The organism is Rhodovulum strictum, from assembly GCF_009649175.1.
Taxonomy (GTDB): domain Bacteria; phylum Pseudomonadota; class Alphaproteobacteria; order Rhodobacterales; family Rhodobacteraceae; genus Rhodovulum; species Rhodovulum strictum.
Map to the genome: position 1 here is coordinate 1 of NZ_WJPO01000018.1, position 55,375 is coordinate 55,375.

Here is a 55,375-nt window from a genome sequence, read left to right on the forward strand (position 1 = left end):
CTTGCCGTGGTCAACGTGACCAATCGTCCCGATGTTCACATGCGGTTTCGTACGTTCGAACTTTGCCTTACCCATGGTCGGGCGCCTCATTGATTAGGGGGCCGCCACTGGCCCGATTCAACATCGCGCGCTCTCTAGTCCCTGACCGGCCGGAAATCAAGCGCCAGTTGACCGACGCCCCGGCCCCGGAACGGTCAATCCAGGGCCGTGGCGGTGACCTCTCCGACCGGCGCGGCGGCTTCGGTGGGCACCTCGGCGGCCGGGTCATAGCCGAACCACGCCTCGCGGTTCTCGACCAGCCAGCGCTCGATCCGCCAGGCGGCATTGGCGGCCAGAACCTGCATCTGCTGTTCCTTGGTGCGTGTCAGCCCCGAGCCGACAACCGTCTCGCCCGACATGCCCTCGAAGATCGTCAATTGCTCGGCTTCGGCGTTCAGCTTCTTCTTGGCGGCGTCGTCCCAGAGATTGGCCGAGAGCACCAGCGCAGATTTCGGCGCAGCGACCACCGGCACGCCGGGCACGGCCAGCGCGTAGCCGTCCACATTGATACCGAAATGATAAAGCCTGTCGCCCTCGTAGCGCGAGAAGCGCCGCTCCAGCGCCTGTTTCAGTGCGGCCTGCCATTCCTCGGCGGTGGCGCTGCGGCTGGGCGGGACAAGCTTGGCATTGTCCGCGACAACGATCGTGTAGCCGAGCCGGAAATCGCCCAGCGGTTCGGGCGCACTGTCCAGCGGATCCTTGGCGGCGCAGGCGGCCAGAACCGCAAGCGCGCCGATCAGCAAGGTGGCACGAAGAACGGAAACGGCGCGGAACATGGCCCCCCCAATGTCGCAAACCCCGCCCCGGATAGCGCAGGGGACCGCGGCGCGCAACGCCCGGCTCAGGTGAAGCGGTTGTCGCGCGGGAAGCTGGCCGATTCACGCTAACATTGACTTTCGATGGAGCAGGGGTCTATATAGGGTCTACCAGCCACTCTCAGGACCCCAATATGACCCCCGTCGCGCATGCCAAGGTCGAAGATGTGAACATGTGGTTCAGCCACATCGACAGCCCGAGGGTTCGGGCCCGTCTCGAGGCTCTCGAAAGCGAGGAAGAAATCTCGCTCGAAGTGGACGACATTATTGGGCGATGGTGCCGCATGAAGACCGGAAGAGACGGTCGCAAGAGCGACGGCCTTAGGCCTATCGGCCCGATGAGGGATGTCTGGATGCGCTGGTTCCATGAGGAGAAAGGCAAGGTTGTTACCGTTCGGCCGGTTACGATGGCGGACGACGTGGCAGCCAGCGCATCGGCGCTGATGGTCGAGTGGACCAGCCCAGAGGACGAGGCCGCCTTTGCCGGTCTTTGAGCGGTTCGACACGGCCGTCGTTCCATTCCCCTTCGCCGAGATCCCGATCCTGAAACGGCGACCCGTCACCGTGTTGTCCGCCGCATCGTTCAATGCCGAAAGCGGTGCGACCCTGGTGGCGATGATCACCACCGCGAAAGCGACGGTCTGGCCCTCGGATATCGAGATTTCCGATCTTCAGTCGGCGGGGCTCGACACGCCCTGCATCCTTCGCTTCCGCCTTGTTACAATCCCGAACGATCTTTTCGTTCGGCCACTCGGGCGGCTCGCGGCTCTGGACCGGCTCAGGGCGGAGGGTCAGCTTGCCCGGATGCTGCTTGGCTGAGCGCGCTTAGGTGAAGCGGTTGTCGCGCGGGAAGCCGCGGGGGGCCATGCGGCCCGCACCGGCGCGTTTGCCCAGCCATTCCGACAGGTCAGGCTCGGTGCGGGTGCGCCCGGCGGGGTCGCGCCAGGACAGGCCGTCGGCCAGCGTGAAGGTGATGGCATCGGACAGGCCGCCATCCTTGAACTTCTGCAGCCGCACGCCCTTGCCGCGGGCCATTTCGGGCAGTTCGTCCAGCGCAAAGACCAGCACCTTGCGGTTCTCGCCCACGCAGGCGACGTGATCGCCGGTGACGACGCGGCAGATGCGGGCGAGATCGGGCGCCTTGACGTTCAGCACCTGTTTGCCCGCGCGGGTCTGGGCCAGCACCTCGTCAGCGGGCACAAGGAACCCGTCGCCCGCGCTGGAGGCGACCAGCAGACGTTCGCCGGGGCGGTGGATCATCAGCGCGACGATCTCGGAATCGTTGGGCAGATCGACCATCAGGCGCACCGGCTCGCCCATGCCGCGCCCACCGGGCAGTTGCGCGACGGGCAGCGTGTAGAACCGCCCGTTCGCGCCGAACAGGATCAGCTTGTCGGTGGTCTCGGCCGCGATCAGGAAGCGGCCTTCGTCGCCGTCCTTGAATTTCAACGCCGCGCCGCCATCCGCCAGATGCCCCTTCATCGCGCGGATCCAGCCCATTTTCGAGCAGACGACCGTCACCGGCTCGCGCTCGATCATCGCCTCGATGGGCATCTCGGGGGCCTCGGCGGCCTCGGACAACCGGGTGCGGCGCGCACCGCCGGGGGATTTGCGGCCAAATTTCTCGCGCACCTCGCGCAGTTCATCGGCGATCTTCGCCCATTGAACGGACTCGTTGGCCAGCAGATCCTGAAGCCCGGCACGTTCGGCCATCAGCGCGTCGCGCTCGGCGTTCAGTTCCATTTCCTCCAGCCGCCGGAGGCTGCGCAGGCGCATGTTCAGGATCGCCTCGGCCTGCACCTCGGTCAGTTGTCCCGCCCCCGCCGCCGGAAGCGGCGAGACATAATCGCGCTCATTGGTGGCGCGCGGACGCCGCAGCGACCAGTCCTCGGCCATCAGCGCGGGTTTGGGGTCGTCGTCATAGCGGATGATGTCGATCACCCGGTCAAGATTGAGGAAGGCGATCAGCAGCCCTTCCAGCACCTCAAGCCGGTGGTCGATCTTTTCCAGCCGGTGCTGGCTGCGCCGGATCAGCACGTCGCGGCGATGATCGAGGAAGGCGCGCAGCACTTCCTTGAGCGAACAGACCTTGGGCGTGCGCCCGTCGATCAGCACGTTCATGTTCAGGCTGAAGCGGATTTCCAGGTCCGAGTTGCGGAACAGCATCCCCATCAGAACCTCGGGGTCCACATTGCGCGACCGCGGTTCCAGGATCAGGCGCACATCCTCGGCGCTTTCGTCGCGAATATCGGCCAGGATCGGCAGTTTCTTGGTCTGGATCAGGTCGGCGATGCGTTCGATCAGGCGGGATTTCTGCACCTGATAGGGGATCTCGGTGACCACGATCTGCCAGGTGCCGCGGCCCAGATCCTCGACCTGCCAATGCGCGCGCAGGCGGAAACTGCCGCGCCCGGTCAGATAGGCCTGGGCGATGTTCTCCTTCGGCTCGACGATCACGCCGCCGGTGGGGAAATCGGGGCCGGGGATATAGGTGAGCAGCGTTTCGTCGCGCGCATCCGGCGTCCGGATCAGATGCAGGCAGGCCCCCACCAGCTCGTCGATATTGTGCGGCGGGATGTTCGTGGCCATGCCGACCGCGATGCCCGACGAGCCATTCGCCAGCAGGTTCGGAAAGGCCGCGGGCAGGACCACGGGTTCTTCGAGCGTGCCGTCATAGTTGGGGCGGAAATCGACCGCGTTCTCGGCCAGCCCCTCCATCAGCGCCTCGGCGGCGGCGGTCAGACGGGCCTCGGTGTAGCGGCTGGCGGCGGGGTTGTCGCCGTCGATATTGCCGAAATTCCCCTGCCCATCGACCAGCGGGTAGCGGACGTTGAAATCCTGCGCAAGCCGCGCCATCGCGTCATAGATCGCGGCATCGCCATGCGGGTGATAGTTCCCCATCACGTCGCCCGATATCTTGGCCGACTTGCGGAATCCGCCGGTCGAGGACAGCCTGAGTTCGCGCATCGCATACAGGATGCGCCGATGCACCGGTTTCAGCCCGTCGCGGGCATCGGGCAGCGCCCGGTCCATGATCGTGGACAGCGCATAGGTCAGATAGCGCTCGCCGATCGCGCGGCGCAGCGGTTCGGCCAAGGGCGGCACGTCCATCTTGGGGTCGTCGGTGGCATCCGTCATGGATGTTGTGTAAAGCGGGCATCAGGCGCGGTCCAGAGGCGAGTGGTAAACGCATGGGGCAGAGATCGGTCCTGATTACCGGGTGTTCCTCGGGCATCGGCCATGACGCGGCGCATGCGCTGGCCGCGCGCGGCTGGCGGGTCTTTGCCACCTGCCGGGCCGAGGCCGATTGCGAAAGGCTGCGGGCCGAGGGGCTTGAAAGCTTCCGGCTGGACTATTCCGACGAGGACAGCATCGCGGCGACCGTGGACGAGGCGCTGGGGCGGACCGGCGGGCGGCTGGACGCGCTGTTCAACAACGGCGCCTTTGCCTGCCCCGGCGCGGTAGAGGATCTGCCGCGCGGCGCGCTGCGCGAGATCTTCGAGGTGAACCTGTTCGGCGTGCATGACCTGACCCGGCGGGTGATTCCCGCGATGCGGGCACAGGGGGCGGGGCGGATCGTGAACTGTTCCTCGGTGCTGGGCTTCGTGCCGATGAAATGGCGCGGCGCCTATGTGGCGACGAAATACGCGCTGGAAGGGCTGACCGACACGCTGCGGCTGGAGATGCGGGATACCGCGATCAAGGTGATCCTGATCGAGCCGGGGCCGATCACGACGCGCATCCGCGCCAATTCGATCCCGCATTTCGAACGCTGGGTGGACTGGCAGGCCAGCGCCCGCGCCGGGCAGTATCGCGCAACCCTGCTGAAACGGCTCTATGAAAAGCGCCCCCCGGACCGGTTCGAACTGCCGCCCGCGGCGGTCAGCGCCCGGCTGATCCACGCGCTGGAAGACCCCCGGCCCCGCGCCCGCTATTTCGTCACCACGCCCACCTGGATCATGGCCACGCTGCGCCGCGCACTGCCCACCGCGGCGCTGGACTGGATCGTGGCCAGGGGGTGACAGGGCAGCAATGCTGACCCGGGCAACAATCGAAAAGCTGCAGAACGCGACGTCGAAACATCATGTCGCGTCGATTTTGGTCTGTTGTCCCGGTTGCAGACTCGCTAACAGGTGGCCGAATGACTGATCCGCCCCGGCCCCGGGGCCTGCGATAGCCAAGGAGACACACGCCGATGAAGGTACTCGTGCCTGTCAAGCGGGTGATCGACTACAACGTGAAGGTCCGCGTCAAGGCGGACGGCACGGGCGTCGATCTCGCCAATGTCAAGATGTCGATGAACCCCTTCGACGAAATCGCCGTCGAAGAGGCGATCCGGCTCAAGGAAAAGGGCCAGGCCGAAGAGATCGTCGCGGTCTCGATCGGCGTCAAGCAGGCGCAGGAAACGCTGCGCACCGCGCTGGCGATGGGCGCCGACCGGGCGATCCTGATCGTCGCCTCCGACGACATCCATCAGGACATCGAGCCGCTGGCCGTCGCGAAGCTGCTGAAAGCCGTGATCGACGAGGAACAACCGGGCCTCGTGCTGGCCGGCAAGCAGGCGATCGACAATGACATGAACGCGACGGGCCAGATGCTGGCCGCGCTTCTGGGCTGGGCGCAGGGCACCTTTGCCTCGAAGCTCGACATCGAGGGCGATCATGCGGTCGTGACGCGCGAGGTGGATGGCGGGTTGCAGACGATCAAGGTGAAGATGCCCGCCATCGTCACCGTCGATCTGCGCCTGAACGAGCCGCGCTATGCCAGCCTTCCCAACATCATGAAGGCCAAGAAGAAGCAGCTGGATGAAAAGACGCCCGCCGATTACGGCGTCGACATCACGCCGCGCCTGAGCGTGGTCAAGACCGTCGAGCCGCGCGAGCGGCAGGCGGGCATCAAGGTGGGCTCGGTCGATGAGCTGATCGCGAAACTGAAAGACGAAGCGGGGGTGCTCTGACATGGCCGTTCTTCTTCTTGCCGAAGTGACCAATGGCGAGTTGCAGCGCGACGCGACCGCCAAGGCCGTGACCGCCGTGAAGGGCCTGGGCGAGGTGACCGCGCTTTGCGTCGGCGCCCATGCCAAGGCCGCCGCCGAAGCCGCCGCAACGATCGAGGGCGTGGCCAAGGTGCTTTGCGCCGAGGATCCGCGCTACAGCCATCGGCTGGCGGAACCCACCGCGGCGCTGATCGTGTCGCTGGCGGATGGCTACGAGCATATCGCGGCACCCGCGACAACGGATGCCAAGAACGTCATGCCGCGGGTGGCCGCGCTGCTGGACGCGATGGTGATCACCGATGTCGTGGGCGTGATCGATGCCGCCACCTTCGAGCGGCCGATCTATGCGGGCAACGCGATCCAGACCGTGCGCACGGCGGATGCCAAGAAGGTGATGACGATCCGCACCTCGACCTTCGAGGCCGCAGGCGACGGCGCCGCCGCCTCGGTCGAGGCAGTGGCCGCGGCGGCCGATCCGGGGCTCTCGTCCTGGGTTGCCGACAGCGCGGCGGCCAGCGACCGGCCGGAACTGACCTCGGCAGGCGTGATCGTGTCGGGCGGGCGCGGCGTCGGGTCGGAAGACAATTTCCGCATGATCGAAAGCCTGGCCGACAAGCTGGGCGCCGCGGTCGGCGCCTCGCGCGCAGCGGTCGATTCGGGCTATGCGCCCAACGACTGGCAGGTGGGCCAGACCGGCAAGGTCGTGGCGCCCGAGCTTTACATCGCGGTCGGCATCTCCGGCGCAATCCAGCACCTTGCGGGCATGAAGGACAGCAAGGTGATCGTCGCGATCAACAAGGACGAGGAGGCGCCGATCTTCCAGGTCGCCGATTACGGCCTTGTCGCCGATCTGTTCGACGCGGTGCCGGAACTGATCAAGAAACTCTGATCCCGCCCTCCCGGCGCGAGAGGCCCGCCCCCGGCGGGCCTTTTCGCTGTCCGGGGATCAGCTTGCCAGAAGCTCGCGCAGCACCTGCTCCAGCGCCTCGGCGACCTCGCGATGCGCGGCCGGACCCGGCAGGGCAGCGGCCGCCGGCTCGTCAAGCTCGCCGACCAGCATGCCCTCGCTGCCCGGGGTGCGCAGCTCGGCGCCGGCCGTGACCTCGATCACCTGATTGAAATAGGGCCGCACCGTATCCAGCATGTGCCGGGTGACGAAAAGCGGATCGTCGCCCAGCCCCGTGACATGCTGCTCGTCCTCGGGCGCGCGAGTGGACAGCCACAACAGCACCTTGGCGCCTTGCAGCCGTGTCGCCAGCATCCGCATCCGTGCCTGCCAGGCCATCTGCAACTCGGCCACCACGATCTCGAAGGCGGTGGCAGAGCTGTCCTTCAGCGTGTTCAGCAGGTGGCGGGTAAAATGGAACTCGGTGAAGTCGATGCCGGGATAAAGCGCCTTGAGCATGGCCGAGGCGCGCAGGAACCTGTCATTGCGGCGCGGATGGACGACATAGAAGCGGTTCGACATGTTATGCGCGCCAAGCGCCTGGATCACCGTCACCCGCGCCCCCGCCGCCACCTCCATCACCGCGGAATCGTTCACGAAGACGTCGATCCCGGCATTCACGCAGCCCAGATTGACCACCGGCAGGCCCAGCGCGCCCTCCAGCAAGACCGCATAGGGCGTGTGAATGAACTTGCCATAGGTTTCCGTGCCGCCGATCGCCGTGCAGTAGGGCCGGTCCAGATCACGCCGGGGGCCCCGGAACAGCAGCTTCGAACTGCCGTATCGGCATGTCTCGTAGGACATCGCCCCGCTGCCAGCCTTCTCGAAACTCATGTCAGTCCCGCTCACCTTTCCGACTCACCGCCTTCAGACTGACCGCCCCGGGTTTCGAAGTCGCTAAATCCTGAATTTTACACATCCCCCGACCTTGCGCGCAGAGGCTGCCGCACCGTAAGGTCGCGCCAGCAGCGCGGGGGTCTTCCATGGATGTCAGGACGGTCGGGGTTGTCGGTGCAGGGCAGATGGGCAGCGGCATCGCCCATGTCTTCGCCCTCGCGGGCTTCGAGGTCACGCTGCACGACATCTCGCAGGATGCGCTGGCCCGGGCGCTCGGGACGATCGGGCGCAATCTCGACCGCCAGATCGCCCGCGGCCGCATCGCCGAGCCGGACAAGACCGCGGCACTGGCCCGGATCGCGACCACGACGACCCTTGCCGATCTGGGCCGGCTGGACCTGATCATCGAGGCCGCGACCGAACGCGAAACCGTCAAGACCGCGATCTTCGAGGATCTGCTGCCGCATCTGCGGCCCGAGACGATCCTGACCTCGAACACCTCCTCGATCTCGATCACGCGGCTGGCCAGCCGCACCGACCGGCCGGAACGGTTCATGGGCCTGCATTTCATGAACCCGGTGCCGGTGATGCAACTGGTCGAACTGATCCGCGGCATCGCCACCGACGAAGCGACCTATACCACGCTTCTGACCGTGGTCGAACGGCTGGGCAAGACCGCCGCCCCGGCCGAGGATTTCCCCGCCTTCATCGTCAACCGCATCCTGATGCCGATGATCAACGAGGCGGTCTATACGCTGTACGAGGGCGTGGGCTCGGTGCGGTCGATCGACCAGTCGATGCGGCTGGGGGCGAACCACCCGATGGGGCCGCTTGAACTGGCCGATTTCATCGGGCTCGACACCTGCCTTGCGATCATGAACGTGCTGCATGACGGGCTGGCGGATACCAAGTACCGCCCCTGCCCGCTCCTGACCAAATATGTCGAGGCCGGATGGCTCGGCCGCAAGACCCAGCGCGGCTTCTACGATTATCGCGGGGAAACCCCGGTGCCGACCCGCTGACCGCCGCACCGCATCTTCTTCTTGGAAAAAATACCCGGAACCGCACGAAGTGCCAGAAGGCGTGCGCCGCAGGCGCTCAACCGGATCACCTCTCAACCCAGCGCCAGCGTGTGCTCCCTGAGCCAGGCCACGAAACCGCGCGGATTGTCCGCCCAGCGCTCGATCTCGTCGCGCCCGATCGCAGGGCCGACAACAGGCGCCTGCGGCCGGTTCAGCGCATGGCAGACCTCGTGCAGCAAGAGCCCCTGCCGCGCCGTCGCCGAGATCCGGTTGGCCATCTGGTACCAGCGCGAATTCGCACCGGGAAAGCGGATCGGCACCACCCGCGCGCCCGAGCGCAGGATCATCTTGGCGGTGAACGGATTCCACTCGGCCTCGATCGCGGGGCCGAACATCGTCCACGACGCGGCGACCACGCCCGAGGGAAACAGCGCGACCACCCCGCCCCCGGCCAGATGCGCCATCGCCCGGCGGCGCATATCCAGGTTCTGCGCCAGCGCATCGGGATGATGCGGGAACGGCACCGGGATCATGAAGCGCTCGATCTCGCCCACCCCGGTCAGCAGCGAACGGGTCAGGATCTTGTAATCGGTCCGCACCCGCCCGATCAGCTCGGCCAGCACCATGCCGTCGACCAGCCCGTGCGGATGATTGGCCACGACGACCAGGGGCCCCTCGGGCGGAATGTTGGCGATCTGTCCGGGCGGCGTGCGCAGCTCGATCCCCATCACGTCCAGCGCCTGCTTCCAGAACGCCTGGCCATCGGGCACGCCCATCGCCTCGAACCGGCGGATCAGGCGCAAGAGCCGCAGCTTGCCGGTCGCGAGTTCCATCGCCCGGATCGTCCCGGCCTGAAGCGGGTTGGTGAAGGAATTGGCATAGGACAGGCGCTGCGCCTCGTAGGGCTGATCCGCTATCCGCCGCCCGTCGCCCTGGCCGATGCCGCGCGAGGCGGTCCCGGCCGGGCGGTTTGTCGGTCCCGGTCGCCTGATCACGACGGCCTGTCCCCTTGCGGCTGGGTCACATGTCTTCGCCAAAACGCTCTGCAACCAGCCGTTCCAGCGCATCGGCCAGCCGTTCCGCCTCGGGTCCGCTGGTCGTGACCTCGATCGTCGTCCCCTTGGAGGCTGCAAGCATCAAGAGGCCCATGATCGAGTCGCCTGCCGCACTCATCCCGTCGCGGCAGACCTCGGCCTGGGCATCGTGCGCTTCGACACATTCGACAAACCGGGCCGACGCCCGTGCATGCAGGCCCTTTTCGTTGACGATCTCAAGCCGCCGGCTGACACCCGTGCCTGCACCCATCCGCATCCCCTAGAACCCGCCCGCGTCGAAACTGTCGATATATTTCCGCCCCGCCGCCAGCGCCGAGGCGGTCGCCTCGCCCACGCTCAGCCGCCGCGATTTCGCAAGCTTGATCAGCATCGGCAGATTGGCCCCGTAGAGGATGCGCCGGTCCGAGGGCACACAGGCGCGGATCGACAGGTTCGAGGGCGAGCCGCCGAACATGTCGGTCACCACCACCACGCCGCCGCCGGTATCGACCTCGTCGGCGGCGCGGCAGATCTCGTCCTGCTTGGCGGCACGGTCGTCATCGGGCTCGATCGAGATCGCGCGAATGCCCGGCTGGTGGCCGACCACATGCTCGACCGCCGCCAGATATTCCCGCGCCAGCCCGCCATGCGCGACGATGACGATTCCGATCACGCGCCCCTTCCCGTTGCCTTGGCGGACGCGCCCTGCACCCGCCGTTCCAACTCTCTATGCCTTATAGACACTTGCCATCCGGTCGCCGCAAGCCTCTTTGCCACGGCTTCCGCCACGGCGACCGACCGGTGTTGCCCCCCTGTGCAGCCGAACCCGATCGAGATATGGCTGCGCCCCTCGTCGCGATGGGCGGGCAGCACGAACCCGGCAAGCTCGGCCAGCCGGTCGATGAACGGGCCATGCCGCGGATCGGCCTCGATATAGGCGCGAACGCCCGGATCGCGCCCGTCGAACGCGCGCAGCGCGGCCTCCCAATAGGGGTTTCTCAGGAAGCGGCAATCAAAGGCCATATCCAGCCCGTGCGGCATTCCCCGCTTGTAGGAAAACGAATGCAGCGACACCGCCAGCGGGGCCGCGCCCCCCGCGGCAAAGCGTGCGGCCATCTCGGCGCGGAATTCGTGGATGGTCAGATCCGAGGTGTCGATCAGGATCGAGGCAAGCTCGCGGATCGGCCCCAGCAGGTCAAGCTCGCGCGTCACCCCCTCGGCCGGGCTTTCGGCGGGGGCCATCGGGTGGCGGCGGCGGGTTTCCGAAAACCGGCGCAAGAGCACTTCGGGGCGGCAGTCGAGATAGACCACATCGGCCTCGATCGCGGGCGCGGCTGCAAGATGGCCGATCAGTTCGGCCAGCGCGCGTGCCGAGAAGTCGCGCGTGCGGGTATCCACGCCCAGCGCCAGCGGCGGGCGCGGCGGCGGCCCCTCCATCAGCCGGGGGGCCAGCGACAGCGGCAGATTGTCGATCGCCTCGAAGCCCAGATCCTCAAGCACGTTCAGCGCCGTGGACCGGCCCGCCCCGGATGCGCCCGTCACCAGTACCACGCGCTGCACGGCCGGGCCTTGGTCTTTGTGGAGGGCATCGGGCATCAGTCGGCGCGGCCATGGGTCAGGTGCAACAGGATCGCTGCTGCGAAATATGGCTGATCGACCCGGTGAAGCAAGGGCACAGGGCGTTCAAGAAACCGCGTCTCGCGCCGTGGCGGCAGGCGTTCGGTCTCGTCCCGGTCAAGATCGACGGCCAGCGCGACCGGCGCGGCGGCCAGCGGATCCGCGCGCAACAGGCCGACGAAGCGCGCCTCGATCAGGCCGCGGATCGGCTCGGGCGCGGTGGCGATCAGCGCGTCGGGCGTGGCGGTCAGGATCGTGCGGTCATCGGCGACAAGGCGGGCGCCCAGTGCCATGAGTTGCAGCGCCAGCGCCGACTTGCCCGCGCCCGAGCGGCCGAGGATCAGCACCGCGCCCCCCCCGGCGGCAACGCAGCTTGCATGCAGGATGACGGTGGAAGGCGGGCTGTCCATCGGCGCCCCCTAAAGCGGCAGGCCGACGACGAAGCGGGCGCCGAGCGGCTCGGAGGTCAGATCGGCAGCGGTGGGGCGGATGTTCTCGGCCCAGATCACCCCGCCATGCGACTCGACGATCTGCTTCGATATCGCAAGGCCAAGGCCGGAATGGTTGCCGAACTGACCCGGCGGACGTTCGGAATAGAACCGGTTGAAGACCTTGGTCAGCGCCTGATCGGGAATGCCGGGGCCGGTATCCTCGACCACGACAAGCACGCGGTTGTCGCGGGTGCGCGCCCAGATCCGCACCGCATCGCCTGCCTCGCAGAACGAGATCGCGTTGGTGATGAGGTTGACGAAAACCTGCGCCAGCCGCCCTTCGAGCCCGTTGATCGTGATCGGATCGGGCGGCAGGTCGGCGATGAAATCGACGCCCTTCTCGCGCGGCTCCTTGCCCAGATGGTTCGTCAGGTTTCTGAGCAGCCGCACCAGGTCGAAGGGGCGCTCCTCCTCCTTGACGAGTTCGCTGTCCAGCCGCGAGGCGTTCGAGATGTCGCTGACCAGCCGGTCCAGGCGCCGCACGTCATGCTCGATCACGTCCAAGAGCTTGGCGCGCTGGTCGTCGCGCTTGGCCAGCCGCAGCGTGCCGGTGGCCGAGCGCAGCGACGCCAGCGGGTTCTTGATCTCATGCGCGACATCGGCGGCGAACTGTTCGTTCGCATCGACCCGGTCATATAGCGCGGTGATCATGCCGCGCAGCGCGCCCGACAGGCGGCCGATCTCGTCGGGCCGTGCGGTCAGGTCGGGGATGCGCACGCGCACCGGGTTCATGTGGCGGGCACTGCGGTCACGACCCATCTCGGCCGCAGCGGCAAGATCGGCCAGCGGTGTCGCAATGGTCGAGGCCAGCACAAGGCTGAGACCGATCGAAACCACGATCGCGATCACGAAGACCTGAAGCACCTGTTCGCGTTCGATCCGAACCAGCTTGTCGACCTCGCCGCTGGCCGAGGTCAGCGCGACGACGCCGACGGTCCGGCCGTCATGGATGACGGGCGTCGTGACGGTAAAGGTGGTGCGCCCGCGTTCATCCACCCCGGTCTCGACCTGGACGCCCATGTTCAGGGTCCGCTCGACCTGGGCGCGCAACCGGTCCTGCGGATCGGCAAGGCCGGGCGTGGTCCGGTCCGCACCGGTGACGCCCGCAAGCCCCTCCCAGACCAGGTTGAGGAAATCGGTGATGATGGTGATGCGCTGCTTCTCGTCGAAGGCCGGTACCGGCCAGTCGGGACTGGAAACGCCCCTGGCCGTGCCGCGGATGCCGGCGGCCGCATCGAACACGAACACTTCCGCCCCGGGCGCGAGGTCGAGCCCGGCAAGCGTCGCCCCCACATCGACCCCGTCACCCGAGACAAGATCGACCGGTACGCCGGGGGTCATCTGCACCTCGAACACGTCGGCCAGAAGCGAGGCTTCGTTAACCATGCCGCTTTCGCGCTGGCTGAGCAGGCTGTCGCGGGCGGGGTTCAGGTAAAGCACGCCCGAAATCAGGACGATCTGGGCGATCAGGTTGAAGGTGATGATCTTGCGCGCCAGCGGCGAGCGGTTCAGCAACAGGAATCCGCGGCCTTCGCGCGGGGCACGGGACTCACGGTCAGGCGCGGCGTCCGGCTGCCCCGGGTCCTCGCCGGGCGGGTCGTCCATGTCCAAAGTTCGCCTGGTGTCCCGCACGGCTGCCCCCGGCGCGCTTTTTCAGAACTCATTCCTCGTTGTACCGATAGCCTATCCCGTAAAGCGTTTCGATCGCCGAGAAGTCGGAATCGGCCTGGCGCATCTTCTTGCGCAACCGCTTGATGTGGCTGTCGATGGTCCGGTCGTCGACATAGACCTGATCGTCATAGGCCACGTCCATCAGCTGGTCGCGGCTCTTGACGAAGCCGGGACGCTGGGCAAGCGCCTGCAAAAGCAGGAACTCGGTCACCGTCAGCGAAACGCCCTGCCCCTTCCAGGTTACCGCATGGCGCAGCGGGTCCATCGTGAGCTTGCCGCGCACCATGACCTTGCTTTCCTCGGGCGCCGGGCCGTCATCCGCGGCGATCACCTCCTGACGGCGCAGCAGCGCGCGGATGCGTTCGACCAGAAGACGCTGGGAAAACGGTTTCTTCACATAATCGTCCGCGCCCATCCGAAGACCGAGCACCTCGTCGATCTCGTCGTCCTTGGACGTCAGGAAGATCACCGGCATGTTGGATTTCTGGCGGACCCGCTGCAACAGGTCCATCCCGTCCATGCGGGGCATCTTGATGTCGAACACCGCCATGTCGGGCAGACGCTTGTTGAACGCATCCAGCGCGGCCTGGCCGTCATTATAGGTTTCAACCTCGAAACCCTCGGCCTCGAGCGTCATGGAGACGGAGGTCAGGATGTTCCTGTCATCGTCAACGAGCGCAATCCTCGACATGGGGTATTCCTTGTTCTTCTCAGGGTCAGATATGCCTGATTGTCGGCGCTGTTCTTTCCGGATCGGCGCCGCGACCCGGTGGCTAGTTCCGAATCACGGCGATCTCGTGGCACTACTGAACGCGGAAAACCCTGACAGAATGCTAATCCGTCCGATCCTGCCCCGATCCTGCCGCGCATTCCGGGGACAATCCGGGCGCCGCGCAGGATGATTGCGCTAACGCCGCGCCCAATGTCATATGATTGCGCTAACGTCCTTTCCCCGCCTGTTGCTTCATGGAAACGTCATGATATAGCCGCGCCACCGACCAACGCGGCGTCATGGAGTGTGCGAGATGGAAATCGGACGGGTGAACCCGGCTCATCGCCTTGAGGATCAAGGCATCACCGGGCTCGGCAAGGTGCATTACAACCTGCTGGAACCGGCGCTTGTCGAAGCGGCACTGACCCGCGGAGAGGGGCATCTGGGCCAGGGCGGCGCCTTCCTCGTGACCACCGGCGAACATACCGGCCGCTCGCCCAAGGACAAGCATGTGGTCCGCACCGCGGATGTCGAGGATACGATCTGGTGGGACAACAACCGCCCGATGGAACCCGACGCCTTTGACCGCCTGCATGCCGACATGCTGGCGCATCTGAAAGGCCGCGAAGTCTTCGTCGAGGATCTTTATGCCGGGGCCGACCCGGCCAACCGTCTGGATGTGCGCGTCGTGACCGAGATGGCCTGGCACGGGCTGTTCTCGCGCCACCTGCTGCGCCGCCCCGCGCTGGACGAGCTTGACAGCTTCGTGCCCGAGTTCACCATCATCAACGCCCCCTCGTTCAAGGCCGATCCCGAGCGTCATGGTTGCCGCACCAAGACCGTGGTCGCGATGAACTTCGCCAAGAAGCTGATCCTGATCGCCGACACCGAATATGCGGGCGAAATCAAGAAGTCGGTCTTCACGCTGCTGAACTACATCCTGCCTGCCAAGGGTATCATGCCGATGCATTGCTCGGCCAACCACGCGACCGGCAACCCGGTCGATACGGCGGTGTTCTTCGGGCTGTCGGGCACCGGCAAGACCACGCTTTCGGCCGATCCCTCGCGCACGCTGATCGGCGATGACGAGCATGGCTGGTCGGACAAGGGCACCTTCAACTTCGAGGGCGGCTGCTACGCCAAGACCATCAGCCTGAGCGCCGAGGCAGAACCCGAAATCTACGCCACCACGACCAAGTTCGCGACCGTGATCGAGAACATGGTCTACGACCCGCACACGCTGGCGCTGGATTACGAGGATGACAGCCTGACGGCGAACATGCGCTGCGCCTATCCGCTGCACTACATCTCGAACGCGTCGGAAACGGCGCTGGGCGGGCATCCCAAGAACATCATCATGCTGACCTGCGACGCCTTCGGGGTGCTGCCCCCGATCGCCCGGCTGACCCCGGCGCAGGCGATGTATCACTTCCTGTCGGGCTTCACCTCCAAGGTGGCGGGGACCGAGAAAGGCGTGACCGAGCCCGAGCCCACCTTCTCGACCTGCTTCGGCGCCCCGTTCATGCCGCGCCGGCCCGAGGTTTATGGCCAATTGCTGCGCGAGAAGATCGCGACCCATGGCGCGACCTGCTGGCTGGTGAATACCGGCTGGACCGGCGGCGCCTATGGTACCGGCTCGCGCATGCCGATCAAGGCGACGCGCGCGCTGCTGGCCGCCGCGCTGGACGGCACGCTGAACGATGCCGAGTTCCGAAAGGATCCGAATTTCGGCTTCGAGGTGCCGCTGTCGGTGCCGGGCGTGGACGACGCGCTTCTGGACCCGCGCCGCACCTGGGCCGATGGCGCGGCCTATGATGCGCAGGCGAAGAAGCTGGTGGGCATGTTTTCGGAGAATTTCGCCAAGTACCTGCCCTTCATCGACCAGGACGTGAAGGAAGCCGCGATCGGCTGATCCGGTTCCCGCCGCTAAACGCCAAGGCCCGGTCCCTGCGACTGGGCCTTTTTACTGCGCCCGGCCTCAGCCCATCAGCCCCTTGCGGATCAGGTTCAGCGCCGCCACCGTCAGCACCACCAGGGTCGCCTTGCGGAACCTGTCGGGGTTCAGCCGGTCCTGCAAGCGGAACCCCAGCATCGTGCCCAGCATCGCCGGAACCACCAGCGCGACCGAGAAGGGCAAGGTGGTGGCGTTCAGCACGCCCGAGCCCAGATGCGCCGCCAGCAGCATCGCCGCGCCCAGCAGATAGACCACCCCCTGCACGCGCACCATTTCGGCCTTGTCGGTGTCGAAACTCAAGAGATAGGCGATCACCGGCGGCCCCCAGACCCCCGAGATCCCGCCGAAGAACCCGCCCGCCAGACCCATCGTCACCTCGGCCCGCGCCCGGTGGCGGGCGGGCAGGATCAGTTGCCGCCCAAGCAGTTGCGAGATCGTAAAGGCCGCAATCGGCACGCCCAGCAGCAGAAGCATGGCCCGGTCGGGGATCACGTTGACCAGGGGTGCGCTGGCCGCGATCGCAAGCAGCACGCAGCCGATCAGCAGGCGGTATTGCACAACCGAGCCCCAGGCCGCGCGCAGCCCCTGCCGGAACGCCTGGGCCACATTCGTCACGAGGGTCGCAAGGATCAGCCCCGCCAGCGCCAGTTCGGTGGACAGAAAGCTCGACAGCCCCGAGATCAGGATCAGCGGCATGGCAAAGCCGACCGCCCCCTTGACCAGACCCGCAAAGAGCGCGACGCCGAAGGCGGCTGCGAAAAGAAGGGGATCGAGACCGAAGATCATGGCGTTTCCCTGCCTGTTCTCCGGCCTATATCGTGGATCGCAGGACGCCGCAGCGGCAAAATCCGGCAGACATTATCCTTCGCCAAGCCTTTGGAAATTGAATTTTTGTTGCGCTGCAACTGCGAAGGCCCTATGTCACCCCAAGCCCGGTTGAAGGAGAAGATTCATGCCCCATGACGGACAGGACATGCCCATGTCGGACAGCGCCATCCTTGCCGATCTGACCACGCTGACCCGCGCCGCACTGGCCCCGGTCGAGGCCGTGACCGAGGCCGCGCGCGCTGCGCTGTTGCCCCGCGTCACCGAAGGCGGCCGGATCTCGGGCAGCCTGGTCGAGACGCATCAGCACGCCGCCCATGGCCTTGCCTGGCTTGCGACCTATGCGCAGGCGCTGAAACAGATGCAGGGCTGGGCCGAGCGTCTGGCCGAGCAGGGCCGGTTCGGCGAGGTCGAGCAACTGATCCTCCAGATCGCATTCGGCGAATACCTGGCCCAGATCGCCGGCGGCATCCCGATGAGCCAGGGCGAGATCGTGCGGCTGGGCGATATCGGCGTCTCGGCCGAGGACCGGCATGCCTTCTACACGCCCGAGGTCACGGCGCTGATCGAGGGCGCCAACAGCCCCGCCGCCCGGGCGCGGCTGGTCGAACTGATGCAGGAACAGGCGGCGAACGTCACCGTGGGGGCCACCGGCCTCGACGAGGAACTCGAGATGATCCGCGAGCAGTTCCGCCGCTTTGCCGTCGACCGGGTGGAACCCTTCGCCCATGAATGGCACCTCAAGGATGAACTGATCCCGATCGAGATCATCCACGAGATGGCCGAACTGGGCGTGTTCGGGCTGACCATCCCCGAGGAATTCGGCGGTCTGGGCCTGTCCAAGGCGTCGATGTGCGTCGTCTCCGAGGAACTCTCGCGCGGCTATATCGGCGTGGGCAGCCTCGGCACCCGGTCGGAAATCGCGGCCGAACTGATCCTGTGCGGCGGCACCGAGGAACAGAAACAGCACTGGCTGCCGAAACTCGCCAGCGCCGAGATCCTGCCGACCGCGGTCTTCACCGAACCCAATACCGGCTCGGATCTTGGTTCCTTGCGCACCCGCGCGGTCAAGGTGGACGGGGATTACGAGATCACCGGCAACAAGACCTGGATCACGCATGCCGCGCGCACCCATGTGATGACGCTGCTGGCCCGCACCGACCCGGCCACCAGCGATTATCGCGGCTTGTCGATGTTCCTGGCCGAAAAGACGCCGGGCACCGACGAAGCCCCCTTCCCCACCCCCGGCATGACCGGCGGCGAGATCGAGGTGCTGGGCTATCGCGGCATGAAGGAATACGAACTCGGCTTCGACCGCTTCAAGGTCAAGGGCGAGAACCTTCTGGGCGGGGTCGAGGGGCAGGGCTTCAAGCAGCTGATGCAGACCTTCGAATCGGCCCGCATCCAGACTGCCGCCCGCGCCATCGGCGTCGCGCAATCGGCGCTGGATGTCTCGATGCGCTATGCCCAGGACCGCAAGCAGTTCGGCAAGGCGCTGATCGCGTTTCCGCGGGTGTCCGACAAGCTGGCGATGATGGCGGTCGAGATCATGGTGGCCCGCCAGCTGACCTATTTCGCGGCCTGGGAAAAGGACCACGACCAGCGCTGCGACCTCGAGGCCGGGATGGCGAAACTGCTGGGCGCCCGCGTGGCATGGGCCTGCGCCGACAACGGCCTGCAGATCCATGGCGGCAACGGCTTCGCGCTGGAATACACGATCAGCCGCATCCTGTGCGACGCGCGCATCCTGAACATCTTTGAAGGGGCCGCCGAGATTCAGGCCCAGGTGATCGCGCGCCGCCTGCTGGGCTGAGCCCGCCATCCCCGAAGGACAGGCCCCGGCGCCCGCGCCGGGGCCTTTGCATTCCGGCCTAGCCGTCCCGCCCCAGCATCCCGACCAGCCGCGCCCGCGCACCGGGCAGGGGCTTCTCGCCCATCGCGGGCGCCAGCCATTTCTCGAGAAAATGGCCCGTCGTGTGCAGCCCCTCGGCAATCTCATGCGCGCGGACCGGCCCCTGCCCCAGCAGACAGGGCGGCAGCGGCAACAGCCGGTCCGCCCATTCCCCCGCCCCCGCCGCAGAAACCGCGCGCCCCGTTTTCGGCGAGACATGAACCAGATCGTCGCGCTCGCCCGTCACCGCACAGCGCGAAAGATCCAGCCCGAATCCCATCTCGTCCAGAAGCGCCAGTTCCCAGCGCAGATAGGCCAGCGGCCAGGCCTCGGCATGGCCAAGCAGATCCAGCAGCGTCACGGTCCGCGCATAAAGCCCCGGATGCGGCGCGCGTTCGGGCAAGGCGAACGCCAACAGCGCCGTCACCGCGTTCAGCCCCGCCAGCGCGCGCGCATCCCCCATCACATGCGCCGCGCGGCTGCGGACCGGCTCGACCGTGAAGGCGCCGATATGATCCTCAAGCCGCGCCTTCCAGCGCACGGCCAGTTGCGTGCCGGGTTGCAGCACCGGCGCCAGCCGCCGCCCCGCGCCGCCCCGCACCACGCCCAGATGGCGGCCATGACGGGCGGTGAACAGCTCGACGATGGCCGCGCTTTCGCCATGGGGCCGCACCCCCAGCACCGCGCCCTCATCCTGCCACTCGATCATCCGCGCGCGCGCCCTTGCCTCTTCTTCTTGGAAAAAATACCCAAATCCAGCGGCCCGTCACGAAAAACCCGGCTCGTCCAGCAGATGCCGGCCCTGACGATCCTCGACCTCGATCACCCACAGATCGGGATCGACCCCGCGCTGACGGGCCAGGGCCGCATCCACGGCGCGTTCCTCGCCCTCGGCCAGCACGATCCAGGCCCGCGCGCCGCTGGCCAGATCGAAGGACCGCTGAAATACCCGCGCCTGCCCGTCCAGCGTGTTCAGCTTGACCATTACCGCGCCTGCCGTGTCGTCGCCATGGGCCACGACGAAAGCCGGGATGCCCGCCAGCCGCAGCCGGGCCAGATAGGCATGGACCCAGAATTCGGCGCTCAGGCGGGGCGACATGCTGGCCTCTGGTCCCTGTCGCCACGCACGCTAGTTTGCAGGGGACATGCCTCCAGACGAAAGCCACCCATGCTGGTCCTGCCGCGCTTCTCGAAACCGATCATCGCCGCCGCCATCGTGCTTGACATCATGGTGTTCGCCATGGGCCTGCGCGCCCTTCCGCTGGTGGTGCTGATGCTGCTGGCCAATCTTGCGGTCTGCCTGGTGATCTACTGGGCGATCCTCGGCCATTTCTTTGCCCCGAAACCGGCGCCGGACGCGGATCAGTCTCCGTCGCGGAAATCGAGCCCCATTTCGGAATAACGCTCGGCCTCGTCCAGCCAGCCGGGGCGCACCTTGACCGTCAGGAACAGGTGCACCGGGCGGCCGATGAACTCGGCGATCTCGGCGCGGGCGGCCTGGCTGACGGATTTGATCGTCTCGCCCTTGTGGCCCAGCACGATGCCCTTGTGGCCGTCGCGGGCGACATAGACGATCTGGTCGATCCGGGTGGAGCCGTCCTTGCGATCCTCCCAGTTCTCGGTCTCGACGGTCAGTTCGTAGGGCAGTTCCTGATGCAGCCGCAGCGTCAGCTTTTCGCGCGTCATCTCGGCCGCGATCATGCGCATCGGCAGGTCGGCGATCTGGTCCTCGGGGTAAAGCCACGGGCCTTCGGGCAGGGTTTCGGCCAGCCAGCGGCGCAGATCGTCCACACCATGGCCACGTTCGGCCGAGATCATGAAGCTGCGCGCAAAGGGATAGGCCTCGTTCAGGTCGGCCGACAGCGCCAGCAGCGCCTCGGCCTTGACCCGGTCGATCTTGTTGATGGCCAGCGCGACGGTCCGCCCCTCGGCCACCCGCTCGCGCAGCGTTTCGATTATCGCGTCCACGCCCGGCGTGCGGCCGCGATGCGCCTCGACCAGAAGCACCACGATATCGGCATCCGCAGCGCCCCCCCAAGCGGCAGCTACCATCGCGCGATCCAGCCTGCGGCGCGGCCGGAACAGACCCGGCGTGTCGACAAAGACGATCTGCGCCTCGCCCTCGAGCGCGACGCCACGGATGCGGGCGCGGGTGGTCTGTACCTTGTGCGTGACGATCGAGACCTTCGCCCCCACCATCCGGTTCAGAAGCGTCGACTTGCCCGCATTGGGCTCTCCGATCAGGGCAACGAAACCCGCGCGCTGGGTCATGGGATCCTCTTGAGTGTTGCGCTCGCCATAGCCTGTTTCGGCCAGACGGACCATAGGCTTCGCTCGCCGCGCGCGACACGCGCCATCAGCGGGACAAGGCGCGTGTGCAGTTCCTTGGCCACACGAAGCAACGCATCGCGGGACAGCCGCAGGCAAGAAACATCCCACACAGCCCAGCCAGGGGGCAGCACCCGAAGACGCCCGCGCCCTAGCTTTCGTCCCCGCCCATCCGGTCCAGCAGCGCCTTGGCAGCGGCCTGTTCGGCCTGCCGCTTGGCGCCTGCGGTGGCTTGCGCCTCCTCGCCGGTCGAAAGGCGCGCCGCGATGGTGAAGACGGGCGCATGGTCGGGGCCTTCGCGGGCGATCTCGACATAATGCGGCGGGTGCAGGCCGCGGGCCTGGGCCCATTCCTGCAACGCTGTCTTGGCGTCGCGGGCGTCGGGCTCGACCGCGCCGATCCGCGCGCCCCAGAGCCGCAGGATCATGTCGCGTGCCGCATCGAAGCCCGCATCGCGATAGACCGCGGCGATCACCGCCTCCATCGCGTCGGCCAGCAGCGCCTCCTTGCGCCGCCCGCCCGACATCATCTCGGAGCGGCCGAGTTTCAGCACCTCGCCCAGACCGATCTCGCGGGCGACATCGGCACAGGTTTCGCGCCGCACCAGCGCGTTGAAGCGCGGCGCAAGCTGACCCTCGGTCGCGCCGGTATCGGCCTGCAAGAGCGCCTCGGCCATCACAAGGCCCAGCACCCGGTCGCCCAGGAATTCCAACCGCTGGTTGTCCGGCCGGTTCGGGCTGGACAGCGAGGAATGGGTCAACGCGCGCAGCAGCAGTTCGGGCCGGGCGAAACGGTGGCCCAGACGTCCGCTGAACGCGGCAAGATCGGCGGACAGCTTCACGCCGTCACTCGATCTTCTTGAAGAACCGGTCGGGCCGCCAGGTCCAGACGAAGAACAGCGATCGGCCCGCCGACGAGAACATCACCCGGTCTGCCCGACCGATCAGGTTCTCGGCGGGCACGAAGCCGACACCGCCATTGGCGCGGGCATAGCGGCTGTCCTGGCTGTTGTCGCGGTTGTCGCCCATGAAGAAGTAATGCCCCTCGGGGACAGTGAAAAGCGGCGTGTTGTCCGAGAAGAACCCGTCGCGGATGTTCAGGATGCTGTGCGACGACCCGCCGGGCAGCGTCTCGCGGTAGCGCGACTTGAGACAGGCACCGCCCTCGCCCACGGGTGCGTTCTCGCATTGCGGGTAATAGCCCATCGGCCCCTGGCGGGCATAGACTTCCTCGAACTGGCCATCGGGCTCGACCTCGACCGGGGAACCGTTGAGGTAGAGACGACCCTGGCGCATCTGCACCGTGTCGCCCGGCAGGCCGATCAGCCGCTTGATGAAGTCCGAGCCGTTCACCGGATGGCGGAACACCACGACATCGCCGCGCTCGGGCTCTGATTCAAGGATGCGGCCCTCGAAGGGGCACATCGAGAACGGGCAGGAATAGCGCGAATAGCCATAGGCCATCTTGTTGACGAACAGGAAATCGCCGATCAGCAGCGTGTCCTTCATGCTGCCCGAGGGGATCCAGAAGGGCTGGAAGAACAGGGTGCGGAAGATACCCGCGATCACCAGCGCCCAGAAGATGGTCTTGATCGTCTCGACCAGACCGCCATCCTTCTTTTCGCCTGCCTTCGCCATCTGCCCGGTCCTGCCCCTTTTTGTCAGCCCCCGCTTCATGCGCGGGCGGGCCGGGGCTGTCAAGGCGACCACCCGACCCGGGCTGGCCTCAGCCGCGCGGCCGGGCCTCGATCACCACGAAGGCCTGCGCCCAGGGGTGATCGTCGGTCAGCGAGACATGGACGACCGCCTCATGGCCCTCGGGCGTCATCGCGGCCAGCCGCTCGGCCGCCCAGCCGGTCAGCCGCATCACCGGCTGGCCGGTCTCGAGATTGGCCACCGACATGTCCTTCCAGGCAATGCCCATGCGCAGCCCGGTGCCCAGCGCCTTGGAACAGGCCTCCTTGGCGGCCCAGCGCTTGGCATAGGTGCCCGCCACATCGGCGCGGCGCTCGGCCTTCTGCTGTTCGGCCTCGGTGAAGACACGGTTGCGGAAACGGTCGCCGAAGCGCTCCAGCGTCTGCTGGACTCGCTCGATATTGGCCAGATCGGTGCCGATGCCGAGGATCATGGAACCGCCCGCCGGGTCTGGGCGCATAATCCTTGGAAGAATTTTGCCAGGACTTCTGCAAAAGTCCTGGTCCCTCCCGGGGTCACTGCCGCGCCTCGTCCATGCAGCGGCGCATCTCGGCGATGGCGGGGCCAAGGCCGAGGAAGATCGCCTCGCCGATCAGGAAATGGCCGATATTCAGCTCCCTGACCTGCGGCAGGGCCGCGGCCGGACCGACGGTGTCATAGGTCAGACCGTGGCCGGCATGGACCTCCAGCCCCAGGCTGTCGGCATGGGCCGCCATGGCGCGCAGCCGCGCGAGTTCGGCGTCGCGCTCGGCAAACCGGGTTTCGGCATGCAGGTCGCAATAGGCGCCAGTATGCAGTTCCACCACCGCCGCGCCGATCCGCGCCGCGGCCTCGACCTGCACCGGATCGGCGGCGATGAAGATCGACACCCGGCAGCCCGCGTCCCTGAGCGGCGCGATGAACCGGGCCAGCCGGGCCTCGTCCTGCGCGACATCCAGCCCGCCTTCGGTCGTGCGCTCCTCGCGCTTCTCGGGGACGATGCAGACCGCATGCGGACGGTGGCGCAGGGCGATCGCCTGCATCTCGTCGGTCGCTGCCATTTCCAGATTCAGCGGCACCTTCAGCGCCGCCATCAGCCCGTCGATATCGGCATCCGAGATATGCCTACGATCCTCGCGCAGATGGGCGGTGATACCGTCCGCCCCCGCGGCTTCGGCCAGCAGCGCCGCCCGGATCGGATCGGGATAGGCCGAGCCGCGGGCGTTCCTGACGGTCGCCACATGGTCGATATTCACTCCCAGCCGAAGATGCGTGCCGTGCGCCATGTCCTTGCCCCCTTGCCCTTGTTCGCGCTGCCCGGCCTCAGGGCCGGTCCTCGGCCTTGCCCGCCCGTTGGCGCAACTCGGCCAGTTTTTCCTTCAGCCGCCCGCGGCGGCGGTTCTGATATACCGTGATAACCGGAACGCTGAGGTAGTAGACCACCAGCCCCGCGGCAATCCCGGGGGCGATCCCGCCGATCAGATAGGGCAGTAACAGCTCGTGGTAGAACTGGCCAAGCTTGTGCCAATGCGGCTCGGCCCCGGTAAAGACCGCAACAAGATTGTCCAGCAGATCCTCGGCCGCGCCGCGGAACTTGGCGATCAGCGTGCTTTCGGTGGGTTCGTCGAAGCGGCTGCCCAGCAGGAAATGCCCCGTCTTGAGCGAGACCATCGCGATCGGCAGAAAGGTCAGCGGGTTGCCGAACAGCGTCGCCAGCAGCGAGGCAAGGATGTTGCCGCGCAGCCCCCGCGCGATCAGGGCCGCGACGAAGAAATGCAGCCCGAAAAGGGGCGTGAAGCTGGCAAAGACCCCGGCCGCGATGCCGCGCGCGATCTTTTGCGGCGAGTCGGGCAGCCGCCGCAGCCGGTGGGTGACGTAGTAGATCGCCCGGCCCCATCCGCCGCGCGGATAGACGCTGTCCAGCATGACCCTGCCGAACCTTCGCTTGTCGCGGCGCTTGAACACCAAGCCGGTCGTCCTTGTCTTCGGGCGGCCGTCACTCGGCGCGCTCGGGATTCCGATACCGTTCTATTTCGGCGACGTCGTTCTCCGCCTCAAGGGCGGTCATCACGGTGTGAAGGTGCTCGACATCCCTCAGATCCACTTGAATCAGCAAACGGTAAAAATCCGGCTTCTTGTCGACGAACTCCATGTCGGAAATGTTGGCCTTCTGCTCTCCGATCAAGGTGCAGATACGCCCCAGAACGCCCGCATCGTTGCGGATCGTGATGTAAAGCCCGACGCTGTGCACCGCCGGGTGCTTGCCCGAATGCCAGTGCAGGTCGATCCAGCGGTCGGGCTGGTCCTCGAACTTCTCGAGCACGGGACAGTCGATAGCGTGAACCACGACGCCGCGGCCGCGCCAGGTGATGCCGACGATCCGCTCGCCCGGCACGGGCTGGCAGCAGGGCGCGCGGGCAAAGGATTCGTCGGGCGACAGGCCGACCACAGCGCGCGAGGCGTCGATCTCGTCGCCCCCGGCGATGGCAAGCTCGGGATACAGAGCCTCGACCACGTCCAGCGCGCGCAACTCGGCCGAGCCGAGCCGGGCCAGAAGCTCGCTCGCGCCGCTGAGCCCGAAGCTGCGCGCGGCCGTCCTCAGCGCCTTTTCGGTCGACCGCTTGCCCACATGGTCAAAGGCCACCCGCGCCAGTTCGCGCCCGAGCTTGATATAGCGTTCGCGGTCTTCCTCGCGCAGCGACTTGCGGATCGCGGCCTTGGCACGGCCAGTCACCACGATGTCGATCCAGGTCGCCTGCGGACGCTGACCCTCGGCGGTGATGATCTCGACCGACTGGCCGTTCTTGAGACGGGTCCAGAGCGGCACGCGGATGCCGTCGACCTTGGCGCCGACACAGGAATCCCCGATCCTTGTATGGATCGCATAGGCATAATCCAGCGGCGTCGCCCCCCGGGGCAGTTTCACCACATCGCCCTTGGGCGTGAAGCAGAACACCTGATCGGTATACATCTCGAGCTTTACGTGCTCGAGGAACTCGTCGTGATCCTCGGCATTCTCGAAGCGTTCGGTCAGCGAGGCCAGCCATTTCGCGGGATCGACGGCAAACGGGTTCTCGGCCCGCTCCCCGTCGCGATAGGACCAGTGCGCGGCCACACCCGATTCCGCCACCTCATGCATCTGGCGGGTGCGGATCTGCACCTCGACCCGCTTGCCGTCGCGCCCCGAGACGGTGGTCTGGATCGAGCGGTAACCGTTCGACTTGGGCTGGCTGATGTAATCCTTGAACCGCCCCGGCACCGCGCGCCAGCGGCGGTGGATCGCACCCAGCACGCGGTAGCAATCGCCCTCGGTCTCGGTGATGACGCGGAAGCCGTAGATGTCGGACAGGCGGGAAAAGCCCTGTTCCTTCTCCTCCATCTTGCGCCAGATCGAATAGGGTTTCTTGGCGCGGCCGAAGACGTCGGCCTCGACCCCTTCGCGTTCCAGTTCCTTGCGGATGTCCTGGGTGATCTTCTGGATCACATCGCCCGATTCGCGTTGCAGCGTGATGAACCGGCGCATGATCGAGTTGCGCGCCTCGGGGTTCAGCACGCGAAAGGCCAGATCCTCCAGTTCCTCGCGCATCCACTGCATGCCCATCCGGCCCGCGAGCGGGGCATAGATGTCCATCGTCTCGTGGCTCTTGCGCACCTGCTTTTCATGCGGCAGCGACTTGATCGTGCGCATGTTGTGCAGCCGGTCGGCCAGCTTGACCAGGATCACCCGCAGATCCTTGGACATCGCCATGAACAGCTTGCGGAAATTCTCGGCCTGCTTGGTCTCGGACGAGGAAAGCTGAAGGTTGGTCAGCTTGGTCACGCCATCGACCAGTTCCGCGATCTCGTGGCCGAACAGCCGTTCGACCTCCTTGTAGGTGGATTTCGTGTCCTCGACCGTGTCGTGCAGCAGCGCGGTGATGATGGTTGCGTCATCCAGCCGCTGTTCGGTCAGGATCGCGGCCACCGCGGCGGGGTGGGTGAAATATTCCTCGCCCGAGCGGCGATACTGACCGGCATGCATCTCGCGCCCATAGGCATAGGCACGCCGGATCAGCGCCTCGTCGGTCCGGGGGTTGTAGTTGCGGACCAGCGAGATCAGGTCTTCGACGTCGATCATGCGGTCGCAAATCCAGAGGGGCGCGTCACGCTGCGCGCCCGGGGGTCATCGTTGCGCCTGCGCTTCCATCAACGCGCGCAACAGCTTCTCTTCGGACATGTCGTCATCGGCCGGACGGTCCGCCATCCCGCTGCCCATCAGCAGCGCCATGGAATCCTCTTCGGGCTCGTCCACCTCGATCTGGGTCTGGTGGGCCTCGATCATCCGCTCGCGCAGCTCGTCCGCCGACTGGGTTTCCTCGGCGATCTCGCGCAGCGAGACCACGGGGTTCTTGTCGTTGTCGCGGTCGATGGTCAGCGCGCCGCCAGCGGCGATCTCGCGCGCCCGATGGGCGGCCAGAAGCACCAGCTCGAACCGGTTCGGAACCTTGTCAACGCAATCTTCTACCGTCACGCGGGCCATGGCGCACTCCGATCCCTGGGAGATTGAAGCCCCTATCTATTGGGTCTCAAAAGACTTGACAAGAGCGGAAAGACTGTCCCAAGGCCCCGAAATCGGGACAATCGCGGCCTTTTCGGCCTCGGGCAGCGCCGCCAGCATCCCGGTCACGGTCAGCCCGAGAATCGGATGGCGCCAGTCGGGCGCGATCTCGGCCAGGGGCACCAGCACGAAGGCGCGATCCTGAAGCCGCGGATGAGGCAGGATCGGCTCGCCGGGCGCCGCTGCTGCCTGCGCCTCGGGGGACAGCTCGCGCCAGCGGGTCTGGGTCGCGGCATCGGGCAGCACCAGGTCGCCCAGCGCGATCAGGTCCAGATCAAGGCTGCGCGGCCCCCAGCGCTCACGGCGCACGCGGCCGAACTCTGCCTCGATCTTGTGCAGCCGCTTCAGAATCTCGGGCGCGGACAGGGCCGTTTCGATCTCGGCAACCGCATTCACGAAATCGGGACCGCCCCCCGGCGGCCAGCATGGTGTATGATGAAATCTGCTGATTCGGGCAATCCGAAGCGATTCGGAATCCAGTGCCACAAGGGCTTTTGCAAGGGTGCCAGTCAGGGTTTCGCCGGGGTCCGCGACATTGGTGCCCAGTGCAACCTGTCCTTTTGGAGCAGTTTTTGCATAATTTCCCGGTTGCGGCATCTTGATCCATCCTTAGATTTCAAGGGATGTCCCGCAGCGCTTTGTATTTCGGTGCGCATTGTTCCAACCACTCACGTCCCCCTGCTTGCGGGCATATTATGTAAGGAGCCCGAATGTTTTACAGAGATGAACGCCTGGCGCTTTTCATCGACGGCTCGAACCTCTACGCGGCCGCGAGGGCGTTGGAGTTCGACATCGATTACAAGCTCTTGCGTCAGGAATTCATGCGTCGTGGCAAGCTGTTACGCGCATTCTACTACACCGCCCTGCTGGACAACGACGACTACTCGCCGATCCGGCCCCTTGTCGACTGGCTCAACTACAACGGCTTCACCATGGTGACGAAGCCCGCGAAGGAGTACACCGACAGCCAGGGGCGGCGGAAGGTCAAGGGCAACATGGACATCGAGCTGACGGTCGATGCCATGGAGCTTGCGCCGCGGGTCGATCATATCGTGCTGTTCTCGGGCGATGGCGACTTCAAGCCGCTGGTCGAGAGCCTGCAACGGCAGGGTGTGCGGGTGTCGGTGGTGTCCACCATACGCAGTTCACCGCCGATGATCGCGGACGAGTTGCGCCGCCAGGCCGACAACTTCATCGAGCTTGACGAACTGAAAGAGGTGATCGGCCGCCCGCCGCGCGAACCGCGCGGGATCGACCAGCGCGCCGAAGCGCAGCAAGACGGCTGAGAGGCGCCGGGCCGGTTCACTCCCGGCCCGCGCCCCGCGGCCAGCGCCACCATCGCAGACGTGATCCCCCGATGACCGGCCTTGGCACCTTCGCCCAGCTTGCAACGATGTTTGCGGCCGCCTTCGGCGCGGCAACGCTGCTGCCCTTCCAGTCCGAGGTGGTCTTCGCCGGCCTGCTACTGGCGGGCAAGGTTGACCTTGGCTGGCTGTTGCTGGTGGCCAGCATCGGCAACGTGCTGGGCTCGGTGGTAAATTACCTGCTCGGGATGTGGGTCGAGCATTTCCGCGACCGCCGCTGGTTTCCGATCAGCGCGCCCCAGCTCGAGCGCGCGCAGCGCTGGTTCAACCGCTGGGGCGTCTGGACACTTCTGCTCAGCTGGGCGCCGATGGGCGATGCCTTTACCGTGGCGGCGGGCATGATGCGCACGCCGTTCTGGCTGTTCCTGGCGCTGGTCGCCATTGCCAAGACCGGGCGATATGCCGCGCTTGCCTGGGCAACGGCGGCGGCCGTCGGCTAGGCCCGGGACTGGACGAAAATCGCCTGCGGGGTTACCTCTTGGGCGGACAGGAGAAACGCCCATGACCAAGCCCAAGCTGACCCTTTATCTGGCCGCGCCCCGCGGCTTCTGCGCCGGTGTGGACCGCGCGATCAAGATCGTCGAGATGGCGCTGGAGAAATGGGGGCCGCCCGTCTATGTGCGCCACGAGATCGTGCACAACAAGTTCGTGGTGGACGGGCTGCGCGCCAAGGGCGCGGTCTTCGTCAAGGAACTGGACGAATGCCCGGTGGACCGTCCGGTGATCTTTTCGGCCCATGGCGTGCCGAAATCTGTACCCGCCGAAGCCGCGCGGCGCGAGATGATCTATGTCGATGCGACCTGCCCGCTGGTCTCCAAGGTGCATCTGGAGGCGGCGCGCCATCACGAGAACGGCAAGCAGATCGTGATGATCGGCCATGCGGGCCACCCCGAGACCATCGGCACGATGGGGCAACTGCCCGAGGGCGAGGTGCTGCTGGTCGAAACACCCGAGGATGTGGCGGGGATCAGCGTGCGCGACCCCGACAACCTGGCCTTCATCACCCAGACGACGCTGTCGATCGACGACACCGCCGAGGTGGTCAAGGCGCTGGAAGCGCGGTTCCCGACTATCGAGGGGCCGCACAAGGAGGATATCTGCTACGCCACGACGAACCGGCAGGGCGCGGTCAAGGCGGTGGCGCCCAAGGTCGAGGCGCTTCTGGTGATCGGTGCGCCGAATTCGTCGAACTCGAAACGGCTGGTCGAGGTGGGCGCGGCGGCAGGCTGCGGCACGGCGCTGCTGGTCCAGCGCGCGGCCGATATCGACTGGGCGGCGCTTGAGGGCATGTCCAAGGTCGGGCTGACCGCCGGCGCCTCTGCGCCCGATGTGCTGATCGAGGAGGTGCTGCAAGCCTTCCGCGACCGCTACGATCTGGAAATCGAGCAGGTCGTCACCGCCACCGAGAAGATCGAGTTCCGCCTGCCGCGCATCGTGCGCGAACCGGCATGACCCGTGCCGCGCCCCCGGCACGCCCATGACCGCGATCCCGCGCCTTGCCCTGATCCTCGGCCTTGCCGGGCCGATCCCCTTCCTGTGGGGCGCGGCCACGGTGTTCATGCCGGAACTGGCCCGTTACGCACCGCCCGAAATCGGCCCGCGCTTTCGCGGGGTCGAGGTGCTGACGCTCTATGGCACGGTGATCCTGGCCTTCATGTCGGGGGTGCTGTGGGGGTTTGCCGCCAAGGCCACGGGGGCCAAGGCGGCGCTGGGCTACGGGCTGTCGGTGATCCCGGCGCTCTGGGCCTTTGCGGTACTGGGCGGCGCGGCGGGCAAGCCCATCCTGCCGCTGATGGCAGGTTTTGCCGGGCTTCTGCTGCTGGATGCGCTGTTCTGGATGATGAACATGACGCCGCGCTGGTGGATGCGGCTGCGGATCCTCCTGACCGCGGTGGTTCTGGCCTGTCTGGCCGTGCCGCTGCTCTGAGCCCTGGGCGGTTGACGGCGCCGGACCCGCCCCCTACACCCGCGCCGGACCCCTCAGGAAAGCGCCATGCCCGATCTTTTCGCCTATACCGACGGCGCCTGTAGCGGCAATCCCGGCCCCGGCGGCTGGGGCGTGCTGTTGCAGGCCAGGGACGGCGCGCAGGTGGTGCGCGAGCGGGAATTGTCGGGCGGCGAGGCGGCGACGACGAACAACCGCATGGAATTGCTGGCCGCGATCTCGGCGCTGGAAAGCCTGACCCGGCCCGCGAAGATCACGGTGGTCACCGACAGCGCCTATGTGAAGAACGGCGTCACCGGCTGGATCCATGGCTGGAAGCGCAATGGCTGGAAGACCGCCGACAGGAAGCCCGTGAAGAATGTCGAGCTGTGGCAGCGGCTGGACGCGGCGCAGGCCCGCCATGAAGTGCGCTGGGAATGGGTGCGCGGCCATGCAGGCCATCCCGAGAACGAGCGCGCGGACGAACTGGCCCGGGCCGGCATGGCCCCCTACAAGCGGTAGCGCCCGGCCACGCGGTCGGATTTGGGTATTTTTTCCAAGAAGAAGATCAGTAACGGTCCTGCCCGTGCTCGACCTCGGCCGACATGCAGAGCCGCCCGTCCGGCCCCCGCACCCAGAGCCGGTCGCCCGCCCGGCAGAGCGTGGCGGCTTCGTGGTCGAAAAGCGCAGACCGGGCGCGGAAGCTGAAGCGGCGCAGCGGGCCCTGCGCCGTGGCCTTCAGCATCAGCAATTGCGCCAGAAGCGGCCCATGGACGACGAGCCCGCCATAGCCTTCGGTGCCGGTGGCATAGTCGCGGTCGTAATGGATGCGGTGGCCGTTGAAGGTGAGCGCCGAGTAGCGGAACAGAAGCGTGGGGGAAAAGCGCGCCTCGGTCTCGTCCTCGGCCGCTTCGGGGGCGGGGGGCGGTGCGGGGCGGGAGGCGTCGGGGCAAGGATCCTCGCGATAGACGATGTCCTGCCGCTCGCTGACCCGCAGCACACCCGCCTGCACGATATCATGGCGCAGAATGACGAAGGCCAGCGGGCCGCTGCGCCCCTGCTTGCGGGTGATGCCCTCGATCGTGGTGGTGCGTTCGGCCGGGATCCCGGCGCGCAGGGGGCCGAAGAAGGTCAATTCGCCACCCGCCCACATCCGCCGCGGCAGGCCAAGATCGGGCAGGAACGCGCCCAGCCGGGGGTGGCCGTCGCGGCCCAGTTCGGCGGGCGGGCGCGGATCCCAGAAATAGACCTGGTGGAAGAAGGGCGGCAGCGCGGTCAGATGGCCGGGCGGTGGGCCGTCCAGTCCCAGCGTGGCATGCAGCGCCGCGGCCCGGACCGGGTCCATCGCGTCGCGGAGGATATGCGTTCTGCCCAGCGCCTCGTTCATGGGCCGGACGCTAGCCGCAGGCGGCGGAACGCGCAAGCGGGCGGCTAGCGGGCGATCTCGGCCTTCAGCGCGGCCATCAGTTCTGCCAGCAGTTTCTGCCCCGTCTCGTTGGTCAGCCGACCCTCTGCGTCGAATTGCTGGGCGGCATTGCCCACCATCACCTCGGGCCCCGCCAACAGCCGCGGGCGGAAGGCGACCAGGCAATGGCGCAGCGCGAATTGCGCGCGCGGCCCGCCCGCGATCCCGGCGGCGGCCGAGACGATCGCAACCGGCTTGTCCGCCCAAGGGTGGCCCCTGGTCCGGCTGATCCAGTCGAGCGCGTTCTTCAGCACACCCGAGATCGACTTGTTGTATTCCGGCCCCGAGATCACCACCGCATCGGCCGCCGCGATCTGGTCGGCAAGGCGCTGGACCGGGGCCGGGATGCCCTCGGCCGCTTCGAGATCGCCATCGTATAGCGGCAGGCGCAGGTCGGCCATCTCGAACCCGGCGGGATCGAACAGCCGCGCAGCCTCGCGCAGCAGCATGGTGTTGTAGGAACCTGCCCTGAGCGAGCCGGAAATCCCCAGAAGCCTGTATCGGGCCATGTTGCTCTCTCCGCCTGTTTCCAACGAACCTAAGCCGCGGGCGCCGGGCTGCAAGCGGCGGGTTGTGCCCTCTGCCCGCTTGGCGCAGGGTGCGGCCCAGGCAGGACGGAGGGCAGCATATGGAACGGCATGGCGGGCGCATCCTGGCGGACCAGTTGGCGATACAGGGGGTCAGGCGGGTGTTTTCGGTGCCGGGCGAAAGCTTTCTGGCCGCCCTCGACGGGCTTTACGATGTGGGCATCCCGAACATCGTCTGCCGCCACGAGGGCGGCGCTGCGATGATGGCCGAGGCGTACGGAAAGATGACCGGGGCGCCGGGCGTGCTGTTCGTCACGCGCGGGCCAGGGGCGACGAATGCGGCCAGCGGGCTGCATGTCGCGCGGCAGGATTCGACACCGATGGTCGTGTTCGTCGGCCAGATCGCGCGCAGCGACCGGGACCGCGAGGCGTTTCAGGAACTGGACTATCGCCGCTTCTTCGGCCCGCTGGTCAAATGGGTGGCCGAGATCGACCAGACCGAGCGTCTGGCGGAATACATCGCGCGCGCCTTTCATGTGGCTGTCTCGGGCCGCCCCGGTCCGGTGGTGCTGGCGCTGCCCGAGGACATGCTGAGCGCGCGGGCCGACATCCCCGACCTGCCCCCCCCTGCCCGCCTGCCGCCCGAACCCGGCGCCGCGCAGGTCGGTGCCGTGGCCGAGGCGCTGGCGCAGGCCAAGCGTCCGCTGGTGGTGGTGGGCGGGCCGCATTGGTCGGCGCAGGCGGCAACGGATCTGGCGCGCTTTGCCGGGGCCCTCGACCTGCCGGTGGCGGTCAGCTTTCGCAGGCAGGGGCATATGGACAACCGCCATCCCTGCTATGTGGGCGATCTGGGCGTGGGGATGAACCCGAAGCTTGGCGCGCGGCTGGCCGCAGCCGATCTGGTTCTGGCACTGGGCACGCGGCTGGGCGACACGGCGACCAACGGCTTCACCCTGCTCGACCCCACAAGGCCGGGGCCGCGGATCGTGCATGTCCATGCCGATGCGGACGAGCTGGGCCGGGTCTGGCGCCCCGATCCCGGCATCGCGCAGCCCGCCCCTGCGATGGTCGCGGCGCTGGCGCGGCTGAACGGTCGGCCGGTGCCGTGGGGGGCCTGGCGGGCCGAGGCGCGGGCCGAATACGAGGCCTGGACAACGCCCCGGCAGACCCCCGGCGCGGTCCGGATGGAAGCGGTGATCGCTTGGCTCTCGGCCCATCTGCCCGAGGATGCGATCGTCACCAATGGCGCGGGGAATTACGCCGCCTTCCTGCACCGCTATTTCGCCTTCAAGCGGCATGGCACCCAGCTTGCGCCCAGTTCGGGGTCCATGGGCTATGGCTTTCCCGCCGCGATCTCGGCCGCGCTGGAACATCCCGGCCGGGCGGTGATCTGTCTGGCGGGCGACGGGTGTTTCCAGATGACGCTGAACGAGATGTCCACTGCCGTTCAGCACGGGGCAAGGGTGGTGGTGATCGTGGCCAATAACGGCCGCTACGGCACGATCCGCATGCATCAGGAGCGCCGCTATCCGGGCCGGGTCAGCGGCACTGATCTGGCCAATCCCGATTACCCGGCACTGGCGCGGGCCTATGGGGGCGACGGGGTGGTGGTGACGGATCAGGCCGAATTCCCGGCCGCGATGGCGCAGGCACTGGCCTCGACCCTGCCCTTCGTGGTCGAATTGCAGCTTGACCCCGAGGCGCTGGCCACCGGCTTTACCCTGTCCGAGGCGCGCGCGATGGGCGAGGCGGGCGCCGGTTAGGCGGCGCTATTCCGCCGGGGCCATGTCCAGCGCCATGTCCAGCGCGGCGGCGCAATGCACCTGCACCGTGTCGAAGACCGGCATCGGCACATTGCCTGCGTGCAGCAGCATGCCGACCTCGGTGCAGCCCAGGATCAGGCAATCGGCGCCGCGCTTGGCCAGCCGCATCGCGATATCCTCATAGGCGGTGCGGCTGTCGTCTCGGATCACGTCGCGGCAAAGCTCGTCATAGATGATCCGGTGCGTGGTCGCGCGGTCCTCGGGGCCGGGCAGCATCGGCGACAGGCCCGCCGCGCGCAGCCGGTCGGTGTAGAAGCTTTGCTCCATCGTGTAGGCGGTGGCCATCAGGCCCGGCCGGGACAACCCCGCCGCCCGGATCGCCGCGGCGGTCGCGTCGGCGATATGCAGGAACGGGATCGTGACGCCCGCCATCATCGGCCCGGCCAGCTTGTGCATGGTGTTGGTGGCCAGGATCAGCAGCGAAGCGCCCCCCGCCTGCAAGGCGCGCGCCTCACGGTTCAGCAGACGGCCTGCCGCCTCCCAGTCGCCTGCGGCCTGCATCCGCTCGACCCCTGCGAAATCGAGCGAGCGGATCAGAAGTTCTGCCGAATGCAGCCCGCCCAGCCTTTCGCGCGCGCCGCGGTTCAGCGCGTCGTAATAAAGCGCGGTCGAGGCGGCGGACATGCCGCCAAGAATGCCGATTGTCTTCATGCCTGTCTTCCCAATGTCAGCCCGGTGATGAAACAGCGCGGATGCACGCGCAAGGCGACAAAGCGAAACCGGCGGGCCTCCGCCGAAAGATGCGGACGAGCCGCGTCAACCACCGCTTAACCCGGTTCTGCCCCGATACCGCAATGGTACGGATGCTGCCCGTTCTGATCGTCCTGAGCCTGGCGGGCTGCGATTCACCCGGACCGGAATTCGGCGCCCTGCCCGGCACGCGGGTCGTGGTCGAGGGGTCGCATTTCGCGGTGCGCCGCAAGGACGGCACGGCACAGGCGATCCGGCTGAATGCCGGGCATCGCCCCGGCACGATGGCACGCGGCGCACGGGCGATCGAACTGGGCACGGGCTGCCGGATACGCCCCGGCACGCTGTCCGGCGATCCGGCGGTGATCTATGCCCGCCTGAGCTGCGCGGCCCCCTGATCATCGCGCAGGCACAGCCCGATCCGCTTTTCCATGAACATGTTCGAGGAGATGTCGGGATACCCGCCGAACGGCGCGCAATCCTGATAGCCCATCCGGCGGTATAGCTGCACCGCCGCCGCCAGCGCCGCTCCGGTTTCCAGCCGCAGAAGCCCCAGCCCGATATCGCGGGCGGCGGCTTCCAGATCCTCCATCAGCGCGCGGCCGATGCCCTGCCCGCGCTGGGCGGTATCGACGTAGAGCCGCTTGATCTCGCCATATTGGCCCTGATCGACCAGCGCGACGCAGCCCACGGGCGCCCCGGCGCGGCGGGCGACAAGGAACTGGGTGGAACTGTTGGCCAGTTCCTCGGCCGAATAGCTGAAACATTCCTCGGGCGGATAGACCGCCAGCAACGCGGCCTGGCTGGCCTCGATCAGGGCCCGTCCGCTGTCGGACAGGGCGGATTCGGTTGCGATGGTCACAGGCATGGGGGGACACCCTTTCGCAAAATCTTAACACCGGTCACCCGGCGCAGGCACGCCGTCAAGAGCCGCCGCAGCACCGTAGCGGGAGGCTGATATGCACAGGCGGCAAGGCTTCAATATCTTGTGGACAAGTCGCCAAAGCCGCCCACATGCAGGGCCACGCGCTTGACAGCGCGAGCGCCCCAGCCAAGGATCGAAAGATCCACGCGGGAATCAGGACAGGACGACTCGGTGCGCTTTACCCGGCTCCGGCTGAACGGTTTCAAGAGCTTCGTCGATCCCACCGATCTGGTGATCGCCGAGGGGCTGACCGGCGTTGTCGGGCCGAATGGTTGCGGCAAGTCGAACCTGCTTGAGGCGCTGCGCTGGGTGATGGGCGAAAACCGCCCGACCGCGATGCGCGGCGGCGGCATGGAAGACGTGATCTTTGCCGGTGCCGCCACGCGGCCCGCGCGCAACTTTGCCGAAGTCAGCCTGCTCATCGACAATTCCGAACGGCTGGCCCCCGCCGAGTTCAACGACAGCGACATCCTTGAGGTCGTGCGCCGGATCACCCGCGACGCGGGGTCGGCCTACAAGCTTGGCGGCAAGGAGGTGCGCGCGCGCGACGTGCAGATGCTGTTCGCCGATGCCTCGACCGGCGCACACTCTCCGGCGCTGGTGCGGCAGGGCCAGATCTCGGAACTGATCAACGCCAAGCCCCGCAACCGCCGCCGCGTGCTGGAAGAAGCCGCGGGCATCTCGGGGCTTTACCAGCGCCGCCACGAGGCCGAATTGCGGCTGAACGCGGCCGAGCAGAACCTTGCCCGGGTGGACGATGTGCTGGACCAGTTGGCCCAGCAGCTTGCGCAACTGGCCCGGCAGGCGAAACAGGCCGCGCGCTATCGCGAGATCGCCGAGGAATTGCGCCGCGCCGAGGGGCTGTTGCTGTTCCGCCGCTGGCAGGAGGCCGACACCGCCCGCGCCATGACCGAGGCGCTGCTGACCGAGCGCACCCGCGCCGCCGCCGCCGCAGAGGCCGCCGCGCGCAAGGCCGGTGCCGCGCGCGAGGCAGCCGAGACCGCCCTGCCGCCCCTGCGCGAGGAAGAGGCCATCGCCGCCGCGATCCTGCAACGGCTGGCCGTGCAGCGCGATGCGCTGACCGAGCAGGAAACCCGCGCCCGCGCCGCGATCGAGACGCTGACCGGCCGGATCATGCAGCTTGGCCGCGATATCGAACGCGAGACCGGCCTGAACCGCGATGCGGGCGAGACGCTGGCGCGGCTGGACGAGGAACGCGCCGATCTGGATGCGGCCCATGACGGGCACGAGGCCGCGCTGGAAATCGCGTCCGAGACCGCGCATGAGGCGGCCGCCATCCTGCGCGACCGCGAGGATGTGCTGAGCCAGAAGACCGAGGACATGGCCCGCCTGTCGGCCCGCCACCATTCGGCCCAGCGCCTGCGCGAGGATGCCGCCCGGACATTGGCCCGCAACGAGGCCGAGGCCGCCGGGGCCCGCGCCGCGGTGACCGAGGCGCAGGGCGCGCTGGCATCGGCGCGCGCGGCGGTCGAGACCGCAGGCGAACGGCAGGACCAGACGGCCGACGCCGCCGAGGCCGCCGAAGCCGCCCTGATCGCCGCCGACGAGGCGCGCGGCAATGCCCAGGCGCGCGAGGCCGAAGCCCGGGCCGACAAGGCACAGGCCGAGGGCGAGGCGAACGCCCTGCGCGCCGAAGTTGCCGCCCTTGCCCGGCTGGTCGAGCGCGATGCAACCGAAGGCGGTCAGGTGCTGGACCTTCTGGCTGTCGAGAAGGGCTATGAAAAGGCGCTGGGGGCGGCGCTTGCCGACGATCTGCGCGCCCCCGAGGCGCGCGACGCGGCGGCTTCGGGCTGGGCCGCCCTGCCCCCCTATGACCGGCCGCAACCACTGCCCGAGGGGGCCGCGCCGCTGGCCGCGCACGTAACGGTGCCGCCGCTCTTGCTGCGCCGGATCGGGCAGATCGGGCTGGTGGCGGATCGCGAAACGGGGATGCGGCTGCAACCCGCGCTGAGCCCGGGCCAGAGGCTGGTCAGCCGCGAGGGCGATCTGTGGCGCTGGGACGGGTTCCGCGCAGGCGCAGGCGATGCCCCCAGCGCCGCCGCGCTGCGCTTGCAACAGCTTAACCGGCTGGCGGATCTGCGCCGCGATCTGGACGCGGCCACGGCCCGGGCCGATGAAGCGGCCCGCGCGCATCAGGATCTGGCCGAGGCGCTGGCCGCCGCGACCGAAGCCGACCGCGCCGCGCGCGAGGCCCGCCGCGCCGCCGACCGCGATCTTGCAGAGGCGGGGCGGGCGCTGTCGCGCGCCGAGGCCGAGCGCGACATTGCCGCCAGCCGCCTGGAAACCGCGAAGATGGCCGTCTCGCGCCACGACGACGAATCCACTGCCGCCCGCGCGCGCCTGCGCGAGGCCGAGGCGGCGCTGGCCGGGCTGGGCGATCTGGAGGCCGCGCGGGCCGAGCTTGAGGATGTCCGCACCACGGTCGAGGCCGCGCGGATGACGATGATCGCCCGCCGCGCCGCTCATGACGAACTCAAACGCGAAGCCGAAGCGCGGCAGCGCCGTCTGGTCGAGATCGCAAGGGAAGTGGCGACCTGGCGCAAGCGGCTGGACAATGCCGAAACGCGGATCGCCGAACTGGCCGAGCGCAAGGCGGCGTCAGAGGCCGATCTGGAGGAAGCCGCCGCCGCGCCCGAGGAAATCGCCGCGAAGCGCGAGGAACTGGACGCCGCCATCGGGCAGGCCGAGGACCGGCGGCAGCGCGCGGCCGATGCGCTGGCCGAGGCCGAGACCGCCCTGCGCGAGGCCGACCGCGCCGCGCGCGAAGCCGAACGCACCGCCGGCGAAGCCCGCGAGGCCCGCGCCGGGACCGAAGCCCGGGCCGAGGCCGCGCGCGAGACTGCCGCCCAGGCCGCCGCCCGCATCACCGAGGAGATGGAGACGACGCCCGCGGCACTTCTGGACCGGCTGGGCGCCGATCCCGAGCGGATGCCCTCTGCCGAACAGATCGAGCATGACGTCACCCGACTGAAACGCCAGCGCGAGGCGCTGGGCGCGGTCAACCTGCGCGCCGAGGAAGATGCCCGCACGGTCCGCGCCGAACACGAGACGCTGGCCACCGAAAAGCGCGATCTTGAGGACGCGATCCGCGCGCTGCGCTCGGGCATTGCCAGCCTGAACCGCGAGGGGCGCGAACGGCTTCTGACCGCGTTCGAGCAGGTGAACTCGAACTTCGCGATGCTGTTCACGCATCTGTTCGGCGGCGGCGAGGCGCGGCTGGTGCTGGTGGAATCCGACGATCCGCTGGAGGCCGGGCTGGAGATCATGTGCCAGCCGCCGGGCAAGAAGCTGTCGACCCTGTCGCTGCTGTCGGGGGGCGAACAGACGCTGACGGCGCTGGCGCTGATCTTTGGCGTGTTCCTTGCGAACCCGGCCCCGATCTGCGTGCTGGACGAGGTGGACGCGCCGCTGGACGATGCCAACGTCACCCGGTTCTGCGACATGCTCGACGAGATGACGCGCCGGGCCGACACGCGCTTTCTGATCATCACCCACCACGCGATCACCATGAGCCGGATGAACCGGCTGTTCGGCGTGACCATGGCCGAACAGGGCGTCAGCCAGCTTGTCTCGGTCGATCTGAGCCGGGCCGAGGCGCTGGTCGCCTGAGCGGCCTCAGGCGGCTTTCAGCCGGTCCCGGCCATGCGGCGCCATCCAGTCGATCTGCGGGCCGACAGGCACAATCCGGTGCGGATTGATGGTGTCATGGCTGAAATGGTAATGCCGCACGATATGGACGAAATCGGTGGTCGCGGCGACGCCGGGCCATTGGTACAGTTCGCGCGTATAGGCCCAGAGGTTCGGGAAATCGGCCAGCCGGTTGCGGTTGCACTTGAAATGCCCGTGATAGACCGGATCGAAACGCACCAGCGTCGTGAACAGCCGCCAATCGGCCTCGGTGATCCGTTCGCCGGTCAGGTAGCGCCTTGTGGCTAGGCGCCCCTCCAGCCAGTCGAGGCTGTCGAACAGCGCCGCAACGGCCTCGTCATAGGCGGATTGGCTGGTCGCGAACCCGGCCTTGTAGACCCCATTGTTGACGCTGTCATAGATACGCGCATTCAGCGTCTCGATCTCGGCGCGCAGGGGCGCGGGCCAGTAATCGTCGCGATTGCCGGTGATGCCGTCGAAGGCCGCGTTGAACATGCGGATGATCTCGGCCGATTCGTTCGAGACGATGGTGCCGCGCGCCTTGTCCCACAGGACGGGCACCGTGACCCGGCCCGACACGTCGGGTTTCGCGCGTGTGTAGATGTCGCGCAGAAATGGCAGGCCGTGCAGCCCATCGCCCGTCGCTCCGGGGAAATCGGTGGCGAAGGTCCAGCCATCGTCCAGCATGTCGGGATGCACCACCGAGACCGAGATATGGTCCGTCAGCCCCTTGAGCGCACGGAAGATCAGCGTCCGATGCGCCCAAGGACAGGCGAGCGAGACGTAGAGGTGATAGCGCCCGCTTTCGGCCGGAAACCCGCCCTCGCCCGTCGGCCCGGGGGTGCCGTCCGGCGTGATCCAGTTGCGGAACCCGGCGGTCGAGCGCACGAAACGCCCCCCGCTTTTCGCGGTGTCATACCAGCCCGGATGCCATTTTCCGTCGATCAGTTGGCCCATCTCACCCTCCTTTTCAGGGCTCAAGATAGGGGCAGGGCGGCGCGCTGCCTCCCCGCTGGGCGCGCAACACCCCTGCGCAGGCGCACCTAGGGCAGGATGTCGACCGGCGTGCCGACCGGGACGACGCGCCAAAGCTCGTCCATTTCGGCATTGCTCAGCGCGATGCAGCCTGCCGTCCAGTCATGGCCAAGGCGGCGGTCCCGGGGAATGCCGGGCGGCTGGCCGTGGATGAAGATGTCGCCGCCCGGGTTCACGCCCGCCCGCGCGGCATTGGCGCGGTCTTCGGGGCGGGGATAGTTCAGGCCCAGCGACAGGTGATAGCTGCTTTGCGGATTGCGCCGGTCGATATGAAACCGCCCCTCGGGCGTGCGGCCATCGCCTTGGGCCTGCTTGTGGCCCTCGGGCGCAAAGCCCAGGGCGATCGCGTAGCTGCGCACCGGCTGGTCGCCGACAAACAGCGTCATGCGGCGATCCGATTTCACCACTTCGATCCGGTCTATGGGGCCGGTCAGCGGCGGCGGAGGCGCTGGCATGCGCGGCGCGATCAGGCCCAGCGCGGCAACGACCGCGCCCGCCGCCAGAAGCGCCAGCGCCAGATGGCTGAACAGCCCCGCAAGCCGTTTCATTGCAGATCGGCAAAGGCCGCTTGCAGCCGCTCGAGCGCCTGCGCCACGCGGGCGCGGGGCGTGGCGATGTTGAACCGCAGGAAACTGTCGCCCCCCGTTCCGAAGGTCGGCCCGTGGTTCGCGGCGATCTTCGCGCCCTTCTCGACCCGGGCGGTGAACTCGGCCGGCGCCATGCCGGTGTCCGCGAAATCGACCCAGGCCAGATAGGTCGCCTCCAACGGCATCGACCGAAGCCCCGGAATGGCATTGACGCCCGCATCGAACAATTGCCGGTTGTCGTCGAGATAGACCATCAGCGCGTCGATCCACTCCGCGCCCTCGGGCGAATAGGCGGCGGTTGCCATCTCGATCCCGAAGGAATTGGCCGAAATCCCCAGCGCCGCCATGCGCCCGGCAAAGCGGGCGCGCAACCCCTTGTCGGGGATGATGACATTGCCGCTATGGGCGCCCGCGATGTTGAAGCTCTTGGTCGTGGCGGTCAGCATCACCAGCCGCTCGCGGATCGTCGGATCGACCAGATCCATGACGATGTGCCGCTGGCCGGGATAGACAAGATCGTGATGGATCTCGTCCGAGACCAGAATCAGGTCATGGCGTCTGGCGAAATCGGCCACGCCCTGCAATTCCGCGTGGCTCCAGACCCGCCCGCCGGGATTGTGCGGCGAACAGAGGATGACCATGCGCGCCCCCTCGGCCAGCGCGTCACAGGCAGCGAAATCCATCTCGTAGCGGCCATCGCGCAGCACCAGCGGACATTCCACCACCCGCCGCCCGGCCGCCCGGATCACCCGGGCAAAGGCGTGATAGACCGGCGTGAACAGCACCACGCCATCGCCCGGCGCGGTAAAGGCATCGACGCACAGCGCCGTGCCGTTCACCAGACCATGGGTGGTCAGGATCCAGTCCGGTTCCACCTGCCAGCCATGGCGGGTGTGCATCCACCAGCCGATGGCGGCACGATAGGCGCCCTCGTCGCCGAAATAGCCATAGACCCCGTGATCGACCATGCGTTGCACGGCGGCGCCAACACAGGCGGGCGGGCGGAAATCCATGTCGGCCACCCACATCGAAATGCCGTCGGCGGCGGGCACGCCATAGATCGGCTCCATCATGTCCCATTTCATCGAATGGGTGCCGCGGCGGTCGATGATCTCGTCGAAATCCATGGGGGCCTCCTGCTCGTGCCGCGCCAAGCTAGCGGCTGGCCTCGCAGGCGCAAGCGTTCGTCGCATTGCAAGGCGGCCTCGATTCGCCTAAATCCATCCGCCATGAGCATCCGACCGATCCTGATCCATCCCGATCCGCGCCTGAAGACGGTGGCCGACCCCGTGTCGGACATCACGGGCGAATTGCAGCGCCTGGCCGAGGACATGCTGGCCACCATGTATGACGCGCCGGGCATCGGCCTAGCCGCGCCGCAGGTGGGGGTTCTGACCCGCCTGATCGTGATGGATTGCGCCAAGGACGTGGGCACGCGGCCCCGGCCCTTTGCCATGTTCAACCCCGAAGTGGTCTGGAAATCGGACGAGCGCAACATCCACGAGGAAGGCTGCCTTTCGGTGCCCGAGACCTATGCCGAGGTGACGCGCCCCTCCGAGGTCGTGGTGCGCTGGACCGATCCTGCGGGCGACCAGAAGGAAGAGAAATTCTCGGGCCTCTGGGCGACCTGCGTCCAGCACGAGATCGACCATCTGGATGGCATTCTGTTCATCGACTATCTCAAGCCGCTGAAACGCCAGCTCATCACGCGCAAGATGCAGAAGATCAAGCGCGATCGGGCCCGGGCGTGAGCATCCTGCCGATCGTCACCTGGCCCGATCCGCGCCTGACCGCGCCCTGCGCCCCGGTGGGCGAGATCACCGACGAAATCCGCGTGCTGGTCGCGGACATGCTGGAGACGATGTATGACGCGCCCGGCCGGGGGCTGGCCGCGCCGCAGGTGGGCGTGTCCCGGCGGATCTTCGTGATGGATGTGAACGGCCGGGCGGGGCCGCGCGCGCCACGCATCTTCCTCGACCCGGTGATCGAGGCGTGGTCAGAGGACACCGCCACCGGCCCCGAGGGTTGCCTGTCGATCCCCGGCATCGTGGTCGAGATCGAACGGCCGGTCGAGATCGCCCTGCGCTGGCGCGACATCGACGACACCGAGCAACGCGAGACGCTGGTGGGCTTTCCGGCGATCTGCGCCCAGCACGAGATCGACCATCTGGACGGCATCGTGACCTTCGACCGCGTCAGCCCCGAAGCACGCGCCGAACTGGAACGGACATATCGCGCATGATCCGGCCGATCCTGCAATGGCCCGATCCGCGCCTGAAGACCGCCGCCGCCCCGGTCGAGACCGTCACCGACGAGATCCGCGCTCATTGGGCCGACATGATCGACACGATGGAGGCGATGCCGGGGCAGGGTGTGGGCCTTGCCGCACCGCAGATCGGGGTCATGCTGCGGCTGGCGGTCGTGGATTGCTCGGACAGCCGCGGTCAGGTCGTGCGCATGGCCAATCCCCGGATCGTCGCCGCCTCGGCCGCGCTGAACGCCCATGACGAGGCCAGCCCTTGCCTGCCCGGCGTTTGGGCCGAGATCACGCGCCCCGCGCAGGTGACGGTGCGCTTCCTGAACCAGGATGGCGTCGTCGAGGACCGCGAGTTTGCCGAGCTCTGGGCGACCTCGGTACAGCACCAGATCGACCATCTGGAGGGCCGGATGTATTTCGACAACCTGTCGCGGCTGAAACGCGACCGGCTTTTGAAAAAGGCCGCCAAGCTGGGGCGGGGCTGATGCGCGTCGTCTTCATGGGCACGCCCGATTTCTCGGTGCCGGTGCTCGATGCACTGGTCGATGCGGGCCACCAGATTGCCGCGGTCTATTGCCAGCCCCCCCGCCCCGCCGGTCGCGGCAAGAAGGACCGCCCCTCGCCCGTCCAGGCCCGCGCCGAGGCGCTGGGCCTGCCGGTTCGTCACCCGGTATCGCTGCGCAGCGCCGAGGCGCAGGCCGAGTTCGCCGCTTTGGGCGCCGATGTGGCGGTCGTGGTCGCCTATGGGCTGATCCTGCCGCAGCCGGTGCTGGACGCGCCGCGGCTGGGCTGTCTGAACATCCACGCCTCGCTGTTGCCGCGCTGGCGCGGCGCGGCGCCGATCCACCGGGCGATCATGGCGGGCGACGCGGAAACCGGCATCTGCATCATGCGGATGGAGGCGGGGCTGGATACCGGCCCCGTGCTCTTGCGCGAGGCAACGCCGATCGGGGCCGAGGAAACCACCGGCGAGTTGCACGACCGGCTGTCCGCCATGGGCGCGCGGCTGATCGTGCAGGCGCTGGACCGGCTGGACGATCAGCCGCCCGCGCCGCAGCCCGAGGCGGGCGTGATCTATGCCGACAAGATCGACAAGGCCGAGGCGCGCGTGGACTGGACCCGCCCCGCTACCGGGATCGTGCGTCAGATCAACGGCTTGTCCCCCTTCCCCGGCGCCTGGTGCATGGTCGGGGGCGAACGACTGAAGCTGTTGCGCGCGCGGCTGGCCGATGGCACGGGCACGCCCGGTCAGGTGCTGGGCGGGCTGACCATCGCCTGCGGATCGGGCGCAATCGAGGTTCTGGAAGCCCAGCGCGAGGGCAAGCGGCCGATGCAGGCCGCCGAGATCCTGCGCGGCCTTGCCCTGCCCGAGCGGCTGGACTGATCCGCCGCAGCCTCAGGCCGGCAGAGTCGCCAGAAGCCGCTCCATCGCGCCGATGCGGGCGGCCGGCGCCGGATGGGTCGCCAGAAACTCGGGCGAGCGCGCGCCACCGGCCAGTTCCATCTGCTGCCAGAGCGTGATCGCCTGCCGCCCCTCGTACCCCGCGCCGACCATCGCCCGGACGCCGAATTCGTCGGCCTCAAGCTCCTGGTTGCGCGAATAGGGCAACAGCAGCCCGACCTGCGCCCCCAGCCCCAGCGCGGCGGTGATGACATCGGCATTGCCCACATTGCTTGCGCCCAGCATCCCGCCGATGAGCCGCAGCCCGGTTTCGGTCGCGACCTCGGCGCTGATGCGCTCCTGCGGGTGGTTGGCCAGAAGATGCCCGATCTCGTGACCGATCACGGCGGCAAGCTGGTCGGGCGTGCGGGCGACGCGGAACATGCCTTCGTAGACGCCGATCTTGCGTCCCGGCAGGGCAAAGGCGTTGATCTCGGGCGAGGCGAAGACCTGCACCTCCCACGCGCCGGTCGGCTCGCCCAGATGGGTCAGCAGCCGCCGTGAAACCTGCGTGGCCGAGGACTGGAACCCGGCATCGCGCGACAGCGGTTGTTGCGCGCGCAGTTCCGACCAGGCGCGCAGCCCCATGGATTCCACCTCGGACGAGGACACCATCGCAGGCGGCGCCCCGACGCAGCCCGAGAGCGACAGCACCGATCCGGCGGCGGTGGAGGCAAGAAAGTGGCGGCGGGTCAGACAGCAACAGGCCAAGGCGATGTCCTCACAGGATGCGTGGGCCGGGCGGGTGCAGCCTGCGGCCCGCCCGGCATGCGCCCTAGATAGGCACCGCCCCCCCGGATCGTCCAGTGGGGATCGGGCGTGCGGGGCAGCCTTTTGCCGATCCTGCCCGGGCCTTTCATCAGGCGCCGGGCTGCCCCGATTGCGTGATCCGGCCGTCGGCCATCACGGCCAGACAGTCGGCCTCGGTCCTCGCCTCGTCCCGGTCATGGGTAACGACCAGCATGGTCAGGCCGGTGCGGTCGCGGATGTCCCGCAAGAGCTGCCACAAGGCGCGGCGCGGTTCGGCATCGAGCGCCGCAAAGGGTTCGTCGCAAAGCAGCAAATCCGGCTCGACCGCCAGCGCACGGGCCAGCGCCACCCGCTGACGCATGCCGCCCGAAAGCTGGCGGGGGTATTTCCCGGCATCGCCGGGGCCCAGCCCGACCGCATCCAGCATCGCCACGGCACGCGCGCGCCGCTCTGCCGCGCCAAGGTCCAGCCCCCGCAGCGCGAAGCCGACATTGCCCAGCGCCGTCTTCCACGGCAACAGCGCCGGATCCTGAAACACGATCCCCAGTCGCGTGCAGCGCCGCGCGACCCGACCCGCATCGGGGGTCAGAAGCCCGGCGGCCAGCGCGATCAGCGTGCTCTTGCCGCAGCCCGATGGCCCCATCAGCGCGGTGATCGTGCCCGCGGGCAATATCAGGTCAAGCCCGCGCAGCACCGGCCTGCCGTCATGGGCGAAATCGACGCCGTCAAGGCGCAGCGGTTCGCTCATGCCCCGACGCCCCGCCCGTCATCGCGCCAATGGGCCATCCGGCGCTGAAGCGGTTGCAGCAGCGCCAGATCGACCGCGACCAGCACCGCCACCACGACCAGCACCCAGGCCATAATCGCGACCGTATCGACATGCGCGCGCGCGGTGGCCAGCCCGTCGCCGATACCGCCCGCACCGGCCAGCAACTCGGCCATGACCGAAACCTTCCAAGACATCGCCAGCGTCGTGGCCAGCGCGGGAAACACATGGCCCAGCATATGCGGCAGGTGCATGTGGGCAAGCCGTGCGCCAAGCGGCACCCGAAACGCCCGCGCCATTCGGATCAGCCCGCCATCGAGGCTGTGAACCCCGGCCACGGCCGCGGCAAAGACCAGCGGGCCGGTCGCCACGGCCACGGTGAACACGACCGCCCAGCGCCCACCGAACCACAGCAGCGCCAGCACCACCCAGGCAATCGCGGGGATCCCCAGCAGCACCACCGCGACCGGCTGCAATGCCCGCTGCGCCTCGGGACGCAGGCCCGCCAGTGTTCCGGCGATCATGCCCGCCGCCGCGCCCAGCACCCATCCCATCCCGGCATTCCCGGCGGTCTGGGCCAGCGCCGGGGCAACGCGGCCCTCGGCGATCATGTGCCAAAGCGTGACGCCCGTCTCGGCCAGACCGGGCAGCACCAATGGCCCCCAGATGCGATGCCCGGCCTCCCACAGGATCGCCAGCAGGGCAAGGCCCGCAAGGCTCCAGAGCCGGGAGGGGCGGGGCTTGTTCGCCATTTCCCTAGCCCCAGTAGAAATCGGCATCGGGCAGGCGGTGCGCGACGATGCCCGGGGCCAGCGCCATGAGGTGCTGGAAATAGGTCTCGATATCCTGCTGCGCCTGCCGCGCCGTCACCACGTCAAGCCGCACGAAGGGCAGCGAGCGGGCCACGATCTCGGGCGCAAGACCCAGATGCGGCGCGGCCAGCGCGCCCGCCGCCGCCGGGTCGGCCTGCGCCCAATCGGCGGCCTCGATACAGGCGGCATGGGCGGCGGCGACAATTTCGGGCGCGCGGTCCAGAAATTCGGCACTGACCGCCAGCCCGACCTGCGGGATCCGCGGGCCGCGCCCGGTATGCTGGCCATAGATCTCGGCGATGTCGAGCGCGCGGATCAGGGGCAAGCCTTCGCGTTCGGCGCGGATCTGCGCGGCCGTAGCGGCCGGTTCGTGCAGCAGCGCCACATCGCCCCGCCCGGACAGGAACAGCGGCACCGCCTCGCCCGGCGAACCGACATAGTCGAGCCGCAGATCGCGGTCTGGGTCCAGCCCGGCCCAGCCCAGCACCATACGAAACAACAGATCCGGCGCCTCGTTCTTGTTCGACAACAGCACCCTTCGACCCGCCAGATCCGCGATCGAGCGGATGCGGTCATCGCGCGCCATGACGTAAAGCACACCCCAGGTCACGACATTCACCATCCGCGTGCCCGCCCCGCGATTGAAGAAATTGGCCGCGGCATAGGTGGAACTGGCAAACAGCCGGAATGCGCCCGAGGCGATGCCCGCGCGCAACTGGTCGGTGCTTTTCCAGATCTCGAACCGCGCGCCGGGGGCGGCGCTCTGGAACCGTTCGGACGCCACCGCCCCGGCAAAGACCGCCGAAGGCGTGCCCGGAATGCCCCAGAGCGTCAGGGGCTCGCCCCCCCGCGCCGGGCCCGCAAGGGGCAGTGCGGCCAGCCCGGCCAGAACGGCGCGGCGGTCAAACGACAGCGCCCGGGTCAATAGACCATCGTGCTCATGGTGATGTCGTCCCAGATTTCCTTGACGGTATGCTTCAATTCGCGCCGTCGGTCCTCATAGCTCGTGTGCAGCAGCCGGTGCGCCAGTTCCGAGTTCGGCGCGCCCAGGAAATCGCGATAGAGCGCCTGCACCTGCGGGTTGTTGTGCGACTGGCGCACGCGGGCGGCGCGGTCGACCGCATAGATCGTTTCGCGCCGTTTCTGGGCCAGCGGCAGATACGCCTTTTTCGAACGCAGCGACCCGCCCCCATCGACGCAGCCGCCGGGGCAGGCCATGACCTCGATGAAATCGTAATCGGCCGTGCCTGCCAGCACCGATTCCACCAGCGCACGGGTGTCGCCAAGCCCGTGGACCATGGCCACCCTGACCTCGCCCACCGGCCCGCCCAGATCGACGCGGGCCTCGCGGATGCCTTCGAAACCGCGCAACTGGGTCAGTTCGATCTGCTCCAGTTCGCTTCCGTTGACGATGGCATAGACGGTGCGCAGCGCGGCCTCCATCACGCCGCCGGTGGTGCCGAAGATGGCGCCCGCACCGGAATATTCACGCAGCAAGGGGCTGTCGAAGCCCGAGGGTTCCAGCGCCTTCAGGTCGATCCCCTCGCGGCGCAACAGGCGCGCGAATTCGCGGGTGGTCAGCACCAGATCGGTATCGGGCCGCCCGTCGCGCGCCAGTTGCGGGCGCGCCGCCTCCTCTTTCTTGGCGACGCAGGGCATGATCGAAATCACCCGGATCCGCTCGGCCGGAACGCCCAGCTTCTCGGGCAGCCAGGTCTTGGCCACGGCCGACAGCACCTGTTGCGGCGACCGGGTCGAGGACAGAAGCGGCAGGATCTCGGGATAATGGATCTCGGCAAAGTCGATCCAGGCCGGGCAGCACGAGGTAAAGGTGGGCCGGCGACCGGCCTTGAGCCGGCCCAGCAATTCGGCGCCTTCCTCCATGATGACGACATCCGCCGCGAAATTGGTGTCCAGCACCACGTCGATGCCCAGCCTGCGGCAGGCGGTGGCGATATGCCCCTCGACATTGGTGCCGGGGGGCATGCCGAATTCCTCGCCAAAGGCGACGCGCACGGCGGGGGCGAATTGCACCACCGTCACCAGATCAGGGTCGCAGATATAGTCGATGGCCCGGTCGGTCTCGTCGCGTTCGCCCAGCGCGCCGGTGGGGCAGACCAGAACGCATTGCCCGCAGGACACGCAGGCCGAGGAGGGGTAATCCTCGGCGCCCCGCAGCGCCACCAGCCGGTCAAGCCCGGTGCCCTCCATCGCCAGCGCATCGACCTGCTGGTGATGACGGCAGATCGCGACGCAGCGCTGGCAGCGCACGCAGCGGCGCATGTCGCGCACCATCGCGGGCGAGGTCAGGTCGATGGGACGCGCCTCGGTCCGGGCACGGTCGAAGAAGCGATTTTCCTTGAGCCCGACGAACTGCGCCAGATCCTGCAATTCGCAATTGCCGTGGCGGATGCAGGTCGCGCAATCCTGCAAATGGTCGGCCATCAGCAGTTCCACCTGCAAGCGCTGCATGTCGCGGGCGCGCTTGCTGCGGGTCCGCACTTCCATCCCGTCGCGGATGGGCGTGTTGCAGGCGGTCACGATCTGCGGCGTGTCGCGACCGGCCTGCACGATCTCGACCACGCAGACCCGGCAGGTGCCGGGGGTGTGGTCGATGTCGTCCAGTTCGCACAGCGTCGGGATGTAGATGTCATGCCGCCGCGCACAGGACAGGATGGTTTCGTTCGCCCGGCCCGTGCAGGGCGTGCCGTTGAGGGTCAGCGCCACGGTCTCGGGCGCGTCGGGGCCGGGTGTGTCGGGGCCGGAGGTATACATGGCTCAGACCGCTCCTTCGGGGATGGGATGGCCGGTTAGGACCGTGTAGACGCGATAGCAACGCATGCAGCGTTGCGCCTCGGCATAGGCGGCCTTGGCGCTGATCGTCTGTTCGACCTCCTCGAACATGCGTTTGCGCAGTTCGGGGTCTAGTTCGGGATTATGCACGCGATAGGCGTTGCGCACCGGGGTTTCGACCACGTCATTGGCCAGGAAATCGTTGTCGGCGATCAGCTTGCGCATCCTTGCGCGCTTGTAGAACCTGACCGAGCCGCGCTGGATCCAGTCGTCGATATTGCGCGCGGCCTTCAGCCCGTCGGCCATCGCCCAGATCAGCGTCGAGGGGCCGGTCACGCAATCGCCCCCCGCAAAGACGCCCGGCCGCGAAGTCGTGAGCGCGTCATCGGCGGCCACGCAGCGCCAGCGGTCCAGCGCGATGCCGTCCGCCTCGATCCGGCCGCCATCCTCGACCTGCTGGCCGATGGCGGCGATCAGCGTGTCGCAGGGCAGCGTGACCTCGCTGCCCGGGATCGGGCGGACCTTGCGCCGGCCGCTGTCGTCGGGCTCGCTCTGTTCCATCTGCGCGACCACGACGCCGGTGACCCGGCCATTCTGCGTGACGACGCGGACCGGGTTGCAAAGCGTGTGAAAGGTGACGCCCTCGGCCTCGGCATCCGCGATCTCGCCGGGATCGGCGGGCATGTCCGCGCGGGTGCGGCGATACAGGACATGCACGCGCCCCGCCCCCAGCCGGATCGCCGAGCGCACGCAATCCATCGCGACATTGCCGCCGCCCACCACCAGCACCTCGCCCGACAGGGACAGCGGCGCAGCACCCGCAACATGATCGTGAACGCGCAACAGGAAGTCGATGCCGCTGAAATAGCCCGCCCGCGCCGCGTCCTCGCCCTCGACCCCCAGCCGCGATCCCGCCTGGCAGCCAAGCCCCAGGAACACCGCCCGGTAGCCGCGCGCGAACAGATCGTCGATGCTGAAATCGCGGCCGAGCTGCTGGCCGAACAGGAACCGCCCGCCCAGATCGGCGATGATGTCGGTTTCCAGCGCCAGCGTGTCTTTGGGCAGCCGGTAGGCGGGAATGCCGATCTGCGCCATGCCGCCCGCCTGGCCTGCCTTGTCGAACACATCGACGTGATAGCCGCGCAACAACAGGTGATAGGCACAGGAAATGCCCGCCGGACCCGCACCGACCACCGCCACCCGCATGGCCGGATCCAGCGGCTTGCGGATCATGTCGCGGGTGAATGTCAGCGCGTTCGGGCCGCTTTGCTGGTCGGCGACGAAGCGTTTCAGGGTCTTGATGCCCACCGCCTCGTCCACGAACTTGCGCCGGCAGGCCTGTTCGCAATAGCGCACGCAGACCCGCCCGCAGGTCGCCGCCATCGGATATTTCTGCAAGAGCACCCCCAGAGAGTTCTCGGGCTTGCCGTCGCGGATATAGTCGATGTAACGCGGCACATTGACCTTGGAGGGGCAGGCCTCGATGCAGGGCGCGGTCATGTAGGCCATGCCGTGCTGCGCGCGGATCGGGCGTTTCGGGGCCAGTTCGGCCTCGATCCGGTCGCGGAAATGATGCAGCGCATCCAGCAGCGCCACCGCACAGGTCTGGCCCAGCCCGCAAAGCGAGGTTTCCCGCATCTGCTCGCCCAGCATCCCGATCTGATCCAGATCCAGCGGCGCATCCAGCCCGCGCCGCATCGCGTCCAGCGCATCGCGCACCAGAACCGTGCCCATCCGGCAGGGCGTGCAGACGCCGCAGGATTGCTCGGCCGCCTTGCGCATGTAGTGAAACAGCGCGTCCACCAGGCTGACGGTTTCATCGAACACGAAGAAGCCGCGATCCCCGAAAAAGGCGCGGATCGGGTTGCCCTCGTCGAACTCGTCGAAATTGCGCGGCTCAAGGGTGGCCTGCCCCGCCTGCCGGTCATGGACGACCCCGTCCCAGACCCCGTAAACCACGTCTGTCATGGCGCGCTCCTTTCCCGGCGGTCGCCAGAACCAGCCCCCGGTGCCCAGCCTCGCCCGGGCAGGCCGCAGGGGCATTGATCCAGCGCAAGGAAGCGCTTTCGTGATCGCGGGTTGCACCCCGGCTTGCGGAGCGCGATGGTTGCAACGGGACTGCTGCGCCCGGAGCATGCGGGGATTGAGCGATTTGCTTCATGGTCCTGGCCGGGGCAGCGTAAGCGGCCCCGAACCGGAACAGGGTTTGCCGGGGCAAGCCCAGCCGTGATTGCCCCTGAGGTGAGCGCCTTGTTTCCCTGGCGCTTGCCGCCCCATTCTGGTGCATGAATAACGCCGCGCGCGCGTGGCCTGTCGATCCGGGGAAAGGAGGCGGTCTGGCGATCAGCCGTTTGGCCCCGGGCGATCGCGAAGCGGCCGAGCCAAGCGAGAAGCGCAGGCTTCGCCCGACGGCCTTGCCGACCCTCAGCGGGTCCAGACGATCGGCTGCATCAGTTGCGCGTGCGAAACGTCCGGTTCAAGCGGGCGCGGCCGGGTCCGACGCGGTCAGGCGGCGGCATTGGATCGGGGGGCGCCCCAGCCCGGTTCCTGCAATGCGCTGGCGATGCGGAACTGGCCGACCAAGTCCGAAAGGCCCCGTGCCTCCTGATCAAGCGCGGTGCAGGCCGCGACCGTTTCCTCGAACATCGCTGCGTTCTGTTGCTGGGTCCGGTCGAGATGGGCAACCGACACGTTGATATCGTCGATGCCAGAGGCCTGATCGTCGGTCGAGGTCGCGATGTCGCCGACGTGGCGGGCGATGTCGCCGATCGAGGCGATGATCGACTGCAACGCCTCGTCTACACGGCCGACAAGTTCGACGCCATGGCTGACCTGGCTGCGCGATTGCGAGATCAGCGCCGTGATCTCGCGGGCCGCATCGGACGAGCGCTGCGCCAGCCCGCGCACCTCGGAGGCGACGACGGCGAAGCCGCGCCCAGTCTCGCCCGCCCGCGCGGCCTCGACCCCGGCATTCAGTGCCAGCAGGTTGGTCTGGAAGGCGATGTCGTCGATGACATTGATGATCGTGGTGATCTTTTCCGAGGACGCCTCGATCGCGCTCATCGCGGAAACGGTTTCGTCCACGACGCCCGAACTGGTCTGGGCCTTCTGATTGGCATCCGCGACAAGGGCATCGGCCTGCCGGGCACCATGGGCCGCACCGCGGACGGCGGTCGTCATTTCGTTCAACGCAGCCGCGGTTTCTTCAAGCGTCGCGGCCGAGGATTCGGTGCGATGCGACAGATCGGTGGACGAATCGGTGATTTCGCGGACGCTGGCTGCGATGGACCGGGCCGAGTCCGAGATCGAGCGGATCAGCCCCGCCAGACGCGCGACCGCCTCGTTGAAATCCACCCGAAGCTGGTCATAGCCGCCCGGGAAACGGTCGCGGATCTCGATATCGAGATTGCCCTGGGCCAACCCCTTGAGGCTGGAGGCAAGCGTGTCGACCACCTTGGCCTGTTCGGCCCGCAGCCGGTCCTGACCGGCCTCCAGCGCCTCTTTCTCAAGAAGGCCCTGGCGCAGCGCCTCGACCGAGGCGGCCATGGCCCCGATCTCGTCGCGGCGATCCGCTCCGGGCACCGGCTTGTCGTAGATGCCCGAGGCCAGTTCGTCGACGGCCGCCAGCATCCGGGCAAGCGGGCGACGCACCATCGCGGTCGAGGCAACCAGGATGGTGCCCAGCGCCATCAGCAGGATCAGCGCCCCGCTCAGCACCGAATCGGACACGGCGCTGCGCACCGGGCCGGTGAACACCGCGGACGGTACGTCAAGGATCGCGGCCCATGTCTTGTGCATGCCCGGCGCGGTGAAGGGATAGACAAGCCTTGTGCTGCCATCGGGCAGGCCGCGGATCGCGCGCGGCTGACCGTCACTCAGCGCCGCAAGCACGAAATCGCCGCCCGTGTCGCCATAGGCCTGGGTCAGCTTGTCGCTGTCGGGATTGGCAAGCCATTTGCCGCCCTCGTCGACCAGCATGACGCGGCCGCCCGGAAATGCGTCGAACGCGCCCAGCATGGCGGTCAGATCGCTCAGCACGATGTCGACGCCCGCGATGCCGACGATCCGGCCCTCGACCCTGATCGGCATTGCGGCCGAGGTCAGCAGTCGCCCCTCGGTCGACAGATAGGCCTCGGTGATCACGCCTTGGCCGGTTTCCATGGGCAGCGCGAACCATTGCTCCTCGACGACGATGGGAAAGGTCTGGAACACAAGCGGCCCGGCCGCTGACCTTGTCCAGTAGGGGGTGAACACGCCATCGGCATTGCGGCCTTCCGTTCCGCCCAGATAGGCGTCGGTCGTGCCGTCCGGCAGCCCGGCCATCCAGGCGGAATAGAGGCTGTCATTATGCGCGGGAACGGCCTTGAGCATCTCGATGACATTCGCCGTATTGGCCCCCTCGGTCCCGAGATAGCCCGCAATGGACCCGCCCAGCGCCGCGCCGGCGGCCGTCGCCTCGGTGATGTGGACGGCAACCTTCTGCGCGACAACGCCGGCCTTTTCCGTGGCAAGCTCCATCACCTGCCGTTCGACGGTCCGCGATGCATCCACGCCGCTATAGACGGAAAACGCCAGCAAGATCGCCGTGATGGCGGCACCCGCGGCAAGCACCAGCTTGCCGGAAACCGTTGCGAACAGGTTGCCCATGCTCCGAGACTCCATACGCTTTGCCGCCTGTATTGCAGCCAGACCTGAAGGAACAGTGAACGGCCGAAGGCCATGGTGCAGGGCAGGTCTTTGCGCTATGCCTTGGCTTTCGCAGCCGAATTCCTGAAAGAGAGGTCCGGCATGGCCGGGGCCAGAACGAGCCTGACACACCCGCTTCAGATCGCGGAGGTCCGTACTGACCCTGCGCATGGGCGCATCGGAATCACCTTTTGCCCCGGCAAACAGGACAGGGCCGCCGCCACCGGCGCCTGGGCGCGCGATCTGGATCTGGACCTTGACGCGATCGCGGCCTGGGGTGCGCGGATGGTTCTGACACTGGTCGAACCGGCCGAACTGGCCGCGCTGAAGGTGCCCGATCTGGGGGCCGAGGTGCGGCGCCGGGGGCTGGACTGGCGGCATCTGCCGATTGCCGACTACTCGGTGCCAGGCCC

Annotated in this window: 58 protein-coding genes (1 of these 58 cut by a window edge); 22 read left to right on the top strand and 36 right to left on the bottom strand. The window is 67.6% G+C overall.

Going from position 1 to position 55,375, the window contains the following annotated elements; all coding sequences use genetic code 11:
- Positions 1-194 precede the first annotated feature (194 nt).
- Complete coding sequence (locus tag GH815_RS11710) at positions 195-815, bottom strand: hypothetical protein (protein ID WP_211365074.1); 621 nt, start codon at positions 813-815, stop codon at positions 195-197.
- A 173-nt stretch (positions 816-988) separates the two neighbouring features.
- Here GH815_RS11710 and GH815_RS11715 point away from each other — a divergent pair, with 173 nt between their 5' ends.
- Both GH815_RS11715 and GH815_RS11720 read left to right on the top strand, forming a co-directional pair.
- Entirely contained in the window at positions 989-1,348 is a 360-nt protein-coding gene (locus tag GH815_RS11715; protein WP_153748963.1) for a hypothetical protein, read from the top strand.
- Entirely contained in the window at positions 1,335-1,673 is a 339-nt protein-coding gene (locus GH815_RS11720; protein ID WP_153748964.1) for a type II toxin-antitoxin system PemK/MazF family toxin, read from the top strand. Before GH815_RS11715 ends, GH815_RS11720 begins: the two co-directional genes overlap by 14 nt.
- 6 nt (positions 1,674-1,679) lie before the next feature.
- Here the strand turns inward: GH815_RS11720 and GH815_RS11725 are convergent, their stop codons facing one another.
- Positions 1,680-3,992, bottom strand: coding sequence for a DNA topoisomerase IV subunit A (locus tag GH815_RS11725; RefSeq protein ID WP_153748965.1), 2,313 nt, complete (start codon positions 3,990-3,992; stop codon positions 1,680-1,682).
- Positions 3,993-4,045: 53 nt separating this feature from the next.
- Between GH815_RS11725 and GH815_RS11730 the strand changes: the two genes are divergently transcribed.
- From GH815_RS11730 to GH815_RS11740, 3 genes are all read left to right on the top strand, one after another.
- Positions 4,046-4,876: an SDR family NAD(P)-dependent oxidoreductase gene (locus tag GH815_RS11730; RefSeq protein ID WP_153748966.1), complete on the top strand. Its 831-nt coding sequence runs from the start codon at positions 4,046-4,048 to the stop codon at positions 4,874-4,876.
- A 173-nt stretch (positions 4,877-5,049) separates the two neighbouring features.
- Complete coding sequence (locus GH815_RS11735; RefSeq protein ID WP_153748967.1) at positions 5,050-5,811, top strand: electron transfer flavoprotein subunit beta/FixA family protein; 762 nt, start codon at positions 5,050-5,052, stop codon at positions 5,809-5,811.
- 1 nt (position 5,812) lies between these two features.
- Positions 5,813-6,739, top strand: a complete 927-nt coding sequence (locus tag GH815_RS11740; RefSeq protein ID WP_153748968.1) for an electron transfer flavoprotein subunit alpha/FixB family protein — start codon at positions 5,813-5,815, stop codon at positions 6,737-6,739.
- Between the two features lie 57 nt (positions 6,740-6,796).
- Here the strand turns inward: GH815_RS11740 and GH815_RS11745 are convergent, their stop codons facing one another.
- On the bottom strand, positions 6,797-7,630 hold the full coding sequence (locus GH815_RS11745; protein ID WP_153748969.1) for a DUF6473 family protein: 834 nt from the start codon (positions 7,628-7,630) through the stop codon (positions 6,797-6,799).
- A gap of 149 nt (positions 7,631-7,779) precedes the next feature.
- Between GH815_RS11745 and GH815_RS11750 the strand changes: the two genes are divergently transcribed.
- Entirely contained in the window at positions 7,780-8,655 is an 876-nt protein-coding gene (locus GH815_RS11750; RefSeq protein ID WP_153748970.1) for a 3-hydroxybutyryl-CoA dehydrogenase, read from the top strand.
- Positions 8,656-8,747: 92 nt separating this feature from the next.
- On the opposite strand, the gene GH815_RS11755 is transcribed toward GH815_RS11750, so the two are convergent.
- The 7 genes from GH815_RS11755 to GH815_RS11785 are packed head-to-tail and all read right to left on the bottom strand — an operon-like array spanning position 8,748 to position 14,159.
- On the bottom strand, positions 8,748-9,650 hold the full coding sequence (locus GH815_RS11755; RefSeq protein WP_407072178.1) for a lysophospholipid acyltransferase family protein: 903 nt from the start codon (positions 9,648-9,650) through the stop codon (positions 8,748-8,750).
- A gap of 25 nt (positions 9,651-9,675) precedes the next feature.
- On the bottom strand, positions 9,676-9,960 hold the full coding sequence (locus GH815_RS11760) for an HPr family phosphocarrier protein (RefSeq protein ID WP_153748971.1): 285 nt from the start codon (positions 9,958-9,960) through the stop codon (positions 9,676-9,678).
- A gap of 9 nt (positions 9,961-9,969) precedes the next feature.
- Entirely contained in the window at positions 9,970-10,362 is a 393-nt protein-coding gene (locus tag GH815_RS11765; protein WP_343030815.1) for a PTS sugar transporter subunit IIA, read from the bottom strand.
- Positions 10,359-11,285 carry an RNase adapter RapZ gene (rapZ, locus tag GH815_RS11770; protein ID WP_153748972.1) on the bottom strand — a complete coding sequence of 309 codons (927 nt, stop codon included), beginning with the start codon at positions 11,283-11,285 and terminating at the stop codon, positions 10,359-10,361. The genes GH815_RS11765 and rapZ overlap by 4 nt, the downstream gene beginning before the upstream one ends.
- Positions 11,285-11,716, bottom strand: coding sequence for an HPr kinase/phosphorylase (locus tag GH815_RS11775; protein WP_153748973.1), 432 nt, complete (start codon positions 11,714-11,716; stop codon positions 11,285-11,287). The genes rapZ and GH815_RS11775 overlap by 1 nt, the downstream gene beginning before the upstream one ends.
- Positions 11,717-11,725: 9 nt before the next feature.
- Positions 11,726-13,402, bottom strand: a complete 1,677-nt coding sequence (locus GH815_RS11780) for a sensor histidine kinase (RefSeq protein WP_153748974.1) — start codon at positions 13,400-13,402, stop codon at positions 11,726-11,728.
- Positions 13,403-13,457: 55 nt separating this feature from the next.
- The gene (locus GH815_RS11785; RefSeq protein WP_153748975.1) at positions 13,458-14,159 is read right to left on the bottom strand and encodes a response regulator transcription factor; all 702 of its coding nucleotides are present in this window, start codon (positions 14,157-14,159) and stop codon (positions 13,458-13,460) included.
- Positions 14,160-14,493: 334 nt separating this feature from the next.
- Between GH815_RS11785 and GH815_RS11790 the strand changes: the two genes are divergently transcribed.
- Entirely contained in the window at positions 14,494-16,092 is a 1,599-nt protein-coding gene (locus GH815_RS11790; RefSeq protein WP_153748976.1) for a phosphoenolpyruvate carboxykinase, read from the top strand.
- A gap of 66 nt (positions 16,093-16,158) precedes the next feature.
- Here the strand turns inward: GH815_RS11790 and GH815_RS11795 are convergent, their stop codons facing one another.
- Positions 16,159-16,920, bottom strand: coding sequence for a sulfite exporter TauE/SafE family protein (locus GH815_RS11795; RefSeq protein WP_153748977.1), 762 nt, complete (start codon positions 16,918-16,920; stop codon positions 16,159-16,161).
- Between the two features lie 166 nt (positions 16,921-17,086).
- Here GH815_RS11795 and GH815_RS11800 point away from each other — a divergent pair, with 166 nt between their 5' ends.
- Positions 17,087-18,772 (top strand): acyl-CoA dehydrogenase family protein, encoded by a 1,686-nt coding sequence (locus GH815_RS11800; RefSeq protein ID WP_153748978.1) that lies wholly within the window; start codon positions 17,087-17,089, stop codon positions 18,770-18,772.
- A gap of 58 nt (positions 18,773-18,830) precedes the next feature.
- Here the strand turns inward: GH815_RS11800 and recO are convergent, their stop codons facing one another.
- Entirely contained in the window at positions 18,831-19,556 is a 726-nt protein-coding gene (gene recO, locus GH815_RS11805; protein ID WP_343030827.1) for a DNA repair protein RecO, read from the bottom strand.
- A gap of 60 nt (positions 19,557-19,616) precedes the next feature.
- Positions 19,617-19,949, bottom strand: coding sequence for a DUF1491 family protein (locus tag GH815_RS11810; RefSeq protein WP_153748980.1), 333 nt, complete (start codon positions 19,947-19,949; stop codon positions 19,617-19,619).
- Positions 19,950-20,018: 69 nt separating this feature from the next.
- Between GH815_RS11810 and GH815_RS11815 the strand changes: the two genes are divergently transcribed.
- Positions 20,019-20,252 (top strand): hypothetical protein, encoded by a 234-nt coding sequence (locus tag GH815_RS11815; RefSeq protein ID WP_153748981.1) that lies wholly within the window; start codon positions 20,019-20,021, stop codon positions 20,250-20,252.
- On the opposite strand, the gene era is transcribed toward GH815_RS11815, so the two are convergent.
- From era to folK, 9 genes are all read right to left on the bottom strand, one after another.
- Complete coding sequence (gene era / locus GH815_RS11820; RefSeq protein ID WP_153749030.1) at positions 20,213-21,121, bottom strand: GTPase Era; 909 nt, start codon at positions 21,119-21,121, stop codon at positions 20,213-20,215. The genes GH815_RS11815 and era overlap by 40 nt on opposite strands.
- Before the next feature lie 208 nt (positions 21,122-21,329).
- Entirely contained in the window at positions 21,330-22,019 is a 690-nt protein-coding gene (gene rnc, locus GH815_RS11825) for a ribonuclease III (RefSeq protein ID WP_343030816.1), read from the bottom strand.
- Between the two features lie 4 nt (positions 22,020-22,023).
- Complete coding sequence (lepB, locus tag GH815_RS11830; RefSeq protein ID WP_246176404.1) at positions 22,024-22,815, bottom strand: signal peptidase I; 792 nt, start codon at positions 22,813-22,815, stop codon at positions 22,024-22,026.
- An 88-nt stretch (positions 22,816-22,903) separates the two neighbouring features.
- Entirely contained in the window at positions 22,904-23,305 is a 402-nt protein-coding gene (acpS, locus tag GH815_RS11835) for a holo-ACP synthase (protein ID WP_153748983.1), read from the bottom strand.
- Positions 23,306-23,387: 82 nt separating this feature from the next.
- Positions 23,388-24,137 (bottom strand): pyridoxine 5'-phosphate synthase, encoded by a 750-nt coding sequence (locus tag GH815_RS11840; RefSeq protein ID WP_153748984.1) that lies wholly within the window; start codon positions 24,135-24,137, stop codon positions 23,388-23,390.
- Positions 24,138-24,174: 37 nt separating this feature from the next.
- Complete coding sequence (locus GH815_RS11845) at positions 24,175-24,777, bottom strand: DUF2062 domain-containing protein (RefSeq protein WP_343030817.1); 603 nt, start codon at positions 24,775-24,777, stop codon at positions 24,175-24,177.
- A 70-nt stretch (positions 24,778-24,847) separates the two neighbouring features.
- The gene (locus tag GH815_RS11850) at positions 24,848-26,968 is read right to left on the bottom strand and encodes a RelA/SpoT family protein (RefSeq protein ID WP_153748986.1); all 2,121 of its coding nucleotides are present in this window, start codon (positions 26,966-26,968) and stop codon (positions 24,848-24,850) included.
- Positions 26,969-27,013: 45 nt separating this feature from the next.
- Positions 27,014-27,370, bottom strand: coding sequence for a DNA-directed RNA polymerase subunit omega (rpoZ, locus tag GH815_RS11855; RefSeq protein ID WP_153748987.1), 357 nt, complete (start codon positions 27,368-27,370; stop codon positions 27,014-27,016).
- Between the two features lie 36 nt (positions 27,371-27,406).
- Entirely contained in the window at positions 27,407-28,045 is a 639-nt protein-coding gene (folK, locus tag GH815_RS11860) for a 2-amino-4-hydroxy-6-hydroxymethyldihydropteridine diphosphokinase (protein WP_153748988.1), read from the bottom strand.
- 113 nt (positions 28,046-28,158) lie between these two features.
- On the opposite strand from folK, the gene GH815_RS11865 reads away from it, so the two are divergent.
- The 5 genes from GH815_RS11865 (at position 28,159) to rnhA (ending at position 31,258) form a co-directional block, all read left to right on the top strand.
- Positions 28,159-28,734 carry a LabA-like NYN domain-containing protein gene (locus GH815_RS11865; protein WP_153748989.1) on the top strand — a complete coding sequence of 192 codons (576 nt, stop codon included), beginning with the start codon at positions 28,159-28,161 and terminating at the stop codon, positions 28,732-28,734.
- 71 nt (positions 28,735-28,805) lie between these two features.
- Positions 28,806-29,252, top strand: a complete 447-nt coding sequence (locus GH815_RS11870; protein ID WP_153748990.1) for a YqaA family protein — start codon at positions 28,806-28,808, stop codon at positions 29,250-29,252.
- Between the two features lie 61 nt (positions 29,253-29,313).
- Positions 29,314-30,264, top strand: coding sequence for a 4-hydroxy-3-methylbut-2-enyl diphosphate reductase (gene ispH, locus GH815_RS11875; protein ID WP_153748991.1), 951 nt, complete (start codon positions 29,314-29,316; stop codon positions 30,262-30,264).
- Between the two features lie 25 nt (positions 30,265-30,289).
- On the top strand, positions 30,290-30,739 hold the full coding sequence (locus GH815_RS11880; RefSeq protein ID WP_153748992.1) for a DUF3429 domain-containing protein: 450 nt from the start codon (positions 30,290-30,292) through the stop codon (positions 30,737-30,739).
- A 66-nt stretch (positions 30,740-30,805) separates the two neighbouring features.
- Positions 30,806-31,258 carry a ribonuclease HI gene (gene rnhA, locus GH815_RS11885; RefSeq protein ID WP_153748993.1) on the top strand — a complete coding sequence of 151 codons (453 nt, stop codon included), beginning with the start codon at positions 30,806-30,808 and terminating at the stop codon, positions 31,256-31,258.
- A 46-nt stretch (positions 31,259-31,304) separates the two neighbouring features.
- Here rnhA and GH815_RS11890 read toward each other — a convergent pair whose 3' ends face one another.
- A complete protein-coding gene (locus GH815_RS11890) occupies positions 31,305-32,123 on the bottom strand; it encodes an acyl dehydratase (protein WP_153748994.1) in 819 nt (272 codons plus the stop codon).
- 44 nt (positions 32,124-32,167) lie between these two features.
- Positions 32,168-32,710: an NADPH-dependent FMN reductase gene (locus GH815_RS11895; protein WP_153748995.1), complete on the bottom strand. Its 543-nt coding sequence runs from the start codon at positions 32,708-32,710 to the stop codon at positions 32,168-32,170.
- A gap of 119 nt (positions 32,711-32,829) precedes the next feature.
- Between GH815_RS11895 and GH815_RS11900 the strand changes: the two genes are divergently transcribed.
- A complete protein-coding gene (locus GH815_RS11900) occupies positions 32,830-34,491 on the top strand; it encodes a thiamine pyrophosphate-binding protein (RefSeq protein ID WP_153748996.1) in 1,662 nt (553 codons plus the stop codon).
- Between the two features lie 6 nt (positions 34,492-34,497).
- Here GH815_RS11900 and GH815_RS11905 read toward each other — a convergent pair whose 3' ends face one another.
- Positions 34,498-35,202: an aspartate/glutamate racemase family protein gene (locus GH815_RS11905; RefSeq protein ID WP_153748997.1), complete on the bottom strand. Its 705-nt coding sequence runs from the start codon at positions 35,200-35,202 to the stop codon at positions 34,498-34,500.
- Positions 35,203-35,354: 152 nt separating this feature from the next.
- Between GH815_RS11905 and GH815_RS11910 the strand changes: the two genes are divergently transcribed.
- Complete coding sequence (locus GH815_RS11910; RefSeq protein ID WP_153748998.1) at positions 35,355-35,639, top strand: hypothetical protein; 285 nt, start codon at positions 35,355-35,357, stop codon at positions 35,637-35,639.
- Here GH815_RS11910 and GH815_RS11915 read toward each other — a convergent pair.
- Positions 35,609-36,109 carry a GNAT family N-acetyltransferase gene (locus GH815_RS11915; RefSeq protein ID WP_153748999.1) on the bottom strand — a complete coding sequence of 167 codons (501 nt, stop codon included), beginning with the start codon at positions 36,107-36,109 and terminating at the stop codon, positions 35,609-35,611. The two genes, GH815_RS11910 and GH815_RS11915, sit on opposite strands and share 31 nt — an antisense overlap.
- Before the next feature lie 228 nt (positions 36,110-36,337).
- Between GH815_RS11915 and smc the strand changes: the two genes are divergently transcribed.
- Positions 36,338-39,796: a chromosome segregation protein SMC gene (gene smc, locus GH815_RS11920; RefSeq protein WP_343030819.1), complete on the top strand. Its 3,459-nt coding sequence runs from the start codon at positions 36,338-36,340 to the stop codon at positions 39,794-39,796.
- Positions 39,797-39,802: 6 nt separating this feature from the next.
- Here smc and GH815_RS11925 read toward each other — a convergent pair whose 3' ends face one another.
- The 3 genes from GH815_RS11925 to GH815_RS11935 form a co-directional block, all read right to left on the bottom strand.
- Positions 39,803-40,792, bottom strand: a complete 990-nt coding sequence (locus GH815_RS11925; RefSeq protein WP_153749001.1) for a glutathione S-transferase family protein — start codon at positions 40,790-40,792, stop codon at positions 39,803-39,805.
- An 86-nt stretch (positions 40,793-40,878) separates the two neighbouring features.
- Entirely contained in the window at positions 40,879-41,418 is a 540-nt protein-coding gene (locus GH815_RS11930) for a L,D-transpeptidase family protein (protein ID WP_153749002.1), read from the bottom strand.
- Complete coding sequence (locus tag GH815_RS11935; protein ID WP_153749003.1) at positions 41,415-42,584, bottom strand: MalY/PatB family protein; 1,170 nt, start codon at positions 42,582-42,584, stop codon at positions 41,415-41,417. The genes GH815_RS11930 and GH815_RS11935 overlap by 4 nt, the downstream gene beginning before the upstream one ends.
- 102 nt (positions 42,585-42,686) lie before the next feature.
- Here GH815_RS11935 and def (GH815_RS11940) point away from each other — a divergent pair, with 102 nt between their 5' ends.
- Genes def (GH815_RS11940) through fmt form a run of 4 tightly spaced genes read left to right on the top strand, consistent with a single transcriptional unit; the run spans position 42,687 to position 45,098 of the window.
- Positions 42,687-43,208: a peptide deformylase gene (gene def, locus GH815_RS11940; protein WP_153749004.1), complete on the top strand. Its 522-nt coding sequence runs from the start codon at positions 42,687-42,689 to the stop codon at positions 43,206-43,208.
- Entirely contained in the window at positions 43,205-43,699 is a 495-nt protein-coding gene (gene def, locus GH815_RS11945; protein ID WP_343030820.1) for a peptide deformylase, read from the top strand. The genes def (GH815_RS11940) and def (GH815_RS11945) overlap by 4 nt, the downstream gene beginning before the upstream one ends.
- Positions 43,696-44,199: a peptide deformylase gene (def, locus tag GH815_RS11950; protein WP_153749005.1), complete on the top strand. Its 504-nt coding sequence runs from the start codon at positions 43,696-43,698 to the stop codon at positions 44,197-44,199. Before def (GH815_RS11945) ends, def (GH815_RS11950) begins: the two co-directional genes overlap by 4 nt.
- Positions 44,199-45,098 (top strand): methionyl-tRNA formyltransferase, encoded by a 900-nt coding sequence (gene fmt / locus GH815_RS11955; protein ID WP_153749006.1) that lies wholly within the window; start codon positions 44,199-44,201, stop codon positions 45,096-45,098. The genes def (GH815_RS11950) and fmt overlap by 1 nt, the downstream gene beginning before the upstream one ends.
- A 12-nt stretch (positions 45,099-45,110) precedes the next feature.
- Here fmt and GH815_RS11960 read toward each other — a convergent pair whose 3' ends face one another.
- From GH815_RS11960 to GH815_RS11990, 7 genes are all read right to left on the bottom strand, one after another.
- Positions 45,111-45,866 carry a M48 family metallopeptidase gene (locus tag GH815_RS11960; protein ID WP_153749007.1) on the bottom strand — a complete coding sequence of 252 codons (756 nt, stop codon included), beginning with the start codon at positions 45,864-45,866 and terminating at the stop codon, positions 45,111-45,113.
- A 148-nt stretch (positions 45,867-46,014) separates the two neighbouring features.
- Positions 46,015-46,653 carry an ABC transporter ATP-binding protein gene (locus GH815_RS11965; RefSeq protein ID WP_153749008.1) on the bottom strand — a complete coding sequence of 213 codons (639 nt, stop codon included), beginning with the start codon at positions 46,651-46,653 and terminating at the stop codon, positions 46,015-46,017.
- Positions 46,650-47,423 carry an ABC transporter permease gene (locus GH815_RS11970; protein WP_153749009.1) on the bottom strand — a complete coding sequence of 258 codons (774 nt, stop codon included), beginning with the start codon at positions 47,421-47,423 and terminating at the stop codon, positions 46,650-46,652. The genes GH815_RS11965 and GH815_RS11970 overlap by 4 nt, the downstream gene beginning before the upstream one ends.
- A gap of 4 nt (positions 47,424-47,427) precedes the next feature.
- Positions 47,428-48,408, bottom strand: coding sequence for an ABC transporter substrate-binding protein (locus tag GH815_RS11975; RefSeq protein WP_153749010.1), 981 nt, complete (start codon positions 48,406-48,408; stop codon positions 47,428-47,430).
- The gene (locus GH815_RS11980; protein ID WP_153749011.1) at positions 48,405-50,258 is read right to left on the bottom strand and encodes a [FeFe] hydrogenase, group A; all 1,854 of its coding nucleotides are present in this window, start codon (positions 50,256-50,258) and stop codon (positions 48,405-48,407) included. The genes GH815_RS11975 and GH815_RS11980 overlap by 4 nt, the downstream gene beginning before the upstream one ends.
- Positions 50,259-50,261: 3 nt before the next feature.
- Positions 50,262-52,244: an FAD-dependent oxidoreductase gene (locus GH815_RS11985; RefSeq protein ID WP_153749012.1), complete on the bottom strand. Its 1,983-nt coding sequence runs from the start codon at positions 52,242-52,244 to the stop codon at positions 50,262-50,264.
- A 537-nt stretch (positions 52,245-52,781) separates the two neighbouring features.
- Positions 52,782-54,923, bottom strand: a complete 2,142-nt coding sequence (locus GH815_RS11990) for a methyl-accepting chemotaxis protein (RefSeq protein WP_153749013.1) — start codon at positions 54,921-54,923, stop codon at positions 52,782-52,784.
- A gap of 102 nt (positions 54,924-55,025) precedes the next feature.
- Here GH815_RS11990 and GH815_RS19205 point away from each other — a divergent pair, with 102 nt between their 5' ends.
- A protein-coding gene (locus tag GH815_RS19205) for a cyclin-dependent kinase inhibitor 3 family protein (protein ID WP_246176406.1) crosses the window boundary here: on the top strand, positions 55,026-55,375 show its start. The gene runs 907 nt beyond the window's last position; the window shows 350 of its 1,257 coding nt (coding positions 1-350); it begins with the start codon at positions 55,026-55,028; the stop codon falls past the right edge of the window.

Excerpts from the sequence above, each read along its gene's own strand:
- GH815_RS11710 (WP_211365074.1), bottom strand. The coding sequence starts at position 815 with ATGTTCCGCGCCGTTTCCGTTCTTCGTGCCACCTTGCTGATCGGCGCG.
- GH815_RS11715 (WP_153748963.1), top strand. The coding sequence starts at position 989 with ATGACCCCCGTCGCGCATGCCAAGGTCGAAGATGTGAACATGTGGTTC.
- GH815_RS11725 (WP_153748965.1), bottom strand. The coding sequence starts at position 3,992 with ATGACGGATGCCACCGACGACCCCAAGATGGACGTGCCGCCCTTGGCC.
- GH815_RS11730 (WP_153748966.1), top strand. The coding sequence starts at position 4,046 with ATGGGGCAGAGATCGGTCCTGATTACCGGGTGTTCCTCGGGCATCGGC.
- GH815_RS11735 (WP_153748967.1), top strand. The coding sequence starts at position 5,050 with ATGAAGGTACTCGTGCCTGTCAAGCGGGTGATCGACTACAACGTGAAG.
- GH815_RS11740 (WP_153748968.1), top strand. The coding sequence starts at position 5,813 with ATGGCCGTTCTTCTTCTTGCCGAAGTGACCAATGGCGAGTTGCAGCGC.
- GH815_RS11745 (WP_153748969.1), bottom strand. The coding sequence starts at position 7,630 with ATGAGTTTCGAGAAGGCTGGCAGCGGGGCGATGTCCTACGAGACATGC.
- GH815_RS11750 (WP_153748970.1), top strand. The coding sequence starts at position 7,780 with ATGGATGTCAGGACGGTCGGGGTTGTCGGTGCAGGGCAGATGGGCAGC.
- GH815_RS11760 (WP_153748971.1), bottom strand. The coding sequence starts at position 9,960 with ATGGGTGCAGGCACGGGTGTCAGCCGGCGGCTTGAGATCGTCAACGAA.
- rapZ (WP_153748972.1), bottom strand. The coding sequence starts at position 11,285 with ATGCCCGATGCCCTCCACAAAGACCAAGGCCCGGCCGTGCAGCGCGTG.
- GH815_RS11775 (WP_153748973.1), bottom strand. The coding sequence starts at position 11,716 with ATGGACAGCCCGCCTTCCACCGTCATCCTGCATGCAAGCTGCGTTGCC.
- GH815_RS11780 (WP_153748974.1), bottom strand. The coding sequence starts at position 13,402 with ATGGACGACCCGCCCGGCGAGGACCCGGGGCAGCCGGACGCCGCGCCT.
- GH815_RS11785 (WP_153748975.1), bottom strand. The coding sequence starts at position 14,159 with ATGTCGAGGATTGCGCTCGTTGACGATGACAGGAACATCCTGACCTCC.
- GH815_RS11790 (WP_153748976.1), top strand. The coding sequence starts at position 14,494 with ATGGAAATCGGACGGGTGAACCCGGCTCATCGCCTTGAGGATCAAGGC.
- GH815_RS11795 (WP_153748977.1), bottom strand. The coding sequence starts at position 16,920 with ATGATCTTCGGTCTCGATCCCCTTCTTTTCGCAGCCGCCTTCGGCGTC.
- GH815_RS11800 (WP_153748978.1), top strand. The coding sequence starts at position 17,087 with ATGCCCCATGACGGACAGGACATGCCCATGTCGGACAGCGCCATCCTT.
- GH815_RS11810 (WP_153748980.1), bottom strand. The coding sequence starts at position 19,949 with ATGTCGCCCCGCCTGAGCGCCGAATTCTGGGTCCATGCCTATCTGGCC.
- GH815_RS11815 (WP_153748981.1), top strand. The coding sequence starts at position 20,019 with ATGCTGGTCCTGCCGCGCTTCTCGAAACCGATCATCGCCGCCGCCATC.
- era (WP_153749030.1), bottom strand. The coding sequence starts at position 21,121 with ATGACCCAGCGCGCGGGTTTCGTTGCCCTGATCGGAGAGCCCAATGCG.
- lepB (WP_246176404.1), bottom strand. The coding sequence starts at position 22,815 with ATGGCGAAGGCAGGCGAAAAGAAGGATGGCGGTCTGGTCGAGACGATC.
- acpS (WP_153748983.1), bottom strand. The coding sequence starts at position 23,305 with ATGATCCTCGGCATCGGCACCGATCTGGCCAATATCGAGCGAGTCCAG.
- GH815_RS11840 (WP_153748984.1), bottom strand. The coding sequence starts at position 24,137 with ATGGCGCACGGCACGCATCTTCGGCTGGGAGTGAATATCGACCATGTG.
- GH815_RS11845 (WP_343030817.1), bottom strand. The coding sequence starts at position 24,777 with ATGCTGGACAGCGTCTATCCGCGCGGCGGATGGGGCCGGGCGATCTAC.
- GH815_RS11850 (WP_153748986.1), bottom strand. The coding sequence starts at position 26,968 with ATGATCGACGTCGAAGACCTGATCTCGCTGGTCCGCAACTACAACCCC.
- rpoZ (WP_153748987.1), bottom strand. The coding sequence starts at position 27,370 with ATGGCCCGCGTGACGGTAGAAGATTGCGTTGACAAGGTTCCGAACCGG.
- folK (WP_153748988.1), bottom strand. The coding sequence starts at position 28,045 with ATGCCGCAACCGGGAAATTATGCAAAAACTGCTCCAAAAGGACAGGTT.
- GH815_RS11865 (WP_153748989.1), top strand. The coding sequence starts at position 28,159 with ATGTTTTACAGAGATGAACGCCTGGCGCTTTTCATCGACGGCTCGAAC.
- GH815_RS11870 (WP_153748990.1), top strand. The coding sequence starts at position 28,806 with ATGACCGGCCTTGGCACCTTCGCCCAGCTTGCAACGATGTTTGCGGCC.
- ispH (WP_153748991.1), top strand. The coding sequence starts at position 29,314 with ATGACCAAGCCCAAGCTGACCCTTTATCTGGCCGCGCCCCGCGGCTTC.
- GH815_RS11880 (WP_153748992.1), top strand. The coding sequence starts at position 30,290 with ATGACCGCGATCCCGCGCCTTGCCCTGATCCTCGGCCTTGCCGGGCCG.
- rnhA (WP_153748993.1), top strand. The coding sequence starts at position 30,806 with ATGCCCGATCTTTTCGCCTATACCGACGGCGCCTGTAGCGGCAATCCC.
- GH815_RS11890 (WP_153748994.1), bottom strand. The coding sequence starts at position 32,123 with ATGAACGAGGCGCTGGGCAGAACGCATATCCTCCGCGACGCGATGGAC.
- GH815_RS11895 (WP_153748995.1), bottom strand. The coding sequence starts at position 32,710 with ATGGCCCGATACAGGCTTCTGGGGATTTCCGGCTCGCTCAGGGCAGGT.
- GH815_RS11900 (WP_153748996.1), top strand. The coding sequence starts at position 32,830 with ATGGAACGGCATGGCGGGCGCATCCTGGCGGACCAGTTGGCGATACAG.
- GH815_RS11905 (WP_153748997.1), bottom strand. The coding sequence starts at position 35,202 with ATGAAGACAATCGGCATTCTTGGCGGCATGTCCGCCGCCTCGACCGCG.
- GH815_RS11910 (WP_153748998.1), top strand. The coding sequence starts at position 35,355 with ATGCTGCCCGTTCTGATCGTCCTGAGCCTGGCGGGCTGCGATTCACCC.
- GH815_RS11915 (WP_153748999.1), bottom strand. The coding sequence starts at position 36,109 with ATGCCTGTGACCATCGCAACCGAATCCGCCCTGTCCGACAGCGGACGG.
- GH815_RS11925 (WP_153749001.1), bottom strand. The coding sequence starts at position 40,792 with ATGGGCCAACTGATCGACGGAAAATGGCATCCGGGCTGGTATGACACC.
- GH815_RS11930 (WP_153749002.1), bottom strand. The coding sequence starts at position 41,418 with ATGAAACGGCTTGCGGGGCTGTTCAGCCATCTGGCGCTGGCGCTTCTG.
- GH815_RS11935 (WP_153749003.1), bottom strand. The coding sequence starts at position 42,584 with ATGGATTTCGACGAGATCATCGACCGCCGCGGCACCCATTCGATGAAA.
- def (WP_153749004.1), top strand. The coding sequence starts at position 42,687 with ATGAGCATCCGACCGATCCTGATCCATCCCGATCCGCGCCTGAAGACG.
- def (WP_153749005.1), top strand. The coding sequence starts at position 43,696 with ATGATCCGGCCGATCCTGCAATGGCCCGATCCGCGCCTGAAGACCGCC.
- fmt (WP_153749006.1), top strand. The coding sequence starts at position 44,199 with ATGCGCGTCGTCTTCATGGGCACGCCCGATTTCTCGGTGCCGGTGCTC.
- GH815_RS11965 (WP_153749008.1), bottom strand. The coding sequence starts at position 46,653 with ATGAGCGAACCGCTGCGCCTTGACGGCGTCGATTTCGCCCATGACGGC.
- GH815_RS11970 (WP_153749009.1), bottom strand. The coding sequence starts at position 47,423 with ATGGCGAACAAGCCCCGCCCCTCCCGGCTCTGGAGCCTTGCGGGCCTT.
- GH815_RS11980 (WP_153749011.1), bottom strand. The coding sequence starts at position 50,258 with ATGTATACCTCCGGCCCCGACACACCCGGCCCCGACGCGCCCGAGACC.
- GH815_RS11985 (WP_153749012.1), bottom strand. The coding sequence starts at position 52,244 with ATGACAGACGTGGTTTACGGGGTCTGGGACGGGGTCGTCCATGACCGG.
- GH815_RS11990 (WP_153749013.1), bottom strand. The coding sequence starts at position 54,923 with ATGGGCAACCTGTTCGCAACGGTTTCCGGCAAGCTGGTGCTTGCCGCG.